Source organism: Caballeronia sp. ATUFL_M2_KS44, from assembly GCF_023630965.1.
In the GTDB taxonomy this organism is placed as follows: domain Bacteria; phylum Pseudomonadota; class Gammaproteobacteria; order Burkholderiales; family Burkholderiaceae; genus Caballeronia; species Caballeronia concitans.
In genome coordinates this window covers 57,672-114,259 of sequence record NZ_JALQEA010000036.1, presented here as the reverse complement: position 1 = coordinate 114,259, position 56,588 = coordinate 57,672, and the positions used below count along the sequence as shown (strand labels likewise).

At 62.9% G+C, this 56,588-nt stretch carries 50 protein-coding genes, 1 tRNA gene, 2 pseudogenes and 1 CRISPR repeat array (1 of these 54 only partly in view); of the genes and pseudogenes, 25 read left to right on the top strand and 28 right to left on the bottom strand.

Annotation, left to right across the window (positions count from 1 at the left end):
• Nucleotides 1-1,484: glutamine--fructose-6-phosphate transaminase (isomerizing) (glmS, locus tag NCR39_RS15365; protein ID WP_250452952.1), on the top strand; the 1,484-nt coding region annotated here is incomplete at its 5' end.
• 97 nt (nucleotides 1,485-1,581) lie between these two features.
• Here the strand turns inward: glmS and NCR39_RS15360 are convergent.
• From NCR39_RS15360 to NCR39_RS15325, 8 genes and pseudogenes are all read right to left on the bottom strand, one after another.
• The gene (locus NCR39_RS15360) at nucleotides 1,582-2,346 is read right to left on the bottom strand and encodes a carboxypeptidase regulatory-like domain-containing protein (RefSeq protein WP_250452951.1); all 765 of its coding nucleotides are present in this window, start codon (nucleotides 2,344-2,346) and stop codon (nucleotides 1,582-1,584) included.
• Nucleotides 2,315-4,621, bottom strand: a complete 2,307-nt coding sequence (locus NCR39_RS15355; RefSeq protein ID WP_502800220.1) for a YjbH domain-containing protein — start codon at nucleotides 4,619-4,621, stop codon at nucleotides 2,315-2,317. Before NCR39_RS15355 ends, NCR39_RS15360 begins: the two co-directional genes overlap by 32 nt.
• A gap of 150 nt (nucleotides 4,622-4,771) precedes the next feature.
• The gene (locus tag NCR39_RS15350) at nucleotides 4,772-6,424 is read right to left on the bottom strand and encodes a hypothetical protein (protein ID WP_250452949.1); all 1,653 of its coding nucleotides are present in this window, start codon (nucleotides 6,422-6,424) and stop codon (nucleotides 4,772-4,774) included.
• Between the two features lie 39 nt (nucleotides 6,425-6,463).
• A complete protein-coding gene (locus tag NCR39_RS15345; RefSeq protein ID WP_250452948.1) occupies nucleotides 6,464-7,645 on the bottom strand; it encodes a polysaccharide biosynthesis/export family protein in 1,182 nt (393 codons plus the stop codon).
• Nucleotides 7,646-7,698: 53 nt separating this feature from the next.
• Complete coding sequence (locus NCR39_RS15340; protein ID WP_250452959.1) at nucleotides 7,699-8,892, bottom strand: hypothetical protein; 1,194 nt, start codon at nucleotides 8,890-8,892, stop codon at nucleotides 7,699-7,701.
• Nucleotides 8,889-9,686, bottom strand: a complete 798-nt coding sequence (locus NCR39_RS15335) for an MATE family efflux transporter (protein WP_250452958.1) — start codon at nucleotides 9,684-9,686, stop codon at nucleotides 8,889-8,891. The genes NCR39_RS15340 and NCR39_RS15335 overlap by 4 nt, the downstream gene beginning before the upstream one ends.
• Nucleotides 9,687-9,756: 70 nt before the next feature.
• A pseudogene (locus tag NCR39_RS15330) lies at nucleotides 9,757-10,164 on the bottom strand (UDP-N-acetyl-D-mannosamine dehydrogenase); the annotation flags it as partial.
• A gap of 131 nt (nucleotides 10,165-10,295) precedes the next feature.
• Nucleotides 10,296-11,876: a GNVR domain-containing protein gene (locus NCR39_RS15325; protein ID WP_250452947.1), complete on the bottom strand. Its 1,581-nt coding sequence runs from the start codon at nucleotides 11,874-11,876 to the stop codon at nucleotides 10,296-10,298.
• 50 nt (nucleotides 11,877-11,926) lie between these two features.
• Between NCR39_RS15325 and NCR39_RS15320 the strand changes: the two genes are divergently transcribed.
• From NCR39_RS15320 to NCR39_RS15305, 4 genes are read left to right on the top strand one after another with little or no spacing between them, the layout of a single operon-like run.
• Nucleotides 11,927-12,442: a hypothetical protein gene (locus tag NCR39_RS15320; protein WP_250452946.1), complete on the top strand. Its 516-nt coding sequence runs from the start codon at nucleotides 11,927-11,929 to the stop codon at nucleotides 12,440-12,442.
• Entirely contained in the window at nucleotides 12,406-13,878 is a 1,473-nt protein-coding gene (locus NCR39_RS15315) for a heparinase II/III family protein (protein WP_250452945.1), read from the top strand. Before NCR39_RS15320 ends, NCR39_RS15315 begins: the two co-directional genes overlap by 37 nt.
• A complete protein-coding gene (locus NCR39_RS15310; RefSeq protein ID WP_250452944.1) occupies nucleotides 13,875-15,107 on the top strand; it encodes a glycosyltransferase family 4 protein in 1,233 nt (410 codons plus the stop codon). Before NCR39_RS15315 ends, NCR39_RS15310 begins: the two co-directional genes overlap by 4 nt.
• Nucleotides 15,104-15,682, top strand: a complete 579-nt coding sequence (locus NCR39_RS15305) for a hypothetical protein (protein WP_250452943.1) — start codon at nucleotides 15,104-15,106, stop codon at nucleotides 15,680-15,682. The genes NCR39_RS15310 and NCR39_RS15305 overlap by 4 nt, the downstream gene beginning before the upstream one ends.
• Nucleotides 15,683-15,698: 16 nt before the next feature.
• Here NCR39_RS15305 and NCR39_RS15300 read toward each other — a convergent pair whose 3' ends face one another.
• A complete protein-coding gene (locus NCR39_RS15300; protein WP_250452942.1) occupies nucleotides 15,699-16,355 on the bottom strand; it encodes a Crp/Fnr family transcriptional regulator in 657 nt (218 codons plus the stop codon).
• 135 nt (nucleotides 16,356-16,490) lie between these two features.
• Complete coding sequence (locus tag NCR39_RS15295; protein ID WP_250452941.1) at nucleotides 16,491-17,486, bottom strand: GlxA family transcriptional regulator; 996 nt, start codon at nucleotides 17,484-17,486, stop codon at nucleotides 16,491-16,493.
• Between the two features lie 305 nt (nucleotides 17,487-17,791).
• Here NCR39_RS15295 and rfbC point away from each other — a divergent pair, with 305 nt between their 5' ends.
• The 3 genes from rfbC (at nucleotide 17,792) to NCR39_RS15280 (ending at nucleotide 20,841) form a co-directional block, all read left to right on the top strand.
• Nucleotides 17,792-18,373, top strand: a complete 582-nt coding sequence (rfbC, locus tag NCR39_RS15290) for a dTDP-4-dehydrorhamnose 3,5-epimerase (protein ID WP_250452940.1) — start codon at nucleotides 17,792-17,794, stop codon at nucleotides 18,371-18,373.
• A 486-nt stretch (nucleotides 18,374-18,859) separates the two neighbouring features.
• Nucleotides 18,860-19,363: a CRISPR direct-repeat array (repeat unit 23 nt; unit sequence TCAGCTGCCTACGCGGCAGCGAA).
• A 573-nt stretch (nucleotides 19,364-19,936) separates the two neighbouring features.
• Nucleotides 19,937-20,137: a hypothetical protein gene (locus NCR39_RS15285; RefSeq protein ID WP_250452939.1), complete on the top strand. Its 201-nt coding sequence runs from the start codon at nucleotides 19,937-19,939 to the stop codon at nucleotides 20,135-20,137.
• Nucleotides 20,138-20,262: 125 nt separating this feature from the next.
• Nucleotides 20,263-20,841, top strand: a complete 579-nt coding sequence (locus NCR39_RS15280; protein ID WP_250452938.1) for a hypothetical protein — start codon at nucleotides 20,263-20,265, stop codon at nucleotides 20,839-20,841.
• Nucleotides 20,842-21,031: 190 nt separating this feature from the next.
• On the opposite strand, the pseudogene NCR39_RS15275 reads toward NCR39_RS15280, so the two are convergent.
• Nucleotides 21,032-21,213 (bottom strand): annotated as a pseudogene (locus tag NCR39_RS15275) (IS5/IS1182 family transposase); the annotation flags it as partial.
• Nucleotides 21,214-21,399: 186 nt separating this feature from the next.
• Here NCR39_RS15275 and NCR39_RS15270 point away from each other — a divergent pair.
• The 7 genes from NCR39_RS15270 to NCR39_RS29795 all read left to right on the top strand — a co-directional run bounded on the left by NCR39_RS15270 (nucleotide 21,400) and on the right by NCR39_RS29795 (nucleotide 25,711).
• The gene (locus NCR39_RS15270; RefSeq protein ID WP_250452937.1) at nucleotides 21,400-22,683 is read left to right on the top strand and encodes a toxic anion resistance protein; all 1,284 of its coding nucleotides are present in this window, start codon (nucleotides 21,400-21,402) and stop codon (nucleotides 22,681-22,683) included.
• A gap of 1 nt (nucleotide 22,684) precedes the next feature.
• A complete protein-coding gene (locus NCR39_RS15265; protein ID WP_250452936.1) occupies nucleotides 22,685-23,107 on the top strand; it encodes a hypothetical protein in 423 nt (140 codons plus the stop codon).
• Nucleotides 23,108-23,230: 123 nt separating this feature from the next.
• Complete coding sequence (locus tag NCR39_RS15260; protein ID WP_250452957.1) at nucleotides 23,231-24,016, top strand: heavy metal-binding domain-containing protein; 786 nt, start codon at nucleotides 23,231-23,233, stop codon at nucleotides 24,014-24,016.
• A 24-nt stretch (nucleotides 24,017-24,040) separates the two neighbouring features.
• Complete coding sequence (locus tag NCR39_RS15255; RefSeq protein WP_250452935.1) at nucleotides 24,041-24,730, top strand: heavy metal-binding domain-containing protein; 690 nt, start codon at nucleotides 24,041-24,043, stop codon at nucleotides 24,728-24,730.
• Nucleotides 24,691-24,879 carry a hypothetical protein gene (locus tag NCR39_RS15250; protein WP_250452934.1) on the top strand — a complete coding sequence of 63 codons (189 nt, stop codon included), beginning with the start codon at nucleotides 24,691-24,693 and terminating at the stop codon, nucleotides 24,877-24,879. The genes NCR39_RS15255 and NCR39_RS15250 overlap by 40 nt, the downstream gene beginning before the upstream one ends.
• A 41-nt stretch (nucleotides 24,880-24,920) precedes the next feature.
• Entirely contained in the window at nucleotides 24,921-25,448 is a 528-nt protein-coding gene (locus NCR39_RS15245) for an MgtC/SapB family protein (protein WP_250452933.1), read from the top strand.
• Between the two features lie 80 nt (nucleotides 25,449-25,528).
• On the top strand, nucleotides 25,529-25,711 hold the full coding sequence (locus tag NCR39_RS29795) for a ParB-like protein (protein WP_350029679.1): 183 nt from the start codon (nucleotides 25,529-25,531) through the stop codon (nucleotides 25,709-25,711).
• Nucleotides 25,712-25,927: 216 nt separating this feature from the next.
• Here the strand turns inward: NCR39_RS29795 and NCR39_RS15240 are convergent.
• The 5 genes from NCR39_RS15240 to NCR39_RS15220 form a co-directional block, all read right to left on the bottom strand.
• A tRNA-Ile gene (locus tag NCR39_RS15240) sits at nucleotides 25,928-26,004 on the bottom strand.
• 143 nt (nucleotides 26,005-26,147) lie between these two features.
• Complete coding sequence (rpoD, locus tag NCR39_RS15235; RefSeq protein ID WP_084592835.1) at nucleotides 26,148-28,202, bottom strand: RNA polymerase sigma factor RpoD; 2,055 nt, start codon at nucleotides 28,200-28,202, stop codon at nucleotides 26,148-26,150.
• A gap of 435 nt (nucleotides 28,203-28,637) precedes the next feature.
• Complete coding sequence (dnaG, locus tag NCR39_RS15230; RefSeq protein ID WP_250452932.1) at nucleotides 28,638-30,521, bottom strand: DNA primase; 1,884 nt, start codon at nucleotides 30,519-30,521, stop codon at nucleotides 28,638-28,640.
• A 19-nt stretch (nucleotides 30,522-30,540) separates the two neighbouring features.
• On the bottom strand, nucleotides 30,541-30,987 hold the full coding sequence (locus NCR39_RS15225; RefSeq protein WP_040050295.1) for a GatB/YqeY domain-containing protein: 447 nt from the start codon (nucleotides 30,985-30,987) through the stop codon (nucleotides 30,541-30,543).
• A gap of 259 nt (nucleotides 30,988-31,246) precedes the next feature.
• Entirely contained in the window at nucleotides 31,247-32,473 is a 1,227-nt protein-coding gene (locus tag NCR39_RS15220) for a BaiN/RdsA family NAD(P)/FAD-dependent oxidoreductase (RefSeq protein ID WP_250452931.1), read from the bottom strand.
• Between the two features lie 62 nt (nucleotides 32,474-32,535).
• Between NCR39_RS15220 and tsaD the strand changes: the two genes are divergently transcribed.
• Nucleotides 32,536-33,564, top strand: coding sequence for a tRNA (adenosine(37)-N6)-threonylcarbamoyltransferase complex transferase subunit TsaD (gene tsaD, locus NCR39_RS15215; protein WP_250452930.1), 1,029 nt, complete (start codon nucleotides 32,536-32,538; stop codon nucleotides 33,562-33,564).
• Between the two features lie 6 nt (nucleotides 33,565-33,570).
• Here tsaD and NCR39_RS15210 read toward each other — a convergent pair whose 3' ends face one another.
• Both NCR39_RS15210 and NCR39_RS15205 read right to left on the bottom strand, forming a co-directional pair.
• Nucleotides 33,571-34,197 (bottom strand): glutathione S-transferase family protein, encoded by a 627-nt coding sequence (locus NCR39_RS15210; protein ID WP_250452929.1) that lies wholly within the window; start codon nucleotides 34,195-34,197, stop codon nucleotides 33,571-33,573.
• 35 nt (nucleotides 34,198-34,232) lie between these two features.
• A complete protein-coding gene (locus NCR39_RS15205; RefSeq protein ID WP_250452928.1) occupies nucleotides 34,233-35,462 on the bottom strand; it encodes an MFS transporter in 1,230 nt (409 codons plus the stop codon).
• A gap of 108 nt (nucleotides 35,463-35,570) precedes the next feature.
• Between NCR39_RS15205 and NCR39_RS15200 the strand changes: the two genes are divergently transcribed.
• Nucleotides 35,571-36,467 (top strand): LysR substrate-binding domain-containing protein, encoded by an 897-nt coding sequence (locus NCR39_RS15200; RefSeq protein ID WP_250452927.1) that lies wholly within the window; start codon nucleotides 35,571-35,573, stop codon nucleotides 36,465-36,467.
• 51 nt (nucleotides 36,468-36,518) lie between these two features.
• On the opposite strand, the gene folE2 is transcribed toward NCR39_RS15200, so the two are convergent.
• The 4 genes from folE2 to NCR39_RS15180 form a co-directional block, all read right to left on the bottom strand.
• On the bottom strand, nucleotides 36,519-37,316 hold the full coding sequence (gene folE2 / locus NCR39_RS15195) for a GTP cyclohydrolase FolE2 (RefSeq protein ID WP_250452926.1): 798 nt from the start codon (nucleotides 37,314-37,316) through the stop codon (nucleotides 36,519-36,521).
• Between the two features lie 173 nt (nucleotides 37,317-37,489).
• Nucleotides 37,490-39,400, bottom strand: a complete 1,911-nt coding sequence (dxs, locus tag NCR39_RS15190; RefSeq protein WP_250452925.1) for a 1-deoxy-D-xylulose-5-phosphate synthase — start codon at nucleotides 39,398-39,400, stop codon at nucleotides 37,490-37,492.
• A gap of 79 nt (nucleotides 39,401-39,479) precedes the next feature.
• Nucleotides 39,480-40,367 carry a polyprenyl synthetase family protein gene (locus tag NCR39_RS15185; protein ID WP_250452924.1) on the bottom strand — a complete coding sequence of 296 codons (888 nt, stop codon included), beginning with the start codon at nucleotides 40,365-40,367 and terminating at the stop codon, nucleotides 39,480-39,482.
• Nucleotides 40,364-40,699 (bottom strand): exodeoxyribonuclease VII small subunit, encoded by a 336-nt coding sequence (locus tag NCR39_RS15180; protein WP_250452923.1) that lies wholly within the window; start codon nucleotides 40,697-40,699, stop codon nucleotides 40,364-40,366. The genes NCR39_RS15185 and NCR39_RS15180 overlap by 4 nt, the downstream gene beginning before the upstream one ends.
• A 309-nt stretch (nucleotides 40,700-41,008) precedes the next feature.
• Between NCR39_RS15180 and NCR39_RS15175 the strand changes: the two genes are divergently transcribed.
• Complete coding sequence (locus NCR39_RS15175) at nucleotides 41,009-42,115, top strand: aromatic ring-hydroxylating oxygenase subunit alpha (RefSeq protein ID WP_250452922.1); 1,107 nt, start codon at nucleotides 41,009-41,011, stop codon at nucleotides 42,113-42,115.
• 128 nt (nucleotides 42,116-42,243) lie between these two features.
• On the top strand, nucleotides 42,244-43,113 hold the full coding sequence (locus NCR39_RS15170) for a sulfurtransferase (protein WP_250452921.1): 870 nt from the start codon (nucleotides 42,244-42,246) through the stop codon (nucleotides 43,111-43,113).
• A 13-nt stretch (nucleotides 43,114-43,126) separates the two neighbouring features.
• Here NCR39_RS15170 and NCR39_RS15165 read toward each other — a convergent pair whose 3' ends face one another.
• The 3 genes from NCR39_RS15165 to polA form a co-directional block, all read right to left on the bottom strand.
• Nucleotides 43,127-44,002 carry a dienelactone hydrolase family protein gene (locus NCR39_RS15165; RefSeq protein ID WP_250452920.1) on the bottom strand — a complete coding sequence of 292 codons (876 nt, stop codon included), beginning with the start codon at nucleotides 44,000-44,002 and terminating at the stop codon, nucleotides 43,127-43,129.
• Nucleotides 44,003-44,225: 223 nt separating this feature from the next.
• Nucleotides 44,226-45,599, bottom strand: a complete 1,374-nt coding sequence (locus NCR39_RS15160) for an NAD(P)/FAD-dependent oxidoreductase (RefSeq protein ID WP_250452919.1) — start codon at nucleotides 45,597-45,599, stop codon at nucleotides 44,226-44,228.
• Between the two features lie 122 nt (nucleotides 45,600-45,721).
• Nucleotides 45,722-48,460, bottom strand: coding sequence for a DNA polymerase I (gene polA / locus NCR39_RS15155; RefSeq protein WP_250452956.1), 2,739 nt, complete (start codon nucleotides 48,458-48,460; stop codon nucleotides 45,722-45,724).
• Nucleotide 48,461: 1 nt separating this feature from the next.
• Between polA and NCR39_RS15150 the strand changes: the two genes are divergently transcribed.
• Together NCR39_RS15150 and NCR39_RS15145 are read left to right on the top strand one after the other, a co-directional pair.
• Nucleotides 48,462-49,211: an LOG family protein gene (locus NCR39_RS15150; RefSeq protein WP_250452918.1), complete on the top strand. Its 750-nt coding sequence runs from the start codon at nucleotides 48,462-48,464 to the stop codon at nucleotides 49,209-49,211.
• A 298-nt stretch (nucleotides 49,212-49,509) separates the two neighbouring features.
• Nucleotides 49,510-50,355, top strand: a complete 846-nt coding sequence (locus NCR39_RS15145) for a hypothetical protein (protein ID WP_250452917.1) — start codon at nucleotides 49,510-49,512, stop codon at nucleotides 50,353-50,355.
• Nucleotides 50,356-50,408: 53 nt separating this feature from the next.
• On the opposite strand, the gene NCR39_RS15140 is transcribed toward NCR39_RS15145, so the two are convergent.
• Entirely contained in the window at nucleotides 50,409-51,935 is a 1,527-nt protein-coding gene (locus NCR39_RS15140) for an AMP nucleosidase (RefSeq protein ID WP_250452916.1), read from the bottom strand.
• A 205-nt stretch (nucleotides 51,936-52,140) separates the two neighbouring features.
• On the opposite strand from NCR39_RS15140, the gene NCR39_RS15135 reads away from it, so the two are divergent.
• From NCR39_RS15135 to NCR39_RS15125, 3 genes are all read left to right on the top strand, one after another.
• Nucleotides 52,141-52,551 (top strand): hypothetical protein, encoded by a 411-nt coding sequence (locus tag NCR39_RS15135; protein WP_040050280.1) that lies wholly within the window; start codon nucleotides 52,141-52,143, stop codon nucleotides 52,549-52,551.
• Nucleotides 52,552-52,639: 88 nt separating this feature from the next.
• Nucleotides 52,640-53,611 (top strand): homoserine kinase, encoded by a 972-nt coding sequence (locus NCR39_RS15130; protein WP_250452915.1) that lies wholly within the window; start codon nucleotides 52,640-52,642, stop codon nucleotides 53,609-53,611.
• A gap of 15 nt (nucleotides 53,612-53,626) precedes the next feature.
• On the top strand, nucleotides 53,627-54,448 hold the full coding sequence (locus NCR39_RS15125; RefSeq protein WP_250452914.1) for a BPSS1780 family membrane protein: 822 nt from the start codon (nucleotides 53,627-53,629) through the stop codon (nucleotides 54,446-54,448).
• A gap of 92 nt (nucleotides 54,449-54,540) precedes the next feature.
• On the opposite strand, the gene NCR39_RS15120 is transcribed toward NCR39_RS15125, so the two are convergent.
• Both NCR39_RS15120 and NCR39_RS15115 read right to left on the bottom strand, forming a co-directional pair.
• A complete protein-coding gene (locus tag NCR39_RS15120; RefSeq protein WP_250452913.1) occupies nucleotides 54,541-54,714 on the bottom strand; it encodes a DUF3563 family protein in 174 nt (57 codons plus the stop codon).
• 135 nt (nucleotides 54,715-54,849) lie between these two features.
• The gene (locus NCR39_RS15115; protein ID WP_250452912.1) at nucleotides 54,850-56,010 is read right to left on the bottom strand and encodes an extracellular catalytic domain type 1 short-chain-length polyhydroxyalkanoate depolymerase; all 1,161 of its coding nucleotides are present in this window, start codon (nucleotides 56,008-56,010) and stop codon (nucleotides 54,850-54,852) included.
• A 298-nt stretch (nucleotides 56,011-56,308) separates the two neighbouring features.
• On the opposite strand from NCR39_RS15115, the gene NCR39_RS15110 reads away from it, so the two are divergent.
• A protein-coding gene (locus NCR39_RS15110) for a phosphatase PAP2 family protein (protein WP_502800222.1) crosses the window boundary here: on the top strand, nucleotides 56,309-56,588 show its beginning. It continues 407 nt past the right edge of the window; the window shows 280 of its 687 coding nt (coding positions 1-280); its start codon is at nucleotides 56,309-56,311; its stop codon lies off the right edge, out of view.

The window sequence follows — 56,588 nt, the reverse complement described above, 5'->3', positions numbered from 1 at the left end:
TCGTCGAAACAATGAAAAGGTTAACAGGATTCATCGAGTGTAAACAGCCCTTCGCTCATTTTGTTAAAGGTTCTAAGGGCGATTTGCTCGCAGCCGTACGTGAAGCCGTGAGCCAACTCGAGGGCGCCTATGCGATCGGCGTCGTCCATAAGGACCAGCCACACACTCTGGTTGGCGCGCGAGCCGGGTCTCCGCTCGTCGTCGGATATGGGAACGGCGAGAACTTCATGGCCTCTGATGCACTCGCTCTTGCGGGTAGTGCCGAGCAGGTTAGTTACCTCGAAGAAGGCGACGTGTGTGAGATTTCCGCCGACGGCGTGCGCATTGTCGACTTCCGCGGCGAAGAGGTGGTCCGAAATGCCAGAAGGATGCAAACCTACACAGTGGGAGCGGAACTGGGTCCGTATCGCCATTACATGCAAAAGGAAATCTTCGAACAACCCGGCGCCATCTCCGATTCGATTCCTGCCCTCGACCCGTTTGGTCCGGAGCCGTTCGGTCCGGACGCTGCTGGTGTGTTCCGCAGCATTGATAGCGTATTGATTCTCGCATGCGGTACCAGCTACTACGCGGGATTGACAGCAAAGTACTGGCTTGAGTCGGTCGCGAAAATCCGCACGGAAGTTGAAATCGCGAGCGAGTACCGTTATCGCGATTCGGTACCCAATCCGCGCGCGCTCGTAGTGACGGTTTCCCAGTCAGGGGAAACTGCCGATACACTCGCCGCGCTCAAACATGCGCAATTGCAAGGGATGGAACATACGCTGGCGGTCTGCAATGTCGCGACAAGTTCGCTCGTGCGCCTCACCGAACTCAAGTTCCTGACGCACGCCGGCGCCGAAATCGGAGTGGCTTCGACGAAGGCATTCACGACACAGCTTGTCGGTCTATTTATCCTGGCGGTAACGCTCGGCAAGTTGCGCGGCAAAGTCAGTGACGCGCAGGAAGCCGAGTACATGCATCAACTTCGTCACCTGCCCGCCGCGCTTAACGCAGTGCTCGCCCTCGAGCCACAGATCATTGCGTGGGCCGATGAATTCGCGCGCAAGGAAAACGCCATCTTCCTCGGTCGTGGGCTGCATTACCCGATTGCACTCGAAGGGGCGCTGAAACTCAAGGAGATCACGTACATTCACGCTGAAGCCTACTCCGCCGGCGAGCTGAAACACGGACCGCTCGCGCTGGTGACGGACGCGATGCCTGTAGTAACCGTCGCGCCGAATGACGCCCTTCTCGACAAGTTAAAGTCCAACATGCAGGAAGTTCGGGCGCGCGGCGGTGAGATTTACGTCTTCGCGGATTCCGACACGCATATCACGAGCGAGAATGGAATCCACGTGATTCGCATGCCCGAGCATTACGGATTGCTCTCGCCGATCCTTCACGTCGTGCCGCTGCAACTGCTCGCCTACCATACAGCGTGTGCGCGCGGCACGGATGTGGACAAGCCGCGCAATCTCGCGAAATCCGTCACCGTGGAATAGTGGGTCTTTTCGGCGCGGCCCGCTCAACGGCATGGCGTCGGATCAGTTATCCGATCCGACGCCATGCCGCGATAAAGCGAAGACTCATCGCCACCGATCAGGTCGCACCCGTGCCGCCGGTCCCGCCGGTAGGACTGCCTCCGGTTCCCCGAATCGGCGCCGCTGCGCCGGCAGCGATCGCGGCATTCAGCAGCGCGGTGGACGGCTTACCGGTGGCATCGATCGCGCCCATGCTTGCGAGCTTGTCGAGATCAGCATCGATGCCCGGCTGCCCCGTCACGAACGCAGTAGACAGGAACGCCGTGGACGACAGATTCACGCCGTACAGCTTCTTGATGATGTTCGCGACGGCCGCTTCGGCGTTGGTCAGCACCGAGCGATTGCCGAGCGCACTCTGAAACGCCGTATTGTTCTGAATCCCCGTTAGCAGTCCGTTGACCGTCGTGCCCAGTTGCGCGGCCAGATAGGCGACCAACAGTTCCGTCAACGGTGTCAGGTTGTAGGTGCCGGGTCCCGCCGCCACCGAGTGAATGACGACGCTGCCGCTTGTCGCCGTCAACGCGCAAGGTCCGTCGAACCGAAAGGTCACGCTATAGACGCCCGCGGCGCTCGCCGTCGTCGTCCCCGAGCCGTTCTTGCAAGTAGCCTGAATCGCAGCGCCGCCAAGCGGCGCACCGATCGCGGCAGTACCGTTGATATTCCCACTCGGCGATGAACCACTGTCACCGCCGCAAGCCGTCAATACGTTGATGGCAACGGCAATCGACCCGAGGCACATAGCGCGTCTTGCGCGCAGGCAGAACAATTTCATCGATTCCTCCAAACAGAAGTTACTTGCAAGCATCGGGCTGTCGAGGCTCATGGCCCACTGCCCGATAGAAATTGGCGCACACCGTTCGCGGCCCTGTCGCGCTGGACACGGATACGTTGCGTTGCGATCGCGCATCCGCCCGTGGTTGGGCCGCAGCCGGCTTGCCGGTCGCGTCGATGGCATAGCGCTTATATGCGTCGCGCATTCGAGTGAGTTGCGTCGCGAAGTACTCCGCGCTGAAGCGGCCCGCATTCAACAACAACCCCTGCGTGCTATAGGCGAAGTCGAGATTCGTCGGCGCATTGGCGTTCACGTAATTGATGCCGCCCACTCGCGTGCGAAAATCGAGAGCGAACTGGGATGCACCATCGATCTGCGTCAGTCCGGGCTTCATGCCCTGGCGCGGCGTGAGCGGGAAACTGATCGCGGCGCCTGCATAGCTGCCCTTGCCGCTATGCTCGGCATGCACGCTGAACGACACGTCATCGAACCATCGCGTGAACGTGATAAGCGGCCCCTTGTCGCCGCCGACGTATCGCGCGGCACCCGCTTCGATCCACAGCTTCCACGCGGGCTGGACCCATCGGTACGTGAGTGCAGCGTTGACTTCGCGCCCCAACTGGTCTTCACCCGGCTGCTGATGCAGATAAGCGAGGCGCAAGCGCACGATGTCGGGCCGGCCCGGCACGAACACGGTCGTTTCGTTTTCCGCGCCCACGTAATGACGATCGAACTTACCCACGGCAAGCACATTGAGTACTTGCGGCGCGATCCAGAAGCTCTGAGCTAACGCCACATCGGTCACGCCGCCGCGCAGGCGATCAGCCCCGTAAGCGCGGCCGTTATCCATGTTCGCCGTGTGATAGAACGGCGCGAGATAGCTGGCGACGAGTTCCGCGCCCTTCCATAGCGGCACGTAGCCGATAACCTTCGCCCCGAACGATGCATCGAAGTTGCCGTACTCCGTGCCGTATAAGTAGTTAGCGACCGGCTGGATTTCTATACGTGTCAGTCCATGCCGATGCTCGTCGCCATGCCATGCGATGGCGTCCGCGTCGTAGCCGGGACGAGTCCGCATGGTCATGGTCGCGGGCACGCTACCGGGTGCGCCGCTCGCGAGAAAACGCGCATAGGCATCGAGATCGACTGCCAGTTCGCCCATGACCTGGTTGTCTTTCTTGATTACCGCACGAATGCGCTGCACGCCTGCCGGTGCGTGCTCGCTCGCCACGCCGAGAACGATGCCTACCGCATCGGCTTCATTCTGGTTATAGCGATGATTTTCATATTCGACGATCAGATCCTGACCACTGCCGCCCACGCGCACACGCTCAAGTCCGCTTGCAAACAACTGCGCGGCAATCGCATCGAGCGCAGCCGGTTCGGTTAGAGACTCATTGGATGACGCGACGGCCGTCTTCAACGGCCCGTCCGATTCACCGCGCGCACGCGAGAGCGATGTTGCATTCAACGGCTGCGTCACTGGCACAGAAAGACTCGCGTCATTCAACGCATGTGAGTTCTCCGGCATGGGCGCGTCGCTTAACGTTCCCTGCGCAGCAGGTGTCGGATCGAAACGATGTCCGAGCGGAATCTGCACGCCGACAGAAAAGGACGTGCGCGGCGCGGCGCCATTCGTCGAGCGCAGTGACCGCAACACGGTACCCACCACGCTCGCGCCGCCGAGCCACGCAATACCCGGAGACTGATAACGAAGCCCCGCGTACGGCGTCTTCGAATCGTCTTCTGCCATCAGCGAAAGGCCGGTTTGTCCGAGCGCCACCTGCACGCCGCCGAACAATCCGTTTAATCGCTCGCCCTGGCCGTAACCAATGGTGAGCGTAGCCGGTCCGAAGCTCTGCGACACGACGCCGTACTTCGAACGAAAGTGATGCGTCTGCCCACCGACATCCGTCACGCCGAATGCGATCGCAGGTTGATAACGAAAGAACTGTGGCACCTGCACTTTCACATCGGCCATCAGATGCCGGAACACGAAGTGATCGGCGCCGGAGAATGGCGCGGGTTCGTTGCCCGGATAGTTGGCGAGACCACCGGACACTTCGACATAAGGCAACAGGCCCACCGCGCCCCAGTACATTTGCGCGCCGGTCGCCTCCTTCCCGTAACGAGGATCGAGATAGTTGTTGTATTGCGCCTCGACGGTTCCTTCCGGCAACGCGAACGCATAAGGAATGACGAGGCCGCCCGCTTGACCGAGCGAACTCAACGCAGGGTCAACGGCCGCCTGAGCGGAGTGGATGAATATCACTCCCACTGCGAGCGCTGTCGCGTTTGCCGGGAATATTCGATGACTTGCGTGCACGCTGCGATGGTCTCCAGACTGGGCATCGCAAGTGTAAGTGCGGGTCCCGGATACGCCGTGTGACGCGTCAGAATCAGTCAGCAAACGTCAGGAGAGTGAGTTTCTGCCGAGTAAGTGACAAGCACAAACTCACTCCATTAATAGCTATACCTAAACACCAATTGCGCCCCACTCCGCAAAACGTGGCGACACCAATTCGACGCGTCCGCTGCACGCGCGCACGGATACGCGGTCCAGTCTGCAAGCACCGTTCTCAATGGCGATGATCTGTGCGCCCGGCAAGAGTGATGGCATGCGCACATAGCAGCCCACGCGAGGCATTGGTCCTTTCGTGATGTTCAGCAAATCCGATCCGGCTGAAATCGCGCCATGAACGTCGCCGATTTCGCCAAGCGTTCCGCTTTCGATGCAGACCCACCCGATGCTCGTGCCAGGCGCCGGATTCGCTCGCCAGACCAGTTGGCCGATTGCGAAGTTGCCGCTGCCCGGAAGCGTATGCGCGACGAGACGCCGGCCCGCGTGCGGCTCCAGACGCCGATGCGGCAGCGGCGGCGATATCAGCGCCGCATCGCCGGCGAGCGGCGCGGAAGGAACATGCACGTTGTTCGCGTCGGTTTCGCGATCGGCGCAACTCACTACGACTCGCTCCGCACGACCGGTGACGATGAAAAACTCATTGCCGAATAGCGTCGCGTGCGTCGCGTTCGACAGTTGCGCAAATCGCCAGAAGCGCGGCTTGTTCCAGACGTAGTTCTGCGCTGCGCGATAGTCTCGCACCGGCGCGCGCGCCTCGATCACGGCGACGCGCGGAAAGAACACGTTGTCCTCCAGCGCCATCCCACGCAACGTGCGCGTGCCGTCGACCAAGATGCAGGTGCCCGCCGCGTCCGCGTCCGCACGCGCGAACGATTCGTCGGTACAGGCGACGATACGCACATTACCGACGATGTCCGAGAACCTGAAAGTGGCGCGTGCATGTCCGCGCGCGACGACGTAGCAATGCTCGATCGCGATCTGTTGCACGGTGGCATCGGGCGGCGTGCCGGGATCCTGCTCGAACCAGATCGCCGAGCCATCGCGCGCGCTGTGATAGACGGTCAGGTTGCTGATGGAAGTCACCGTCAGCGGGCGCACGCGCGCATCCGTCTCGCGGAACTTCGACACGAGTCCGAGCGAATTGCATGTCGTGAAGTACAGGGTCGCCGCACCTTTGTCGTTGCGAAAGTCGCCTTGTCGAAAGCTCCACACTTCGCCCGCGTAGTTGTATACCGCCGCGCGCGTGTAGCTGCCGTAACACCGCACGTTTTCAAACGAATGCCCATAGCTTTCGTTGGATCCGGCGACACGCGACGCGAAGATCGCGCAGCGCGGTGCATCCGAGGGCAGGCCCGCGAAGGTCAGGTTGCGCAGCACGAGCCCCGACGTGCCGGAGATGTCGAGTCCCTGCGACGTGCTGCCCCGAACGATGAAGTTGGCATGGTTCGGCCCCGGCTGATGCGTGGTGTTGGCGCCTTCGATGATAAGACCGCCGTAATACAGGCCCGTCAAATCGAGGTCGGTAATGACATGATTCGCGCCGATGATCACACGTCGGCAGCGCGCGCGCGCCGCATAGGCGAGGCAACGCTGGACCGCCTGTGTATCGTCGGTCACGCCGTCGCCCGCCGCGCCGAAGCGGTACACCGACACCGCATCGCCCGACAGCGCGTCGGTCTTCGGCGTATCCGCGACGGCCGGTACAGCGGATGCGCCCACCGCGCCCACGAGCGAGCCGAACAGAAAGCGACGGCGCATGAGTCCCATGACGTGTTCCCTTGCGAATGTCGACGATACGTCGTGTGATTACATGCCGAGCGTCTTGATGTCGGCGAGACCGCCCGCGAATGGCAGCAGTTGCGACACCACGCGACTGAAGCGCGTCACGCTCGCCGCGTCGACATAGATGATGTCGCGCGGCGAGAGCGCGATCTGATCGGCCAGCGCCACCGCAACGGGCGACGAACAGTCCAGATGAAACACCGTCGTCGTGCCCGGTCCGCTCGCGCGCACGAGATACAACTGCCGCGCGTTCGACGTCAGCGGGTTCATCCCGCCCGCGTCGTTGAGCGCTTCGGCCAGCGTATAGGGGCCATCGGTGGGCATCGGTATCGAGGCGGGTTTGGCGACCTCGCCCATCACGAACACCTTCTTGATGCGCCGGTTCGGAACGTCGACGATATCGCCATCGACAAGCCGAAGGTTGTTGCGCATATCGCCGCGATAAAGCAGACGGTACAGGTCGATCGAAATCTGCCGTCGACCCCGCGTGAGCGTCGCGCCGGAAAGGTCCGCCTCGGGCGTCACGCCGCCGGCGAGCCCGATCACATCGGCGACGTTCATGGGCACATCGGTGAGCGGCACCACTTCGGGCTGCTTGACTTCGCCGGTCACGTACACCTTCTGGCTGCGAAAACTCACTACGCGCACATCGAGCTGCGGTGAACGTACATAGCGCGCAATACCCGATGTCAGCATGCGGCGAATATCCGGCACCGACTTGCCCGCCACATGCAACGCACCGATGTACGGGTAGTAAATCGTGCCGTCCGCCTGGACGACCCGTCCGAGCGCATCGCCGCCATTGGATGTCGCCACCGTCTGCGCGGCGAGCGATTGCGCGCTCCCGAACTGACTCGCGGACCCGGACTGCACGCCGATACCGGGATTATTCAGTTCGGGATGGTCCCAAACGACGACATGCAACACATCGCCGACGCCGACTTTGTATTGATATCCGCCGCCCGTCTGCACGACGCTCTCCGCCGATTCGGCCGCAGCCGGGCGCGGCGGCGGCGCGATCACGGCGTTTGCGCCCGCCACCGTGAGCGGCAGCAGCACGTAATGCTGTCCGTTCACATCGACCTCGCTGGTTTGCGCCGTTGTCCCGGCAGCCGGATCGGGATCGAAACGCATGCCCGGCGCGAGCGCACAACCGGCGAGGACGAGATAGATCGATGAAGCAAGAATGACAGCGATTCGTTTCATGAAAGCCAGAGCCGTTCAGGGTATAGAGGATGCGACGTCATGGGACCGCTTTGCTAACGCGCGCGTTGCATCGCACCGGCGGACGCGATCTTTAGGAATCCGTATAGTGCGATCGAGAGCCAAATCGCGGTGGTGATCGAGTTAGTGGAATTGGCAGCCGCGCCGCGAATGACGAAGAAGGCCACCCAGCACGCTTGCGGAAGAAACGCGGTCAACGTGAGCGGATCGCGCGATACGAGCCATTTCAGCGCACGGATCACCAACGCCCATACGACGCCGTATAGCACGCCCGCCTCGCCTTGCGCGGCGAATGAATCGGCATACCAGGTGAACGGCATGTGATAGAAACCGTCGGGTGTCGTGAAACCGAAGAAGTCCTGCGCGAACCGGATGGCGGGATCGTACGATTCGAGATCGGCCTTCGCGAAGAAATTGATGAATCCCATTGCGAAGCCGACAAGCGGCGACACCGTATGTTGGCCATTGCCGGCATAGGAATAAAACACCACGTGCAAACCGTGCACGAGGAAGATCTCGGGCAGCGCGAGTTCGCCGCTCGAGCGCAGCAGCAGCAGCGCGAGCGCGGCCGCCAGCAGACCGCCGCCGTACACCGCGAGTTTTCTACCGAGATTGCGCTCCGAATTCGCGAGCGCGAGGATGGCGAGCGGCATCAGCGGCATGAGCAGGAACGAACGCACGCCGGTTTTCACGCAGAAGTAGCCGTAGATCAGCAGCACGGTCACCAGATAGACGTAATTGCGGCGCATGTAGGCTGTGACCAAACACGATGTCCCGACGATCAGCAACACCCATCCATAAGCGACGCCGCGAAACGACACGTAGCCCGCGTAATCGAATGAACTCGATTCGAAGAAATAGACCACCGCGCCGAGCATGAACACGCCGAAATAAATGTTGGTCAGCAGGCTCGGATCGATTGCCGTGTCGCTGCGCGCCATCGCGAAAGGCCGCACACGCACCGAAAGCACCGCGAGAAACAGGACGTTGAATGCGGCTGCATAAAGACTTACTTGCACGAAGGTGCGTTCGTCGATCTGATAAATCTTGCCGGTGAAGCCTTCCTGGTGAATGAAGACGCCGCCGAGATGGAACGTGAGGATCAGGAACGCGTAGTAGATCGCCACCAGCGCGAAGAAGCCGCAGAACCGGTCGCGCTTGAACAGCCATATCGACCACGCGAGCGTGCAAACGAGACTGATTGCGTCGATGAGAACAGCGCCGCTCATGCCGGGCGCCCTTCGTGTCGAGGCGACGCCGCATCCCGCAGATGCCTGCGCAGGCAGCCCAGATGAATCAGCGTGTGCAAGATGTAAGCGACCACGAGCCCTTGCGCGAGGCCCAATGCGCCCGTTCGCGGCACTTGCCACCAGGCAAAGCCGAGATAGGTCGAAGCCCATAGCAGGTTGACGAAAAGACCGAACCACAGCCGGTTGCTCGCCGTCATGATCTGGCCGACCGCCGCGTTCAGGCCGTTGGCCGCGGCCGCTATCGCCAGCCAGCGCAACAGCGGTGCAGCCTCGCTGTAAGCCGGACCATACAGTGTCATCAGCCGATGAGCGACGAGCCAGACAACGAGCGACGACACACACGCGACGATTCCGTTCGTGACGATGCTGTGTCGCGTGAGTGACGCGAAGCCGCGCCCGTCGCCCGACGCCCGCATGCGAGCGAGTGCGGGCAGCACGGTGCCGGAGATCACCGCCGGAATGAATGTCAGGCCGATATACCATTGATACGCGGCGTTGAACTGCCCGACCTGAGCGAGACCGGCGGGCGTGCGCGCGAGCAGCGACAGCGCGAGCCAGTTCACGGGCGCCATCACCAGCGCGCTCAGCACGATCGGCGTGCTGACGGTTGCAAAGCGGTACGTCTCGCTGTTTCTCCAGGCCGCGCGCCACGCGCCGCGCCAATCGATGCCCGCGCAGACGACGCGTGCGCCGTAGCCGCTCCACGCGGCCGTCACGACGACCAGCGCACCGAGCGCACCCGAGATGCCCGCGAGCCACGCGCACAAGGGCATCGTGCAGGCGAGCGATGCCGCCGATGACGCGATCGTTCTTCACCAGCTCGATACACGTGCGGCCCGGCAGCACGCGCTCAGGGCAGTAAGCGACGAACACGTCCGGCGTCGCGCTGTCGCCCTTCTGCGGGAACGTGAGATCGGGCCGCGCCCGCGCGAGCGATTCGCACATCTGCTCGGTCGCGCCGACGGGACACGTCGATTCGAGCACCACGAGATCGCCCTTCTTGAGCACGGGCGCGACGGACAGCGCCGCGCTCTGCACGTAACGCAGGTCGGGCGAGCGGTCGTCCTTGAACGGCGTGGGCACCGCGATCAGGAATACCGAGGCAGGCTGCGGCGCACGCGCCACGTTCAGCATCTTGCGTTCGACCGCGAGCGCCACCTGCTCCGCGAGCCCCGGCTCCTCGATGTGGATGGTTCCGCGCGACACGGCATCGACCACGCGGGCGTCGATATCGACACCGAGCACGCGCATGGACCGCTGCGCGGCGATGGCCGCCGTCGGCAGTCCGATATAGCCGAGCCCGATCACGCAGGCGTCGTATGTCGATGTTTCGGTGTTCGACACCGCATCTTCCGATGCATCAGGAATGAGATCCAGAGTGGTCACTTCTGCTCCCCGTAGTTGTAGTAGCCGACGTAACGTCGCCGGCCACCGTATTGGCCGCGCCGCATGTCCATGTCGTTGTAGACGATGCCGTGCGGACTAATGCCGCCTTGCTTCAGCGCGGCAATCGAATGTTCGAGTTCGCTCAACGACGTTGCGCCTTCGCGCGCCACCACGAGCGACAAATCCGCGTGCCCGCCGACGATCGCGGAATCCGCGACCGCGAGCACGGGCGGCGTATCGACGATCACGTACCGGTAGCGCGCGCGCAAAGTCGCGAGCACTTCCGCGAAGCGCGGTGACATCAGCAGATAGGCCGGCCCGTCCGGATAGTCGCCACAGGCGATGAAGTCAGGCAGCGCAGTGCCGCCCTTGCGGATGACCCGATCCAGTTCGGCCTTGCCGCGCAGCAGTTCGGAGAGGCCCGGGCCCTTGTCGAGACCGAACGCCTTGTGCAGACGTCCGCGCCGCAGATCGCAATCGACCAGCGCCACCGACTCGCCCGAGGCCGCCAGCAGCGCCGCCAGATTGAGCGATACGAACGACTTGCCCACGCCGGGACTCGGTCCCGTGATCAGGATCAGGCCCTTGCCGGGTTCGAGCATCATGATCTGAAGCGCGACCTGAAGACTGCGCACGCTCTCGATGGCCGGTTCGTTCGGATAGCGCTGCGCCAGAACCGCGCTGCCCTCCGACGTGCGATCGAGCGCGCGCTGTTTCGTCGAACGAGGAATCTGCGCGATGACCGGCAGGCCGACCGATTCTTCGAGCGCGCCGGGATCGCGCACGCCGTCGAACACGGCCCATCTGAGGAAGGCCAGCGCCATGCCGATTCCAAGCCCGCCGATGACCGCGAATACCATCACGAGCATCTTCTTCGGCTTGAAGGGCCGCTCCGCCGTCACTGCGTAGTCGACCACGCGCACACTGCCGATCTTGCCCGCGTGAGCGATGTTGAGCTGCTGCGAAGCGTTGAGCAGATTCATGTACAGGTCCGTGTCGACCTGCAGGTTGCGCACCAGCGTGACCTGCTGCTGCTCGAGCGCGGGCAGATCCGCAATGCGTTGCTGAAAACCGGCGAGTTGTTTGTCGAGCGTGGAGATCTGCTTGTCGAGCGCACCCATCGCCGGATTCAGCCCGGTAAAGCGCTGATCGAGTTCGCTGCGCTTTTGCCTCAGTTCGAGCAGCTTGGTCTGCGCATCCACCGATTGTTCGAGCAGGAGCTTGGTCTGCTCGGCCAGGTCGATCGTGCCGAAACGATTGCGATACGTGTTGAAGGCCGTTTCGGAATGCTGTAGCTGCTGCTTCAGGCGCGGCAGTTGCCCGTTCAGGAAGTCGATGGTCCTGCGTGTTTCGAGCGCGTGATACGCGAGGTTCTGCGCGAGATATTCGTCGGCGATGGCGTTGAGCACCTCGGCTGTCCTGCGCCGGTCGCGTCCGGTCAGCGTGACGCCGATCACGTCGGACTCGCGGCCGAGTTCCTGCACCGTCAGCTCGCGCTGCAATCTGTCGATCACGTCGAGCCGCGAATAGCGATGCAATTCGAATCGCTGGCCGGCACGCGCAACGAGCTTCGTCACGCTCAGTTCCACCGTGCCGCGATCGCCGCCGACGACGAGCGGCGTTGCTCATGGGTTATCCGGTCACCGAGACACTGTTCTCGATTGCACGCCGCCGTCTCGTGACGCGCACGCGCGCGGCCGAGCCGGATGCACAGCACTTGCATCATCTCGTCTACCGCTGGATTGCGATGCAACCGTGGTCGACCGACACGCGGCTCGGCGATCTGCGCAATCCACTGACGACGGTCGCGCTGTGGCTGCTGAATGCTGCCGCCGTTGTGCCGGCAGTGTATCTGCGCGATGACGTGATCAGCACGATGCTGTGGCTCGGCGGCTTCGTGATGGTCTACTGCGCACTCTATGGCTCGCTCTGCCACGGGCGCGCATCAGCGAGCACATCGACAGGCCGGTGCGCACATGCCAACGCGAAGCCGAGCCGGTTCCGTTCGCTGCCGGCCCCGACGAGTATCTCTGCGACGGGCGCTTCCGCTTCCTCAATTGCGACGGCGATCTGTCCAGCGGATGGAACCCGCCGCACCATTCGCGCTTGTGGCGCTATAACCTGCACTACTTCAACTACCTGAACCAGATCACGCGCGACCGGCACGCGCCCGCGCTCGGCATGCTGATCGACGGCTGGATCGCTGCGAATCCCGTAGGCGCCGGTGCGGGCTGGGAGCCGTATCCGCTCTCGCTACGCATCGTCAACTGGATCAAGTGGGCGAGCGCAGGCCAACTCTTGCCCGACGACGCGCGCGCGAGCCTGTACTTGCAGGCGCGCTATCTCGCGCAACGGCTCGAATATCACTTGCTCGGCAATCACCTGTTCGCCAATGCGAAGGCGCTGGTGTGCGCCGGTCTCTTCTTCGACACGCCGGAAGCGGCAAGCTGGCTCGCCGCCGGGCTTGCGATTCTGCGCGAGGAGTTGCCGCGACAGATGCTCGACGATGGCGGCCACTTCGAACTGAGCCCGATGTATCACGCGATCTTCGTCGAAGACCTGCTCGATATGGTGAATCTGGCGACGAGCGCGGGCGCGCGCCAGCACAGCCCCGACGCGGCGGCCTGTCTTGCGCTCGTGCGCAAGCCCTTGCCACGCGCGCTGGACTGGCTCCGCACGATGACCCATCCGGACGGCGAGATCGCGCAGTTCAACGACGCCGCTTTCGGCATCGCGCGGCCCTACGCGGTGCTTGCGCAATACGCGCAGAGGCTCGGCATCGCGCGGCGGGAGGCGTCCGGCGCGCAGACATTGAAGTCACTCGACGCCTCCGGCTACGTGCGCGCCGAATGCGGGCAATACGTCGCGCTGCTCGACATCGCCCGCATCGGTCCCGACTATCTGCCGGGTCACGCCCACGCGGATACGCTCAGCTTCGAACTGTCGCTCGATGGCCGCCGCATGATCGTCGATGCGGGGACGAGCACGTATGCCGCCGGCGATCAGCGGATGATCGAACGCGGCACCGCGGCACACAACACCGTGACGTATGAGGCGCAGAGTTCTTCCGATGTGTGGAGCGCGTTTCGCGTCGGGCGACGCGCGTATCCGGTCGATGTCGATCTGCATGTTTCATGCAATCCCAGCCGGTCCGGTGCGCGACAGGACGGCGTCATTCATGCCGGCGCCGACTGGTACGTGAGCGCCGCGCACACCGGCTACTCGCATTTGCCTGGGCAGATCGTGCATCGGCGCACATGGCACGGCGACCGCCATACGCTCGTGATCGTCGACCAACTCCACAGCATGAACGGCCGCGTGGCCACCGACGCAGACCGCACATTCGCGACGCTGCGCTTCGCGCCCGGCTTCGACGTCTTGCAGCGCGCGGACGGCGAGATCATCGTCAGCGCCGACGGCATAGTGCGTTGCCGGCTCACGCATACCGGCGCGGCTGCGCGCATCATCGACGATTTCCACCATCCATGCTTCGGCATGAAGCTGCCATGCAAGCTGCTGCGCGTGCCGTTCCTGCATCCGACGCTCGTGACGCGGCTTTCGTTCAGGACGCTTGCATGAAGATCCTTTTCGTCACCGACAACTTCTATCCCGAGACCAACGCGCCCGCCTCCCGCACGCTCGAACACGCGCGCGTTTGGGTCGAGGCGGGTCACGCGGTGACCGTGCTCACGACCGCGCCGAACTTCCCGGAAGGCAAGCTGTTCGCGGGATATCGCAACCGGTGGTGGCAAAGGGAAAGCATCGAGGGCATCGACGTGGTGCGCGTGAAGACGTATATCACCGCAAACGAAGGCTTCGTCAAGCGCACGCTCGATTACTTGTCGTTCATGATCGCGGCAGTCCTCGCGTCGCCGATGCTGCCGCGCTGCGACGTGGTCATCGGCACGTCGCCGCAGTTTTTCGCGGCGCTGGGCGCGCGCGTCATCGCCAAGCTGCGGCGTCGCCCGTTCGTGTTCGAGCTTCGCGATCTGTGGCCGGCATCCATCGTCGAAGTCGGCGCGCTGCGCTCAGGTCTCGCCATCAGGATGCTCGAAACGCTCGAGCTTTATCTGTACCGCAGCGCAGCCGCCGTGATCTCCGTCACGCATTCGTTCAAGCGCGAACTGGCGCAACGCGGCATCGATGCCGACAAGATCGAAGTCGTGCAGAACGGTGTCGATCTTGCGCGATTCACACCCGCCCCGCGCGATTCGCAACTCGCCCGCGAACTCGGCGTGAACGGGCGCTTCGTCGTGGGCTATCTGGGTACGCACGGCATGGCGCACGGTCTCCACACCGTGCTCGAAGCGGCCGCGCTGCTCAGGCACCGGACCGACATCGCGTTCATCATGGTCGGGGCGGGCGCGCAAAAGCGCGCGCTCGAAATGCGCGCCCAGGAACTCGGGCTCACGAATCTGACCTTCGTCGCGCGGCAGCCGAAGGAACGCATGCCGGCGCTGCTCGGGCTGTGCGATCTTTGTGTCGTTCCGCTGCGCAACCTTGCGGTGTTTCGCAGCGTGCTGCCTTCCAAGATCTTCGAAGCAATGGCGATGCGCACGCCGATTCTCGCCGCACTGCCACCCGGCGAGGCAACCGAACTGCTGGAGGCACTCGGCACGGGTGAAATCGTCGCGCCGGAGGAACCGGTGGCGCTCGCCGACGCGATCTCACGCCTCGCCGCCGATCCCGCGAAACTCACTCGCTTTCGCGAAAACGCGGCACGCGTGGCAGTCGAATTCGACCGGGCTCACCTTGCACAGAAAATGATCCAGGCGATCGCGAAGCGGATTGGGCAACCGCTATCATGAATCGATTCGAAGGCATGTTCGGGCGTGCAACGCCGCTGCTGATGGCTGCCCTCGCGCTGCTGGCCTTTCCGCTTCACATCGACGCGCAAACGTCGGACGTCGTCACGCGATCGCCCTCGCCTTCGCCTTCGCAAAGTCCGCAAAGCGGCGCGTCGGCGGCGGGCTCACGCGCAGGCATGCATCGCGCGATGCGTGACGGAATGGCATCGCGTGCTTCGTCCGAAGACTCGTCGGATAACGTTTTTATCGGCAGCGATCCCGATCTCGCGCGACCGCTCGTGCCGTGCGACGCGACGGGCGCAACCGCACGCGCGAAGCGCGGAGCGCGCGGTGCTTACGCGCCAGCGGCCACATTCGGCGATGCGGCCGGCGTGGGTTACGACCCGGCGACTGGAAGCCGTGCCGCGCGTCCGACGATGCCGAGTTGCTTCAGCATCCTCTCAGCGAGCCGCGATGCGACTTCCCGAGGCCGTGGCGGCAGCGTCGATGAGCGGCTCGCGCCCGATGCGAACGGCGGCCGAATCGGCGGACGGCGTCCTGGCGCGCTCACGCTGCTGCGGCCTTTCGCTCATTAACGCTCGACGCGTCGCTTCAGTCGCTAAAGACAAGCTCGCCGCACGCCGCGCGACGCAGCGCGTGTTCGTCCAGAACGAGCAGGCGATCCCGGTCTTTGCGGATGATCTTGTTCTCGTTCAGCACGTTGAGCGCGCGCGACACGGTTTCGCGGCTCACGTTCGCCGTGATGGCGATGGCGCGCTGACTCGGCGGCTTATGAATCTCGGCAATTCCGTCGGGGCGCGCCGTGACCATGCTGTTCAGCACCGCGCAAATGCGTGCGCGCGCGCTCGTCACGCCGAGCTTCGAACGGTCGTCGAAACCCTGCCGAATCGACTCGCATAGCTGGCATAGCAGCAAATAAGTGACTTCCGCGGAACGCAGCAGGAAATGCTCCGCATGCTCGCGATCGAGAAATCCGACGAGCGCGTCTGTCACCGCGATGATCGAAACGGTTTGCGGATGCCCATCGATAATCGACAGCAAACCGAAATGCTCGCCCGGCTCGATGAAACCGAGCCCGACTTCGCGGCCGTCCTCATTCAGCGAGATCTGCTGCAGACGCCCCGAGAACAGGAACATCAGCGCCGCGCCGGGCGCACCGCGATTGACGATCGGATCACGACGTTTGAACTGACGTGTGCGCACATGAGCTGCGATGCCGCTCAGCACACTGTCGTGAAGACTCGACATCAAGCGCTGACGCCGCAATATGTCGATCGAAACGCGATTCTCCGGCCTGCAGTGATTGACCTCGCTCATAATCTTTCTTCGACCCATCGCGGAGTCGCATAATGATCACAAAGGTATTCGACATTCGTGCGGATGTCACGATCGCGCGCGAATGTGCTTGCCTGACAGGCGAGCGCGAAATTCAGTCGGAGTGACTCCGAGACACCGCTTGAAGACTCGCGATAAACGCGCGCCGCTTGTCCATCCGCACTGCCTCGCTATGCTTTCAATCGATAGCGGCGTTTCCATCAACAATCTCGACGTCAAATCAAGTCTCGCCTGCGTCAAGTACTCAGATGGCGTGACACCCATTTCCTCTTTGAAGCGACGCTGGAAATTCCGCTCACTCATGGCCGCTACGTCTACTGCTTCGCGAACGGATGTAACCTGATCGCAGTTTTGCCTTATCCAATGCGCGGCCACTCTGATCTTTTCCGTTACGGCGCCCTCTCGCGTTAGCGGAAAAATCAATGAGAGGCCGTCTCCGCCGATAGGCCGGATACGCACAGCGATCTCACGAGCCGCCTCCTGACCCATGTCGTTGCCGACCATCCTGAGCGCTTCCTCGGAAGCATCAGCACCGCCGGCTTCCTCATGAAGCAAACGGAATCGATTCGTTGCCGTCACTGCTGCGGACATCAGTTCGCTCTGGACCTGCATGTTTCGCAGAACAGCTTGGAGCAATGCCTTGCCATTGCCGATCGGCGAGACCGATTTCCGTCTCGCCAACAACTCGGATAGCCAATCGGTCACCCGCGTATCTTGAAGCGCGTCCTGCACGCCCGGACCGTCTGCGATGAATACAGCGTCCAGCGCTTGAATATCACTCGGATCGCAAGCAAGCGTCCATACATCGATCAATGACGAAGACTGAACCGTTGCACCTTTTCCCGAATAGAACGTTACGTTGTAGTGCTTGTTGCAATGGCCTCGACTGTTACGAATCTCGTTCGCAAACTGGAATATTTCAGTGATGGCACTGGTGCTGAGGAGTGAGAACCCGTCGAATGAAAGTATCCCGATCTGGCGAACGGCGATACGCCGCTCACTCTCTTGCGCATCGTCGCCATCGCCCCGAACGCTTCGCTTCATTTTTGGCCTCGACCGCGCGATCTTTCACCGTCGCTATCCGTCGCTATGACTTGCCAGTACTTCTTCTTCCGTTGCGGCGCATGTTATCTCGGTTGGCGCTTATCGATACATGTGTGGCATAAACAAACAACAGAATGGCGGTGAAGTGCAAACCTCGGCGGCTGCCGCGTTTGTCGAGTGGCATGATGGAACTTACTATGCAGCGTGTGATGGCGGATCTGGATAACAGTTCGTCTGCTACGTGCATTGCGCGGAACACCTGCTGGATTCAAGCTAGCCTGTCTCGTTACGTCTTGAGTTTTGGAATGAGCACTTCTGCCCGTTTCGCTTCCGAATCCATGCCTTTCCGCATACGCCATACCAACGTCCGCGACGTGAAGATCGTCGAACCACACATCGGACACGATGCGCGCGGGTTGATTTTTGACTGTTTCGACCAGGAGTGGTTTGAACAGAACATCGCGCGTGGCCATGCGTTCGTTCAGGAACATCACATGGTTTTTTCGCGAAACGTACTGACCGGGTTGCATTACCAAATACAGCAACCTCGCGGTCTGCTGCTGCGAGTAGTGAACGGCGATGCGTTTTGCGTGGCACTAGACCTTAGACGATGGTCAGTCACATTCGGACGTTGGGTTGGTGAGCGAATTTCATCGGCGAACAACTGGCAGATATGGATTCCACCCGGCTTCGCCTATGGATTCCATGTTCGCTCGGAGGTTGCAGAGGTATTGATGAAAGCGACAACCAAACGCAATGCTGCTTTCGAGCGCACCGTTTGCTGGAACGATCCCGTGGTCAATATCGCGTGGGAATTGAAAGCGGAGCCGCTTGTGGTAGCGGAGTCTGCAACTTGCACGGGCTTCCCCGTAGCGGAGGTTTACTAACGCGCCACGCGTTGCGAACTGTCGTCGAACGTTGTGCTCGCACGATTCCGACAGAATAAGAGACCTATCGGCCGGAAGGTAGACATCGCGCAATCAAACTTAGTAGAGTCACTACCGGTGTCGAAGGTCGGATTCTCTCGGTCCAACTGCCCTTCACGGCCCTTGCCGCTGCCATCCATCCCCGTGCGTGGCCGGCTTGCTTCGGTCCTTCGTGATGTCACGAAGGACTTTTTTTCTTTTGACGGGGGTGAGTCTGTTTGCGTTGCCTCGCTATTCGACGGGTTAGTGCCCTGTTCATGAAACACTTTGAGTGAATGGGCTGAAGTTCACTGGAACGTTTCCGGTAGCCAGTGCCGCTGTTTGTTGGTTCTCCACTGGTGTCGCAGCACACTCGGGCAGGACGATCGCGACGAGGTTTCGCCTTTCTCAGTGGCCCAGCCGGCAACAAATATTGTCCCGATGCAACTCTCGATCTTCTCGTCTTCCTCAACTGCCTATGCGGCAGCAAACAATTCGGAAGCACGAACTGCGTTGGGGGGAATATTCTCAGCTGCCTACGCGGCAGCGAACTCGATCAGATAGACCGGCTCTGCGCTCACGCTTTTCTCAGCTGCCCACGCGGCAGCGAACATTTCTGCTAACTTGGATTGCGGGACTTCGTATTTCTCAGCTACCTACGCGGCAGCGAACATGAGCGCCTCGAATGCGCGCCACGTCATGACCTTTCTCAGCTGCCTACGCGGCAGCGAACGAGCATAGGATCGCGGTCGCGTCGACGTCAGATTTCTCAGCTGCCTACGCGGCAGCGAACCAGCATCAGCCCGTTCTCGCGCCCGATCGTTTTTTTCAGCTGCCTACGCGGCAGCGAATACCGCAGCGGGCGAAGTGCTGCCGCTCGGCATTTTCTCAGCTGCCTACGCGGCAGCGAACATGGGTGCAGGCCGATGCCGTCGACGTCTTCGCTTTCTCAGCTGCCTACGCGGCAGCGAACTAGCGCAATTGTACGCCATCCTATTGATTATTCACGAGAAGACGCTGTTTTCGGCTCGAACACCCAAATTTTAGCCCAGGCGCTAAGTCATTGATTTAACGCCCACGCAAGCACCCACTCAAAAAAAGGGTTCAGCGGTACCCTGACCGAAACCGCTGGCGAGCCCTGCCCAGAGGTTACTTCGTGTCGTTCGCGCGGGCAGCAGGACGAAACTTGACGGACCTGAGTAAGAGTCCGATCCGGCATCTTGCCGTCGTCCTTGCGAATCGATGGTGCCGCATGCCACCGGGAGCTTCTTCAAACCATGCTGCCCACATCGCCAGGTTCTTGGCGCCGCGCCTCTAATGCCACGTTTCTGGCGCGACACCAGAGGCAATTTACCCGCACTTCCCTTATGCAAACGCCCCTTCACCGGACAAAGCAACACCCCCCGCTCCCCGCCTCCACCACATTTGACAATCGTCCGAGAAACGTCGCTATACCATCCGCGTCCGTCGAAAGGCGGCGGACACTGACTCGCTCCTTGCGTTGAACCATTCGCCTTCCGATCGACAAGCACGTCAATCGACATCATGCAAAAAGAAGAACAACTCAGCACCGCACCTCTAGGCGGCATACAACTCGAAGCGGTTCCCGACCAGCTAGAAGCCGATATGGAAGAAACCGGCCCCGTCGACGCTCGCCTCAAAGACCGGCTCGAAGCCCAGCCATTGCGCGCCGGCGCGGTTCACTGGAAGTCTCTCTGGCGACCGCAGCGTTGCGGCGCAGCCTGAGCCTTGCCACGCCGAGCCGCGAAACTTACCGGGCGTGGGACGAGGCGCACTACCATCGCTGCCGCGCGTGGGCGCTGTGGAACCATGATCGTCGCGATGACGCCCGTCTCGCGGCAAGCCATGCGATGTCCATGCTTCGCGATGCCGCTTCGGGCCAGGATATCGACGAAAACGACTGGCTGCGGCTCGCTGATTCGATCATCGAGTATCTGCCCGACGAACTGCCCGTCATCGAAGAACAGTTGCGTCGCCTGACTGCTTCCTGGTCTCTGCCGCGCCGACGCGAAATCGAAGTGCGCATCGCCCGGTTCGACGCACGCGCACGTCATGCGAAGGGCGATCTGTCCGGCGCCATCGAGCGCTGCGCCGACGCGCGCCATAGTCTGGAACCCTGTGCCTCCGGAGGCGACGACTTCATCGAGTTTCACCTGCCGTGGCTGATCGAAGCAAAACGGTTCGATGATGCCGGTAGACTCGCGTTCGAATATGCATACGAACTCGACGAGTATCACGACACGGTGCCCGAAGTCGTGCTGCAGCGTTTGGGCGACGAAGCGGATCAATCGGTATGGTGGCCGCTATGCATCATGCGCGCTACTTCTACGGCTGAAACACTCGAACCGTTCGTCAAACATGCGGCGCCGCTCGTTTCGTGCTCGCGGGCCGTCGCGCAAATATCAACTGTCAAACGCGCGCTCCGATAGCTTCCTGAAGGCCAAGACCGGCCAATACACAGTCTATGCAGGGATCGGCGGGTCAGCTATTCCGGCGCGACGCGATCGTACGCGGTCACCATCACGGGTCACCACAGGGCACCCAATCTCCTAAGGGCGAGGTGAACAACCAGCCGCCAACGAGTTGATCCGATTCCGTTCGGAGTCGATAACGAAACATCTACAAGAATCGAGGGAAAATGACGGCGCAAGCCAGGAGCGCAATGCAAATTGGGCTTCGATGTTGCGCTCAGAGCGAATTCGCAATCTACCGAAACCGGCGAGCCACGCACGAGTGCGTTCGACGCCCCAGCTATGCCGCCCCATCCTCTCTCTGCTTTCAATATCGTGCCGATCAATGCGCGTTCTCGCTTACAAATTTAATAGCGACCTTAAATCACTGCCCACCCTCCAGGCTTATCCGCTATTGGACAAGACAAGAGATTTAAATATTGTCAAATTAACGCCGCGACCATTGCGTCGATACGTCGTTGCAGTTAGAAAGTTGGCTGCCTTTGACGGATCCTACGGACTGCCTTTTATCCCTCCATGAACGCCCCTCCCTCACAAAACAAGGCCAGTGAAACCGAGTCGCCGCTGGACCTCTCGGCCTATCTCAACCCGGAGAGCGAACCTTCGGTAACGCCGGAGATTTCTACTGATTCAGGCGCATTGGCTGGGCAATCGAATCTGCCTGTCGAAGTGCAGATACCGATGGCGCCGATGGAGCGTCTGGTCGACCTTTCATCGCTATTGCCAGAACAGCGTGCAGTGGCGCAAAAACTCGCCGAGAGTATTCGCTTCGACGACGCCACGTCCACCCTGAACTTCGTGGACAACGCGTTGCAGCCGCTCGCCCTGGCGTCGCGCCGGTTGCTTGCCGACACCACCGTGGGCGAGACAGGCGAGATCGGACGCATTGCTGCAGCCGTGATCGACGGCATCAAGATCCTGCGTATCGAGGAGCTTCAGGAGGAGGCCCGTGAAGCCGCTCCGAAAGTGACCGGATTTCTCAGCAAGCTTATCCACCTCGGCACGGTCGCGCATGGCGCGGCAAAGTCCTTCCACGAAAACCGCAAGGCCTTTCTCGGTCTCATGGACGCAGAGGAGGCGCGCGCACGGCGCACCAAGGCTGATCTGATGATCACCATCCAGCAGCTCGACGAGCAGTCGAAAGCAGTACGTCAAGGCGTGAGCGACCTGTCGATCGGCATCGCCGCCATGCAGATGGCGCTTGAGCGTGGTGTCGGCGAAGCGGAGCAATTGCGGCTGGTTGCCTTGCGCACGAACACTGCGGGCGATGCGGCCATCGCCATGGACTACCGCAATACGCTCGGGAATTTCCGCGGCCGGATCGCGGATCTTCGGGAAGCGATGATCTCCGCCGCGACGCTGATTCCGTTGATCGCATCCAATCGAAAATCGGCCGAGACGCGCGTGAGCAAACTCACGACCGGCATCATGGTGACGATTCCGCGCTTGATGGCCGTGGCGGCACAGGCCGTGGTGCAGGCCGATACGCGACGCGCCGGTGAAGAAAGCGAAAAGCTTGACGAAGCAGCGCGCCGGATTACTGCGCTCGCCGTGCAGGGCGCTCATGACGCAGCGCTCGACGCAGCGCACAGCCTGGGCGGTGACCCGCGCAATCTGGAAGCGTTGGCAGCAGCGGCAACGCAGTCGATCGAAACGATGAAGGAAGTGCTCGTTATCGAACAGCAGGTTCTTGCGCAGGACCGTGAACGCGAGCAGAAGCTCATCGAGGTGCGCAACAAGCTGGTAGAAGGCATGCGCGGTGTTCGAGCCCAGGCGCTTGCCGCGCCATCGGGAGCGTAAGGTGTCCGAATCCAGACATGACACTGATGGCGGTCTCGCCGCGGCGGCCGCGCCGTTGAGCTTCGACCTCGCCGCTGCATGGCTACGCCATGCCGAAGGCGACCGGGCCGCCTTTCTTTCCCGCTTCGCGCTGATCACGGCGGAAGCCTTGCCGAGCCACGCACAGATCCAGCGGGTACGGCGCGGTTTGTTTCGGAAGACGGAGGAAATTGTCGGCGTCTGCGTGGCATTCGAAAACGAGACGTATGCGATGCGACTCAAAGACGGCCAGCACCTTGCCACCGAAGTCGAAAAAAAAGTGAAAGGGGTTGTGCTGTCAACGCGCGAAATCGACCCCCGCACCTGGATGGCGGGCCTGATGACGCATGTCCACGAGCGCACCGAGAAGGCACGTGCGATGGCCGAGTTGCTGGCCGGGCTGTAACAACACAACAATTACGCAGGAGAAGTCGATGGGCTGGTTGGGTTCGCTTTTAGAGGCATCAATAAGCCGAATACGCCGGACGAGCCCGCGCCGGCATTCTTTGATGAGCAGGGCGTGCCGAACATGGTGCACCAGCGCCTTGCGGATTCGAAGAGCAGCGCGCTGCCTTGGGTCTCCACGCTCACCGCGCCGGAGATGGCTCTGGCACGCAGCCACGGGCTGAGGATGCTCGCGCCGATCGCGGCAACCTGCTGGATGCAATACGGCTTTTCGTGGACCGAAGGGCATGCGCAGGGTTGGCGAACGGCCCTGAAGCGCCTCGAAGCAGAAGCGATCGTCTTGGGCGCGAACGCCGTCATCGATGTCAGGATGGTGACCGTCGATCTGTGCCTCGAAGGCAGCATGGACTATTCGCTCGTCGGCACGGCGGTGCGCATCGAAGGCTTGCCGCCGAGCGCGGCACCGGTCATTTCGACGGTGCCGGCGCTGGAATTCATTCAGTTGCTGGAGGCCGGAATCATCCCGGTTGGACTGGCAGTTGGCGCGCGTTTCGAGTGGAGCAACGGCCCGCTCGACGTCAACACCGGTTGGGGTGCTAACCGACCGTTGCTAGAGAGCACAGCGTTCTGGGAGTTGATCCGCCGGCGCGCTCACGTGGACCTTCGTGTCGATGCCGCCCGCCAGGGTTCGGGCGTGCTCGCGCAATTGCAGTTCAGCCAGCTCTTTCGCGTTGGTGAGTCATCGAATGCGCAACTGCTGGGGCGGCACATCGTGATGGGCACGGTGGTGGATTGCCCGCGTAAAGGCGCGGTGCCTCACAACGTCGAATTCGTGCTCGATCTCAGTGACAAGCCCGACAACCTGCGCTCGACTTCAGAACATCACAACGCCTACAGCAACGGAATCTGAACCTTCATTTACCTGGAGACAACCATGAGTGAAACCACGATGCAAGACGTCACCGCGCAGCTTCCGGCGAGCGCCAAAGCGCGTCTAAAGGGGCTGCGCAGCGCGGCTCACCCGACCTCGGTGTTCACCTCCGATCTGTCGGTCAACGAGTTCCTGCTGGTCCGCAAGGCTGGCTTCGAGCCGATTGGCTTATGCGTGGGCAGCAGTATCTATCACGTCGGCATTCAGTACGGTTCCTGGAACAAGAATCAGGAGCTCGAGGTGTTGTCTCAGGCCATGTATCACGCTCGCGAACTGGCGATGTCGCGCATGCGCGAGGAAGCGCGTGGCATGGGCGCTGACGGCATCGTGGGAGTGCGCCTCGAAATCAAGCATGTCGAGTGGGACGCGGACATTCTCGAATTCGTCGCCATCGGCACGGGCGTGGTCCATAACCACGACACCAAAGGCTTCCGGGCGCACGACGGAGGTCCGTTCACCTCGGATCTCTCGGGCCAGGACTTCTACACGCTGCTGAATTCCGGCTACCGGCCGATTGAACTGGTCATGGGCAGTGTGTGTACCACGTTGCGCACCGCGGCATGTGGAAGGCATTCAGTCAGGCGGGTTCCAACGTCGAACTGGAGCAGTTCACGCAGGCAATCTACAGTGCGCGCGAATTGGCAATCGAGCGGATGCAGATCGAAGCGCAAACTGCCCGGGCCGAAGGCGTGATCGGTACGATGATCCACGAAAAGTCGTACCGATGGGAAAGCCATGTGATCGAATTCTTCGCGATCGGCACTGCGGTTGCGCCGCTGAATGTCGAAATCGAGGCAAAGGATATTCCCGCGCCGACCCTTGTGCTATCCGTGAATGATTGATCTAGCGACTCGCATCGCCGTGAACAGAAGGTAAATAATAAATGGGATCACCCTACGGCTTGTTGCTGAACCTTTCAGTCGCGTTCGTGTTCGGCTCTTTCATCGGGCTCGAACGGCGCTGGCGCGGACACGCTGCCGGGCTGCATACCAACGCGCTCGTATGTCTCGGTTCGGCCGTCTTTGTCGCCGCCGGCTGCTCGGCGAACTCCGCTGCGGACACGCTGCGCATCGTTGGGCAGATCGCGTCCGGGATCGGTTTTCTCGGCGGCGGACTGATCCTGCGGGATGGGTTTCGGCTGCGTGGACTGAATACGGCGGCGACGGTCTGGGCGGCAGCAGCGGTCGGGGCGCTCTCCGGCACGGGCATGATCGCCGTGGCGGCCTTTAGCACAGCGCTGATTGTCCTTGCGAACGTTGCGCTACATTGGGCCGACCACGCGCTTCCGTGGGCGCGCGGCGGTGACGATGACGCTCACGATTCAACCCTGCCCGACGTGAGGACGGGCCCATCTGTTCACGTTCCATCGACGGAGACGCGGCCTCGCCGCCCCGGGTCCGCAGTCACCTGAAATCTCTCCTGCAGGTTGCGGGGTTGCGGTCATCGTGGTCTATCGTGCGACCTCCGCGACGTTGCTGTTTCCCAAGGACAATGGCAAGACGCCACGATTTCATCCATGTACATGAACTGAGGCCAATGCAAATGACCATTGGTATGCGGGAGATACGGGACAAGTGCAAACACATCGAGTCGATGTCAGGAAAGGAGCGGCGCGACTTCGTTGAGGCTCATCCAATCCCCAACGGTGCTCGGCCGAAGGGCAGACATTTCTGATCTGTGTGATTCATAGACATCGTTTCGACTACATTGGACGATGGAGCATCGAAATCTCGATACGTTTTCGTTGACGTTGGGTGCGTACGTATCGCAAGACCGGCAACGCCGGTGTCGTGTGCGCCCGTTGTGGCATCTCCCGGCCAACGTTGCCCCTGAAAAGCCCCCAGACGAGTCCATCGTCCGACTAACCATTTGATTTAATAGGGAAAATTGTGGTGGGCCGGGTGGGACTCGAACCCACTATCGGTCGATTATGAGTCGACAGCTTATACCAGTTAAGCTTCCGGCCCTTGTGCAGAACGCAGGGCAAAAAAGGCAAAAAGAAAGCGCCATTGCGGCGCTTTCTGATACTTCAGAACGATGCGCAAGGCAAACTCTCGAAGGTCTGCGAGTTTGCCTTACAACGCCTCTCAATACAAGCCCGGCGCGCGCATCAACTCCCTTCCAGGAACGACTTCAGCTTGTCCGACCGACTCGGATGCCGCAGCTTGCGCAGCGCCTTCGCCTCGATCTGGCGAATCCGCTCGCGCGTCACGTCGAACTGCTTGCCGACTTCCTCGAGCGTGTGATCCGTGCTCATCTCGATGCCGAAGCGCATCCGCAACACCTTCGCCTCACGCGGCGTCAGCGAGTCGAGCACGTCCTTCACCACATCGCGCATGCTCGCGTGCAGCGCAGCGTCCGCCGGCGCGACCGTGTTGTTGTCCTCGATAAAATCGCCGAGATGCGAATCGTCGTCGTCGCCGATCGGCGTCTCCATCGAGATCGGCTCCTTCGCGATCTTCATGATCTTGCGGATCTTGTCCTCCGGCATTTCCATCTTCTCGGCAAGCGTCGCCGGATCCGGCTCCAGACCGGTTTCCTGCAGAATCTGCCGCGAAATACGGTTCATCTTGTTGATCGTTTCGATCATGTGAACCGGAATGCGGATGGTGCGCGCCTGGTCCGCAATCGAGCGCGTGATGGCCTGGCGAATCCACCATGTCGCGTACGTCGAAAACTTGTATCCGCGACGATACTCGAACTTGTCCACCGCCTTCATCAGGCCGATATTGCCTTCCTGAATCAGATCGAGAAACTGCAAGCCGCGATTGGTGTACTTCTTCGCGATCGAAATCACGAGACGCAAGTTCGCCTCGGTCATTTCGCGCTTCGCCTGACGCGCCTTCAGCTCGCCCGCCGCCATCTGACGGTTGGTTTCCTTCAAATCCTTGAGCGGCAACACCACGCGCGCCTGAAGATCCAGCAGACGCTGCTGCTGCTCGCGAATGGCCGGGATATTGCGCTCAAGCACGGCGCTGTACGCGTGCCCTTCCGCGACAACCTTGTCCGCCCAGTCGAGATCCGTCTCGTTGCCCGGAAAACGGGCGATGAACTCGGCGCGCGGCATGCCGCACTTGTCGACCACCGTGTGCAGAATCTGACGCTCGACCTGACGCACTTCGTCGACTTGCGCGCGCAACGTGTCGCACAGGCGCTCGACGGTGCGCGCCGTGAAGCGGATCGACATCAGCTCGGTCTGAATCGCTTCCTGCGCCTTCAGATAGGCCTTCGACTTATAACCTTCCTTCTCGTACGCGCGGCGCATCTTGTCGAACCACTCGCTGATAAGCGAGAACTTCTCCAGCGACTGACGCTTGAGCGCCTCCAGTTGCGCGGCGTTCGCGCTCGCCTGGGCGGCGCCGTCGTCCTCTTCCTCTTCTTCGTCGCTTTCCTCGTCCGTTTCCTCTTCCTCGGATTCGATCGCCTCGGCTTCCTGTTCGGAGAAGCCGTCGGTGTCTTCCGCGTTCGGGTCGATCAGGCCGTCGACGAGTTCGTCCACGCGCGTTTCCTCGTTCTGCACGCGCTCGGCCATCGCGAGAATGTCCGCGATGGTCGTCGGGCAGGCGGAAATCGCCATGACCATGTGCTTGAGGCCGTCTTCAATGCGCTTCGCGATCTCGATTTCGCCCTCGCGCGTCAGCAGTTCGACCGTGCCCATCTCGCGCATGTACATGCGCACGGGATCGGTCGTGCGGCCGAATTCGGAATCGACGGTGGAGAGCGCGACTTCGGCTTCTTCCTCGACTTCATCGTCGGAAGAAGCATTGGGTGCGTTGTCGTTCAGAAGCAGCGTCTCGGCATCGGGCGCCTGTTCGTACACCGCCACGCCCATGTCGTTGAACGTGCTGATGATGCCTTCGATCGCCTCGGTTTCCGTGAAGTTGTCCGGAAGGTGATCGTTGATTTCGGCGTACGTGAGAAAGCCGCGCTCCTTGCCGAGCTTGATGAGTGCGCGCAGCTTCGAGCGCCGCTCTTCGAGTTCCTCGACCGTGCCGGGCGCGCTCGACGCGAACGCGTCTTTCAGCAGCGCCTTCTCCTTCGCGCGACGATCGCGAGCGCGGGCCTTCTCGACCTTCGCCGCAGGTGCGGCGGCAGGCTCTGCGTTTTGCGTTGCGTCGTCTTCGACGGGTACATCGTTCAGCTTTTTCGTCATGGAGTTCGCCATACAGGCTTTAGTCTCGACTCGCGGCTGCCGGATGGCAACCGATTGAACCGTGAATACCCAATGCGCACGCTGCTTCGTGCCGACCTGCTGCGTGCCCTGCCCGGGGCCCTATCGCGGTTCGAACGCGATGCGCTCGATCGCGAATCGCCCTACCCGCCATAGCAGCCGCTTACCTTGCGCCCGTCTGTTCGTCGGCGTGCTTACCCGCCCGTTCTTTGTCTCTCGGCCCGCTTTGCGACGCATTCACTGCGCCGCGGCTTCAACGTTGCCTCGACAGCCCACTCAGCCAGCGCTTTGCTGCAACCTTCCGAAAACTCTTCCCCGCCCGACGTTGCCACTCTTCATCGCCCCTATTTCCTTCGACGTTTGCGCCGGCGAAAACAGGACCATCCGGTTGAAGAAAGCAACGAATTTTGAACTATCGATTATAGCATTTCACCTTATGCCATCCGCGCCAGCGCCCCGTCCGGCCTTGATCTGCGCGACTTTCGCCGACAAATCCGAAAACTCGGCCACCTCTTCCGCCGACAGGCTCGATTGCCGCGCCAGTTGATCCAGCCGCGCCCGATACGTGTCGTGAAGCAGCTTCACCACCGTCGCCTGCAGCTCTTCCGCTAGCAGACGTTTCTGCTCTTCCACGCGCTGCGCTGCGTCCTCGTCGGATGGATCGCGCAGCAGCAGATCGCGCACGTTTTCATCATAGGCGAGAATTTCCTGGAAGATATCCTCGTATGTGGGCGCATTTGCGGCATTTCTCAAGACGTCCGACAACATCTGAAACTCCGCCGCGCCGCCCAGTTCGCGCGCGTGGCCGATCACTTCGCTGAACAGTTCGCCGTGCTCGGTCATGGTCACGAGCGTGCGCTCGCTCTCCTGATCGAGCGATACCGCGATGCCCGGATACATCACCAGATTGCGCAGCGCGCGCTGCTCCTGGCCCGTCACGCGACGACGCTCGCTCTTCGGCACCGACGCGCGGGCCACGGCGGCGGCGCGCGAGTCGATATCGCACAGCGCCGCAATTTCCGTGAACGGTGTATCGAGCCGGTCTGCGAGCATATGCAGGATCTGCACCCGCAGCGCGTTCGCCGGAAGCGCCTGCAGAAGCGGCTTGGCGTCGAAGAGCGCCTTCGCGCGGCCCTCCGGCTGCTCCAGTTCCTTGTCGTTCAGCACCTCGTTGAGCAGAAATTGCGACAAAGGCATGGCGCGATCGACCTGCTCGCCGAAACCGTCCGTGCCGAATTCACGCACGTAGCTGTCCGGGTCGTGCTCCTTCGGCAGGAAAAGGAACTTGATCGTGCGATTGTCGGCGGCGTGCGGCAGCGCCGCTTCCAGCGCGCGACGCGCGGCGCGGCGGCCTGCGGAATCGCCGTCGAAGCTGAATACCACCGTGTCGCTTTGACGAAAGAGCTTCTGCACGTGCACCGGCGTGCATGCGGTGCCGAGCGTCGCGACGGCGTTCGCGAAGCCCAACTGCGCCAGCGCGACCACATCCATATAGCCTTCGACGACGAGCGCATAGCCCAACTCTCGAATGGCCAAGCGCGCTTCGAACAGGCCGTACAGTTCGCTGCCCTTGCTAAAAAGCGGCGTCTCGGGCGAATTCAGATACTTCGGCTCGCCGCCGTCGAGCACGCGTCCGCCGAATCCGATGACATTGCCCTTCACGTTGCGGATCGGGAACATCACGCGTTCGCGGAAGCGGTCGTAGCGACGCGCCTGGCCTTGCGCGTCCGTCTTCTCGCTCACGATGACGAGCCCCGCTTCGACGAGATTCTCGTTGCGATAATCGGGAAACGCGGTTTCGAGGTTCTGCCAGCCGTCGGGCGCGTAGCCCAGGCCGAAGCGCGCGGCGATTTCGCCGGTCAGCCCGCGCTTCTTCAAATACGCGATGGCGTTGGGCGCGGCGCGCAACTGCTTGCGATAGAAGTCGCAGGCGGTCTGCATGACGTCCGTCAGCGCGGTGCTGACCGCCTTGCTCGGCGCGCTGTCGCCGCCGCCTCCACCGCCGCGGAACGAATTCGAAGGCTCCTGCGGCACCGTCAGCCCCGCGCCCTGCGCGAGGTCCTTGACCGCTTCGGGGAACGTCAGCCCCGTGTGTTCCATCAGGAAGCCGATCGCCGTGCCGTGCGCGCCGCAGCCGAAGCAATGATAGAACTGCTTGGTCGGGCTGACCGTGAACGACGGACTCTTCTCGTTGTGGAACGGGCACAGGCCCATGAAGTTCGCGCCGCCCTTTTTCAATTGGACGTAGCGGCCCACCACGTCGACGATATCGACGCGGTTGAGCAAATCCTGCAGAAATGCGTGCGGAATCACCGGGTGTCAGCGGCGTGGATTACTTGGCAAGCGCCGTTTTGACCTGCGCCGACACGGCGGTCATGTCCGCCTTGCCCGCGAGCTTCGGCTTGAGCACGCCCATCACCTTGCCCATGTCCTGCGGACCGGCTGCGCCCGTCGCGGCGATCGCGGCCTGCACTTCGGCGGCGATGGCGTCGGCGGAAAGCTGCTCGGGCATGTACGCGGACAGAATGGCGAGTTCCGCCTTTTCCTTGTCGGCGAGATCGGTGCGGCCCGCCGACTCGAACTGGCTGATCGAATCCTTGCGCTGCTTGATCATCTTGTCGACGACGGCGGTCACGGCGGCATCGTCGAGCGTCACGCGATCGTCGACTTCACGCTGCTTGATCGCGGCGAGCAGCAGGCGAATGGTGCCGAGGCGCTCGGTTTCGCGCGCGCGCATGGCGGTCTTCATGTCGTCGTTGATCTGGTCTTTGAGGCTCATCGTTCACCCGGTGCAATTGCGAAATGGAAATCCGACCGACGTTCGACCGCGCCGCGAAAGCAAAAACCCGCTTGGGGAACGCCTCCTCAAGCGGGACTGTAGCGAGTCGTTATGAGCTCCGAGCGATGCGCGCCGCCGTAACGCCAGCCAGAGCGAAGGATCGGCGCGGGAACGCGCACGGAATTCCTCCGATGACCGTCCGAGTATAGCAAACGGGTCCGCGTTCCGAGACCGGGGGAACACCGGCGAACGCGCGGATTCAGGCCACTTTCGCGGTGCCGTGCGCGTACTCGGCCGCCGCCTTCCCCGCCGCGACGCCGGACGCCCACGCCCACTGGAAGTTGTAGCCGCCGAGCCAGCCGGTGACGTCCACCGCTTCGCCGACGAAATACAGTCCCCCGACGCGCTCGCTCATCATCGTGGCCGACGACAGTTCGCGCGTATCGACGCCGCCGCGCGTGACTTCCGCCTTGCGATAGCCCTCGGTGCCGCTCGGCGTCAGCGTCCAGCCGGACAGCGACGCGCCGATCGCCTTGAGCGTGCGATCCGGAAGATCGGCGAGGCGCGCATCGACCGGGACACGCTGCGCGTCGAGCCACGCGTGGGCGAGCCGCGCGGGCAAATGCTCCGTCAGAAAATTGCCGATTTGCTTCTTCGATCCGGCTTTCGCGTCGAGCAGAAGTTCGGTCGCGTCGAGATCGGGCAGCAGATTCACGTGAATCGGCTCGGACGTGTTCCAGTAGCTCGAAATCTGCAACACGCCCGGCCCCGACAGCCCGCGATGCGTGAGCAGCAGGTCTTCATCGAACTCGCCGCGCGTCTTGCCCTTGCCCGTGCCGATGCGAACCGGCAGCGAAAGCCCGGAAAGCGCGGCGAACGGCGCCCAGTCGGCGGACGTGAAGGTGAGCGGCACGAGCGCGGGCCGCGTATCGACGAGCTTGTGCCCGAACTGCTTCCCCACGCGATAGCCGAAGTCCGTCGCGCCGATTTTCGGTATCGACAAGCCGCCGGTCGCGATCACGAGCGCCGCCGCGCCGATCGCGCCCGCGGTCGTATCGAGCGTGAAGCGCGCGCCGTCGTGACGGATCGCTTCCACGCTCACCGGACGGCGCCACGCGACGCCGCCGGCATCGCACTCGCTACGCAGGACGTCGATGATCGTCTCGCTCGAATCGTCGCAAAAGAGCTGGCCTTTGTGCTTCTCGTGCCATTTCACGCGGTACTGCTTGAGCAGCGCGAGAAAATCGCGCGGCGTGTAGCGGGCGAGCGCCGAGCGGCAAAAATGCGGATTCGCCGACAGAAAGTTCGCCGGCTGCGCGTTGATATTGGTGAAGTTGCAGCGGCCGCCACCGGAGATGCGGATTTTTTCGGCGAGGCGCTCGGCGTGGTCGATGAGCACGACGCGCCGGCCCGCCTGAGCCGCGACGGCCGCGCACATCATCCCGGCCGCGCCCGCGCCGATGACGGCGATATCGAAGGATTCCATGCCGCGCATTGTAACTGGCGCCCGCTGGTATACTTTCCCGTTACCCTCCGACGCCCTTCATCATGCTCGTTCTCGGCATCGAAAGTTCCTGCGACGAAACCGGCCTCGCGCTCTACGACACCGGGCGCGGCCTGCTTTCGCATGCGCTGCATTCGCAGATCGCGATGCATCGCGAGTATGGCGGCGTCGTGCCGGAACTGGCTTCGCGCGATCACATCCGCCGGGCGCTGCCGCTGCTCGAACAGGTGATGGCCGAAGCGCAAGTCGCGCGCGCCGACATCGACGCCATCGCGTTCACGCAAGGGCCGGGGCTGGCGGGCGCGCTGCTCGTCGGCGCGAGCATCGCCAACGCGCTCGCCATGGCGTGGGACAAGCCGACGGTCGGCATCCATCATCTCGAAGGGCATTTGCTCTCGCCGCTTCTCGTCGATTCGCCGCCGCCGTTTCCGTTCGTCGCGCTGCTCGTGTCGGGCGGACACACGCAGTTGATGCGCGTGACCGACGTCGGCGTGTACGAGACGCTCGGCGAAACGCTCGACGACGCCGCCGGCGAAGCCTTCGACAAGACCGCGAAGCTGCTCGGTCTCGGCTATCCGGGCGGCCCGGAAGTCTCGCGAATGGCGGAATTCGGCACGCCGGGCGCGGTCGCGCTGCCGCGTCCGATGCTCCATTCCGGCGATCTCGATTTCAGCTTCAGCGGCCTGAAAACCGCCGTGCTGACGCATAGCCGCAAGCTCGGCGCGAACGTCTGCGAGCAGGCGAAGGCGGACCTGGCGCGCGGTTTCGTCGATGCCGCCGTGGACGTGCTCGTCGCGAAATCGCTCGCGGCGCTCAAGAAGACGGGGCTGAAGCGGCTGGTCGTCGCGGGCGGCGTCGGCGCGAACCGGCAGTTGCGCGAGGCGCTGTCGGCGGCGGCGAAGAAGCGTCGCTTCGATGTCCACTATCCCGATTTGTCGCTCTGCACCGACAACGGCGCGATGATCGCGCTCGCGGGCGCGCTGCGGCTCGCGCGCTGGCCGGAGCAGGCCGTGCGCGACTACGCGTTCACCGTGAAGCCGCGCTGGGATTTGACCTCGCTCGCGCGCGCCTGATCGCGTTCACTTCGGCGGATTGAACGGCTGCACGATCGACTGAAACACGTCGAGCGCCTCGCAGCGATCGCCATGCGCGATCAGCGCCGGCCAGCGCTCGCCGGCAAAAATCGGCGCATGCGCCTCGCGCGCGAAACGCAGCGCGCACGCCACGGCGATGTCCGCATGACCGATCGCGTCGCCGAACCAGAAGGGCGACGGACGCGCGGCGCGGTCGGCTTCGAGCGCATCGAGCACGCGCTCGACCTGGCCCGTGCATCGATTCACCCACGCCTCGGAAGTCTCCTCGTGCAGCACGCGTTCGTAGACGAGCGCGACGGCCTTGTCGGCGAAACCGGTCGCGAGCGCGCAAACTTTCAGCGCTTCGCGCCGCTCGTTTCCTTCCGATGCGATCAGCGCCCGCGCCGCACCCGCCTCTTCGTCGAGATAATCGAGAATCATCGCGCTTTCGATCAGCACGTCGCCGGAATCGAGCACGAGCGTCGGCACGCGGACGAGCGGATTGAACGGCGCGATCTTGTCGGCATCGCCGAAAACGGACCACGGACGATGCTCGAACGCGATGCCGTACAGACTCAGCGCGATGGCCACGCGTCGCACGAAAGGGGAATCGTATTGGCCAATCAGGATCATGTGCGCGCTCCGCGTCGTTGTTCGAGACGGGCAGTTTAAGCGCGCGCGGGCTTCGGAAACAATGGCAGCGCGAGCGACGCGCACACGCCCGCCGCGAGCCACACGGCCGTCCACGAGCCGGCGGCGAGCACGTGCGGAATCGCGATCGGCGTCAGAAAGAGGCCGGCGTAGACGGCGGTGTTCGTCATGCCGAGCGCGGTGCCGGCGCGCGCGGTGCCGGCGAGCGTCGCCAGTTCGGTGTACGCGACGCCATGCCACGCCGATATGCACACGCCCGCGAGGACGATCATCGCGGCGAGCAGCGCGGGCGTGCGGGCCGCGCCGAATGCGGTCGCCGCCGCGAGCGCGACGAACGACGCCACCGCGACGCACGTCGACACGCGCAGATACGCGCGGCGGTTGCCGTGCCGGTCGGTGTATCGGCCGCTCCAGACGCGCATGACCATCGCGCCGAGCTGCAGCGCGCCCATCGTCGTGCTGATGGCCGTCACGCCGAAGCGCCCGGCATCGTGAAGAAAGACCGTCGCGAAGGTGAGCACCGCGAATTGCGGCACGCACAACACGCCGATGCCGAGCACCATCCGCCAGACGAGCACGTCGCCGAGCGGCGCGGCGTGCGTGTGTCGATGCGGCTGTGTTGCGTGGGGCGGCTCGTGCAGCCAGCGCCACGTGAACGCGCCGGAGATTGCGCACATCGCGGCCAGCGCGCCGAACACGGCCGCGAAGCCGATCGACGACGCCAGCCACGGCAGCAACGCCGCACCGATTCCGCCGCCCAGCGGCACGGCGGTCTGTCGGATGCTCATCGCGAGGCCGCGCTCGCCTTCCGCGAACCACGCCATCACCGCGCGCCCGCTCGCCCCGTTGACGCTGCCGCCGAGCAGTCCGAGCGCGCACAGGCCGACGAGGAGCCAACCGAGCGCGGGCGCTTCGCCGTTCATCGACGGTACGACGAACAGACTCATCGCGATCAGCGCGATTGCCGTCGAAACGAGGCCGGTCAGCAACACTCGACGATCGCCCCAGCGGTCGGTCAGCACGCCCCACGGCAGTTCCGATACCGCCGCGCCCAATCCGAGCGCGCCGAGCACAAGGCCGAGTTCCGCGTTGCCGAGGTGATAGCCGCTGCGCAGCCATACGGCGGTCGTCGGAATGCCCGCGACCGCGGCGGAAAAGCTGGCGTTCGCCGCGACGCCGACGCCGAGCACTTTCCATCGATGCGCGCCGCCGAGCGTCGGCGTCGTCAGGCTGAGAGGCGTTGCCATGGCTGCGTTTCCTTTTTTTGATTTGACGGAAGTCAGTGTGACGGCTTACGATCATCCTGAAAATCAAAAACTTTCACACGTATCGTTCGATAAGACAGGATGATTGCCATGCGTCAAACGACGTTCGACCTCGCCGTGCTCCGCAGCTTCGTCGCGGGCATGGACCTCGGCAGCTTCGCGAAGGCGGCGGATCGCGTGGGGCGCTCGACATCGGCGATCAGCGCGCAGATTCGCAAGCTGGAGGAACAGGCGGGCATCGAACTGTTCCGCAAGTCGGGACGCGGCCTCGCGCTGACTGACGCGGGCGAAGTGATGCTCGGCTACGCGCGGCGGCTCGTCGAACTGAACGACGAAGCGGCGGTCGCGGTGCGCGGCGTCGATCTGGAAGGCTGGATTCGGCTCGGCCTGCAGGAAGATTTCGGCGAAGCCGTGCTGCCGGACGTGCTGGGCCGCTTCGCGCGGGCGCATCCGAAGGTGCGGATCGAAGCGCGCGTCGCGCGGAACACGGAACTGCTGGAGCGCATCGAAACGGGCCAGCTCGACCTCGCGCTCGTGTGGGGATCGGCGGGTGCGAAGGAGTTCGAACCGATCGCCGCGCCGCGCATGCGCTGGATCGGGTCATCGGCGATGCCGTTCCAGCATGACGCGAACGAACCGCTGCCGCTGATCGCGTTCGACCGCCCCTGCGTCTTTCACAGCGCGGCGGCGGCGGCGCTGGACCGGGCGGGCATCAAATGGCGCGTCGCGTTCACGAGTCCGAGCCTCGCGGGACTGTGGGCCGCCGCTGCGGCCGGACTCGGCGTGACCGTGCGTACGTGCTACGGCTTGCCATCGACCGTGCGCGCGCTCGACGAAAGCGAAGCCGGCTTGCCGCCGCTGCCTTCAATTCCGCTCGCGCTGCATCGCGCGTCGGCGGGCGGATCGGCGCCGGTCGAGCGGCTGGCGTCGCTCGTGATCGATTCGGTGCGCGAAGCGCATGCGTCGGCGCAACCGGCGTTCGCATGAAAAAACCGGTCGCGTGGACCGGTTCTTCGTTCGGCTCGGCAGCAGAAAAGCTCAGCGCTTGTCCCGCTCGATCACCGCATACGCGCTGTGATTGTGGATGGACTCGAAGTTCTCCGCTTCGAGCACATACGCGACGATGCGATCGTCCGCGTTCAGCCGCACCGCGATATCGCGCACCAGGTCTTCGACGAACTTCGGATTTTCATACGCGCGCTCGGTCACGAACTTCTCGTCCGGGCGCTTCAGCAAGCCCCAGAGTTCGCACGACGCCTCTTCTTCCGCAATGCGCACCAGCTCTTCCACCGCGACATCGCCGGCCAGCTCCGCCGCGATCGTCACGTGCGAGCGCTGGTTGTGCGCGCCGTATTGCGAAATCTTCTTCGAACACGGACACAGGCTCGTCACCGGCACGAGCACTTTGAGCGACACACGCGTTTCGCCGTCGCGCTTTTCCGCGATGAACGTCGCCTCGTAATCGAGCAGGCTCTGCACGCCCGAAATCGGCGCGGTCTTCATCACGAAGTACGGCAGGCTCACTTCGATGCGGCCGGAATGCGCTTCGAGCTTCGTCAACATCTCGGCGAGCATCGCGCGCAGCGCGGCCTGATCGAGCGGATCGCGATGTTCTTCGAGCAGCGCGACGAAGCGCGACATATGCGTGCCCTTCTGCTCGGCGGGCAGATGCACGTCGAGATTCCACACGCCGACGCTCGGCTGCACGCCGCTCGCCGTGCGCACCGACAGCGGATGCCGCACGCCCTTCACGCCGACGCGCGCAATCGCGATCTGACGCGTGTCCGGCGTGCTCTGAACATCGGGCATCGCGAAGGCGGGATTCATCTGATTCATTTCTTATGTCCTTGTACGCCGGGCGCGCGACGGCACGACGCTAACGATGGTCTGCGGTGGTAAGCGGTGATCTGCGGTGAAACGCACGCGGCGCGAGTCGAAACCCGCGCCGCGTGGTGACGCAAGGCTTGGCGCGCGGCAACCCGAGCGCGCCCGGCCCGGCGAGATTCGCGTCAGGCGACGCGCTTGGTCAGCTTGCCTGCGCTTTCGACGGCGGCGAGGAAACGCTCGCGGATCGAACGCGCGATGCCGGCTGCGTCGAGGCCGACGCTCGCGAGCAGCTTGGCGGGATCGCCGTGATCGATGAAAACGTCCGGCAAGCCCAGTTGCAGCACCGGCTTGACGACGCCGCTCGCCAGCAACGCCTCGACGCAGGCCGAACCCGCGCCGCCCATGATCGAGCCTTCCTCGATGGTCACGATGGCGTCGTGCGTCGCCGCGAGTTCGCGCAGCAGATCGGCGTCGACCGGCTTCACGAAACGCATGTTCGCGACGGTGAGGTCGAGTTCGTCGGCGGCGGCGAGCGACGGCGCGACCATCGTGCCGAACGCGCAAATCGCGATGCGCTTGCCCGAACCCAGCTTCTGCGACGATTCCCGGCGAATTTCGCCCTTGCCGACCGAAAGCGCGGTCATCTGCTTGACCGTGGCCACGCCCGTGCCCGCGCCGCGCGGATAACGCACGGCCGTCGGATTCGGCTGCTGGAGCGCCGTGTAAAGCATCTGGCGGCATTCGTTTTCGTCGGATGCGGCCATCACCGTCATGTTCGGGATGCAGCGCAGGAACGCGAGATCGTAATTGCCCGCGTGCGTCGCGCCGTCTGCGCCGACGAGACCCGCGCGGTCGATCGCGAAGACGACCGGCAGGTTCTGCAGCGCGACATCGTGAATCAACTGGTCGTACGCGCGTTGCAGGAACGTCGAATAAATGGCGACGACCGGCTTCATCCCGTCCGCAGCCAAACCGCCCGCGAACGTGACCGCGTGCTGCTCCGCGATGCCCACGTCGAAGTAACGGTCCGGGAAGCGCTTCTCGAATTCGACCATGCCCGAGCCTTCGCGCATCGCGGGCGTGATGCCGACCACGCGCGAATCCTGCGCGGCGGCGTCGCACAGCCATTCGCCGAAGACTTGCGTGTAGGTCTTCTTTGCCGGCGCGGTCGACGGCTTGATGCCTTCGGCCGGATTGAACTTGCCGGGACCGTGATACAGCACCGGATCGGCTTCGGCGAGCTTGTAACCCTGGCCTTTCTTCGTGACGACGTGCAGGAATTGCGGGCCGCGCAGTTCCTTGATGTTCTGCAGCGTCGGCACGAGCGAGTCGAGATCGTGACCGTCGATCGGCCCGATGTAGTTGAAGCCGAACTCTTCGAACAGCGTGGCCGGCACGATCATGCCCTTCGCGTGCTCTTCGAGCTTGCGCGCGAGGTCCAGCACCGGCGGCGCGGCGCGCAGCACGCGCTCGACGCCCGCACGCGCGGCGGCATAGAAGCGGCCCGACATCAGACGCGCGAGATGGCGATTCAGCGCGCCGACCGGCGGCGAAATCGACATGTCGTTGTCGTTCAGGATGACGAGCAGCGGCAGGTCGTCGGCGACGCCCGCGTTGTTCATCGCCTCGAAGGCCATGCCGGCGGTCATCGCGCCGTCGCCGATCACGGCGATCGAGTAGCGATTGTCGCCCTGCAACTTGTTCGCGACCGCCATGCCGAGCGCCGCCGAAATCGACGTGCTCGAATGCGCGGTGCCGAAGGTGTCGTACTCGGATTCGGCGCGGCGCGGAAAGCCGGAAATGCCGCCCAACTGGCGCAGTCCCGGCATCTGATCGCGGCGGCCGGTCAGAATCTTGTGCGGATACGTCTGATGGCCGACGTCCCACACGATGCGGTCGCTCGGCGTATCGAAGACATAGTGCAGCGCGATCGTCAACTCGACCGTGCCCAGATTGGACGACAGATGGCCGCCCGTCTGCGACACGCTGTCGAGCACGTAGGCTCGCAGTTCGTCGGCAAGCGGCTGCAGTTGGCGTCGATCGAGGGCCCGAAGATCGGCCGGATCGTCGATGGATTTCAGCAAGTCGTACATCGTCGTCCCATTTTAGGAAAACTGGCGTGATTCGTTCAGCGCGATTGTTGCGCCGTGGGGTTCGTCACGCATTCAACGTTTAGTGCACCCGGTTTACGACCAGGTCGGCAAGTTCCGCAAGCCGCTGGCCGCGCCCGCCGAACGGCTTTATGGCGGCATGCGCGTCGCGGCCCAACTGGGCGGCGAGTTCGCGGGATGCGTCGAGTCCGATGATGGACACGTAAGTCGGTTTGTCGTGTTGCGCGTCCTTGCCCGCGGTCTTGCCAAGCGTGGCGGAATCCGCGGTCACGTCCAGGATGTCGTCGACGACCTGGAACGCCAGGCCGATGGCGGCGGCGTACTGATCGAGCGCGGCGAGCGCTTCCGCGCCCGGCTGCTCGCCGGCCAGCGCGCCCATGCGAACGGACGCGCGCAACAGGGCGCCCGTTTTCTTGCGATGCATCGTCTCGAGTTCCGGACGCGACAGCTTGCGGCCGACGCTTTCGAGGTCGATGGCCTGGCCGCCCGCCATGCCGACCGAGCCGCTCGCGACGGCCAGTTCGCGCACGAGCGCGGCCTGCTGGCTGTCGGTGAGGCCGTTGCCGTTCGCGGTCAGCGCGATGAACGCCTGCGACTGCAGCGCGTCGCCGACGAGCAGTGCCGTCGCTTCGTCATATTGGATGTGTACCGTGGGCTTGCCGCGGCGCAGGGCGTCGTCGTCCATGGCGGGCATGTCGTCGTGCACGAGCGAATACACGTGGATCATTTCGAGCGCCGCGCTCGCGGCTTCGACCGCGTGAGCGCTCGCGCCCGTCAGCTCGCCGGCCGCGTGGACCAGAAGCGGACGCACGCGCTTGCCGCCGCCGAGCACGGCGTAGCGCATGGCTTCATGCAGACGCGCCGGGGCGATGTCCGTGCCGGGAAGATAATGTTCGAGCGCGGTTTCGACGCGGTCGAGCGTGGCGCGCATCCATTGTTCGAAGGTCATAGGTCGTCGTCCCCGTTGTCGTTGCTTGCTCCGGCACCCTGGGTTGCGCGCTGTACCTCGGCGGGCAGCGGTTTGAGCGTCTCGCCGTCGAGCACGCGAACCTGCTGCTCGACTTTTTCGAGCTGCTGTTGGCAAAAGCCCACAAGCGCCGCGCCGCGACGATACGCGGCCAGCGATTCCTCGAGGCTCAGCGCGCCCTCTTCCATGCGCGCCACGAGCGATTCGAGTTCGGCCAGCGCGGCTTCGTAATTTTCCGGAAGCGACGCGGCGTCCGCGCCCGGCGTATTCCCGCCGGATTCTTCGCCTGCTGCCTGGACTGCGGTCTTCGCCATGAATCGTGGATGTGCAATTGATAATTGGAACCAAGTCGCACATTCTACGGCAAAAGCTAAATTTTCGACCCGCATCCCGTCCGCCGTTGACGCGCGGACGAACGGCGGTGGCTTTCGGGAAACCACGCGGAACGGAGCTTGCGCGCCGTCAAGAAATCGCGGACTTAGCGGAACTCTCGCGACAATTTATACCCAAATCAAGACCTTATGCGCCCCAGCGTGGCGGATTTCGGTATAATCGCTGGCTCCCTAAATCGAATCTTCGATGGTTGGGTTGTTCACTGCTTTCACGTCTTAACGGGAGTGGGAATGTCCAATCTGAGCAATGCATTGCAGTTGAAGGCTGTCCATAGCCAACTGCCAGTCACGGCTTACTTTGACGAAGCGCTTCTTACGCGCGAACTCGACACACTTTTCAAGCAAGGTCCACGCTACATCGGGCACGAACTCATGGTTCCCGACGCGGGAAACTATTTCGCGCTTCCGGGTGAAGGCGAAGGGCGCGTGCTCGTCCGCAATCAGCAGAACGACATCGAACTGCTGTCGAACGTGTGCCGCCATCGCCAGGCCATCATGCTGAACGGGCGCGGCAGCGCGGACAACATCGTCTGCCCGCTGCACCGCTGGACCTACGATCTCAATGGACAATTGCTCGGCGCGCCGCACTTCGCGGACAAGCCGTGCCTGAATCTGGGCGCCACGCCGCTGCAGAACTGGCAGGGCCTGCTCTTCGAAACGCAGGGCCGCAATGTCGCGGCCGATCTCGCGAAGCTGGGCACCGCGCGTCATTTCGACTTTTCGGGCTTCATGTTCGATCACGTCGAAGTCCACGAATGCAACTACAACTGGAAGACCTTCATCGAGGTCTATCTGGAGGATTACCACGTCGCGCCGTTCCATCCGGGACTCGGCAGCTTCGTCTCGTGCGACAACCTCGAATGGGAATTCGGCGACTGGTACAGCGTGCAGACGGTGGGCGTCCACAAGAATCTGGAAAAGCCCGGCAGCCCGACGTATCGCAAATGGCACGACGAAGTCCTGCGCTTCCGTAACGGCGCGCCGCCGGATTTCGGCGCAATCTGGATGGTGTACTACCCCGGTCTCATGATCGAGTGGTATCCGCACGTGCTGGTCGTCTCGTGGCTCATTCCGCGCGGCACGCAAAAGACGACGAACATCGTCGAGTTCTATTACCCCGAGGAAATCGCGCTGTTCGAACGCGAGTTCATCGAGGCGGAACGTGCGGCGTACATGGAAACCGCGCGCGAGGACGATGAAATCGCCGAGCGCATGGACGCGGGCCGTCGCGCGCTGATGTCGCGCGGGGAGAATCAGGTCGGGCCGTATCAGAGTCCGATGGAATCGGGCATGCAGCACTTCCACGAGTTCCTGCGGCATCAGTTGGGAAACATCTGAGCGCGATCGCTTGACGACTCACGAATCACAAAAGGACGGGCTTTCGAGCCCGTCTTTTTGTTTAGACTAAGCACTTGTCGTCCGCATTCGTTGCCACGCGCGCCGAAGCCCGATCATCAGGAGCCGTCATGCTGCACACTCACTACACCACGCTCATCTCGGCGGCGAATCTCGCCGAACATCTCGACGCCTCTCCGGGCAGCGTCGTCATCTTCGATTGCCGGTTCGATCTCGCCGCGCCCGAAGCCGGCGAAGCCGCCTATGCCGCCGGCCACATCCCCGGCGCGCATTATCTGCACCTGGACCGCGATCTGTCCGGCGCGAAGACCGGCACGAACGGCCGTCATCCGCTGCCGGAACGCGCGGCGCTCGTTGCGAAGCTGGCGAGTCTCGGATTGAACGAAGGTCAGCAGGTCGTCGCGTATGACGCGCAAGGCGGCATGTACGCGGCGCGTCTGTGGTGGCTGCTGCGCTGGCTCGGGCACGATTCCGTCGCGCTGCTCGACGGCGGTCTGCCGGCCTGGGAAGCAGCCGGCAGACCGCTCGATACCGCCGTGCCGCCGGCATCGCAAGGCACGTTCAAGGCCGCCGCGCCGCTGCAGGTGACGATCGATGCACACGCCATCGAGCGCAGCATCGGCTCGCGCGATCATCTGCTGATCGATGCGCGCGCGGCGGACCGGTATCGCGGCGAGAACGAGACCATCGATCCCGTCGGCGGGCACATTCCCGGCGCGCTGAATCACTTCTTCAAGAACAATCTGACGGCGGAAGGCCGCTTCAAGACCGCGCACGAATTGCGCGAGGCGTTCGGATCGCTGATCGGCGCGACGCCGGCGGATCGCGTCGTCCTGCAATGCGGCTCGGGCGTCACCGCGTGCCACAACGCGCTCGCGATGGAGATCGCCGGGCTGCACGGCGCGGCGCTCTATCCCGGCTCGTGGAGCGAATGGAGCGCCGATCCGGGCCGCCCCGTCGCCACCGGCCCGAACCCTTGAGCGCCGAAGCCGTTCATTTGACGCCGTGCTCGCGGAACCACGCGAGCGCGCGCTTCCAGCCGTCCTCGGCGTCGGCCTTGCGATAGCTCGGACGGTAATCGGCGAAAAACGCGTGCGGGGCATCGTCATAGACGACGAATTGCGAGCCGCGCGCTTTCTGCGGGCCATTGGCGATGGCCTGCTTCATCTGCTCGATGGTGTCCTGCGGAATGCTCTGATCCTGCCGCCCATACAGCCCGAGCACGGGCGCGTTCAACTCGCCGACGTTGTCGATCGGATTGCTCGGCGTCATCGCCGTCTTGTTGCCGACGAGCCGCCCGTACCACGCGACCGCCGCCTTCACGTTCGGGTTGTGCTCCGCATAAAGCCACGTGATGCGCCCGCCCCAGCAAAATCCCGTGATGCCCAGGCGCTTCAGGTCGCCGCCATGTTCGCCGGCCCATTTCACGGTTTCGTCGATGTCCGACAGCACTTGCGAATCCGGCAGCTTCGAGACGATCTGATCGTTGATCTGCTGGATGGACGGCATCGACGCGGCATCGCCTTGCCGCGTGAAAAGCTGCGGCGCGATGGCCAGATAGCCGAGCTTCGCGAAGCGGCGGCAGATATCGGCGATATGCTCGTGCACCCCGAAAATCTCGTGAATGACGATGATGACCGGCAGATGCGTCTTGCCCTTCGGCTGCGCGCGATACGCGGGCACGAGCGTGCCGTCCGCGCCGCGCACGCCGATGGAGCCGGCTTCGAGGCCGTCGCTATCGGTATGGATGGTTTGCGCGGAGACGGGCAGCACGGCGGCCGCGAAACCGGTGCCGAGCGCGGCCTTGATGAAGCCGCGGCGATCGAACGGGACGTGCGGGATGAGGCTGTCGACTTCGGGGGTCAGCATACGAAGCTCCTGCGGCAAGAGCCGCCAAGGCGCCGCCGATGCAGGCGTCGGCTATAAAGAGCCACGTCCCGCCGATGGCGCTGAACCGGAAACCGCGCTCTGAGCCAGAAGCGGCCCGGCGCGGCGCTGGACGACCGTTCCGGGCGAAAGGCCGCATGCCCGGGCGCGCCGGGACATCGGCGCGCCGCTCATTCTAAACAGCTTTGCCGCGCGATAGCGTCGGTCAGTGCAGCTTCACGCGCGGCGCGGTGGACCGGCGCAGCCAGTGCGCGACGGTATCGAGCACCATGCGCGCGTAGCCGTGCAGCGCCGCGACATGCAGCCGGTAAAGCGACATGTACATGAAGCGCGCGAACAGTCCTTCGATCAGCATGTTGCCGCCGATCAGCCCGCCCATCAGATTGCCGACCGCGCTATAACGCCCGAGCGACACGAGCGAGCCGAAATCGCGATACGTGTATTCCGGCAGCGGCTTGCCTTCCATGCGCCGATTGAACGCCGCGAACAGAAAGCTCGCCTGCTGATGCGCCGCCTGCGCGCGCGGCGGCACGTTGCGCTCGGTGCCGGGCCACGGGCAGGCGGCGCAATCGCCCAGGGCGAAGACGTTATCGTCGATTTCCGTTTGCAGCGTGCGCCGCACGATCAACTGGCCGAGGCGATTGGTCGGCAAGCCGTCGAGTTGCGACAGCACCGCCGGCGCCTTGATGCCCGCCGCCCAGACCGTCAGATCGGCGCGAATGATTTTGCCGCTCGCCGTGCGAATGGAATCGCGGCTGACTTGCGCGACCGTTTCGCCGGTCATCAGCTTGACGCCGAGCTTCGTCAGCAATTCGGCCGTGGCGCTCGACACGCTTTCCTTCAGCGCGGGCAGAATGCGCGGCCCCGCTTCGATCAGCACGATGCCGATGTCATGCTTCGGGTCCAGCTTGTGCAACCCGTAAGCGGACAGCACTTGCGCGGTGTTGCGCAGTTCCGCCGACAATTCGACACCCGTCGCGCCCGCACCGACGATCGCCACCTGAATGCGCGGCGCGGCTTCTGCAAGCGTCGGCGGCGCGCTTTCTTCGATGCCCGCCGCCACCGGCTCCGGCGCGAAATGCTCGGCGCGCATGCACGCCGCGATCAGCCGCTTGCGAAAAAGCTCGGCCTGACCGACGGTATCGAGCGCGATGGAATATTCCTGCGCGCCTTCCACGCCGAAGAAATGCGTGGTGCTGCCGATTGCCAGCACGAGCGTGTCGTATTCCAGCTCGCGCTCGGGCAGCAATTCGCCCGCTTCGTCGTCGCGCAGCGCGCCGATCGTGATGCGCCTTTGCGCGCGGTTCAGCCCGATCAGTTCGCCCTGCTGAAACTCGAAGCCGTGCCACAGCGCCTGCGCCGCATATTCGAGTTCCTGCGTGAAGGGGTCCATGCTGCCTGCCGCGACTTCGTGCAACAGCGGCTTCCAGATGTGCGTCGGATTGCGGTCGACGAGCGTGATCTGCGCGCGCGGCGCTTTCGCGTCCGGCTTCGCAGACGACGAGCCGAAGCGGTCGCCGAGACGCGTCGCGAGTTCGAGACCGCCGGCCCCTCCGCCGACGATGATGAAGCGATGCATGGAGCTCTCCCTATGGCTTTTGAAATCCGGGGCGTCGTAGCGCTTTGATTCATTGTGCGCGAGCAGGCGGCGCATCGACAAGCGCCGCCGTCACATGCCGGCCATATGCGTGCTTCGGCCGGTCAGTGCGCTTCCTCCCAGTTGTTGCCGACGCCTACTTCCGCGACGAGCGGCACCTTCAGCGCCGCGACGCCGCACATCAGTTCCGGCAGGCGCTTTCTCACGGCCGGCAACTCGTCTTCCGGCACTTCGAGCACGAGTTCGTCGTGGACCTGCATGATCATCTTCGTGCGCATGCCCGCGCCTTCGATCCAGTCCTGCACCGCGATCATCGACATCTTGATGAGATCGGCCGCGGTCCCCTGCATCGGCGCATTGATGGCCGCGCGCTCGGCCGCCTGACGGCGCGGGCCGCTGCCGCCGTTGATTTCGGGCAGCCACAGACGCCGGCCGAACACGGTTTCCACGAAGCCGTTCATTTTCGCGGTCGTGCGCGTCGTGTCCATGTACGCGGCGACGCCCGGATAACGCGCGAAATAGCGGTCGATATAGAGCTTCGCGGCATCGCGCGTGATGCCGAGATTCGACGCGAGTCCGAACGAACTCATGCCGTAGATCAGTCCGAAGTTGATGACCTTCGCGATGCGCCGCTGATCGTTGTCGACTTCGAGCGGCGTGACGCTGAACACTTCGGACGCCGTCGCGCGATGCACGTCTTCGCCCTGCTTGAACGCGCGCATGAGCGATTCATCGCCGGAAATATGCGCCATGATGCGCAACTCGATTTGCGAGTAATCGGCGGAAACGATCTTGCAGCCCGGCGGCGCGATGAACGCCTCGCGAATGCGCCGTCCTTCGCCGGTACGCACCGGGATGTTCTGCAAATTCGGCTCGTTCGACGACAGCCGCCCCGTCACCGCGACGGCCTGCGCATAGTTCGTGTGCACGCGCCCCGTCGATGCGTTGACCATGCGCGGCAGCTTGTCCGTGTACGTCGATTTGAGCTTGGACAGCGCGCGATGTTCGAGCAGCACCTTCGGCAACGGATAATCTTCGGCCAGCTTTTGCAGCACTTCTTCGTCGGTGGAAGGCGCGCCGCTCGGCGTCTTCTTCACCACGGGCAACTCGAGCTTCTCGAAGAAGATCTGCCCGATCTGCTTCGGCGATCCGAGATTGAACTCGCCGCCCGCGAGTTCATACGCTTGCGCCTGCAAGTCGATCAGCCGCTTCGCGATTTCGTTGCTCTGCGCATCCAGCTTTTCGCGATCGATCAGCACGCCATTGCGTTCGATCTTGCGCAGCACGCGCGACGTCGGCATCTCGATGTCGCGATACACGCGCAGCAAACCCTCTTCTTCCGCGACTTGCGGATAGAGCGCCTGATGCAGACGCAACGTGATGTCCGCGTCTTCGGCAGCGTATTCGGCGGCCTTGTCGAGCGCCACTTCGTCGAAACCGATCTGCGATGCGCCCTTGCCCGCGACGTCTTCGTACTTGATGGTTTTCACGCCGAGATGCCGCAGCGCGAGGTTGTCCATGTCGTGCGGCCGATGCGATTCCAGCACGTACGATTGCAGCAGCGTGTCGTGTTCGACGCCGCGCAACGCGATGCCGTAATTCGCGAGCACCTGCTCGTCGTACTTGAGATGCTGCCCGACCTTCTTCTTCGACGCATCTTCGAGCCAGGGCTTGAGCTTCGCGAGCACTTCATCGCGCGGCAACTGCACGGGCGCATCCGGCCCGCGATGCGCGACCGGAATGTACGCGGCGTGCCCCGCTTCGATCGACACCGAAAGCCCGACGATCTGCGCGACCATCGGATCGAGCGACGTAGTCTCGGTATCGAACGACGTGATCTCCGCGTGATCGATGCGCGCGAGCCATGCATCGAACTGTTCCCACGTCTGCACGGTCTCGTAGTGATGCACGATCTCCGTGACTTCCGCGGGCGGCGTGTCGGTCGGACCTTCGACCGCATCCGCGATTTCGATCTCGCGCAGCCATGTCTTGAAGCCGTGGCGCAGGAACACGTCGCGCAACTCGTCGCGCGATTCAGGCCGGCTTTCGAGCGTCTCTTCGATCGACGCGATCTGCGAAGCGAGATCGCATTCGGTGTGCACGGTGACGAGCTTGCGGGCCATCGGCAGGAAGTCGAGAGCCTTGCGCAGATTGTCTCCTACCGCACCTTTGATCTCGCTTGCGTGTGCGACGATGCCATCGAGCGTTTCGTATGCCGTAAGCCATTTGAGCGCAGTTTTAGGGCCGCACTTTTCGACGCCGGGCACGTTGTCGACGGTATCGCCGATGAGCGACAGATAGTCGACGATGCGCTCCGGAGGCACGCCGAACTTGTTCACGACGCCCGCGCGATCGAGCGTTTCGTTGGTCATCGTATTGATGAGGGTGACATGATCCGTCACGAGCTGAGCCAGATCCTTGTCGCCCGTCGACACGACAACCTTCATGCCGCGTTTCTCGGCCTGCACGGCGAGCGTGCCGATGACATCGTCGGCTTCGACGCCTTCGATCATCACGAGCGGCCAGCCGAGCGCGCGCACCGCGACGTGAATGGGCTCGATCTGCTTCGAGAGATCGTCGGGCATCGAAGGACGGTTGGCTTTGTAGTCCGCGTACCAGTCGTCGCGGAACGTCTTGCCCTTGGCGTCGAAGATGCACGCGCTATACTCTGCATTGATTTCGCGCCGCAAGCGCCGCAGCATGTTCACCATCCCATACAGTGCGCCGGTGGGACCGCCGTCGGGACCACGCAGGTCAGGCATCGCATGGTAGGCCCGGTACAAGTAGCTAGAACCGTCGACCAATAGCAGGGTCTTACCTTCAAGACTGAGTTCTTCAGGCATTATGAACAAGAGAAAAGTGATTCCGAGTCTGCGATCGCTCGCAGATCAAGAGCGCGCGACGGCCAAGAAGGCTCGCGCGTCGTGGCAGATGTTCACGATTATGGCAGAGTTTATCGAGGCGACCGAGTACCTCTCGGAGATCCGCCCTGCCATCAGCATCTATGGTTCGGCGCGTCTGAAACCGGAGTCGCCGTACTATCAGCGCACCATCGAAATCGCGCAAAAATTTTCCGATGCGGGCTTCGCCGTCATCTCGGGCGGCGGTCCAGGCATCATGGAAGCGGCCAACAAAGGCGCGCACGCGGGCAAGTCGCCGTCGGTCGGCTTGAACATCGAATTGCCGCACGAGCAGTCGGGCAATCAGTGGCAGGACATCTCGCTGCGCTTCCGGCACTTCTTCACGCGCAAGGTCACGTTCGTCAAGAACTCGGATGCCGTCGTGGTGATGCCCGGCGGTTTCGGCACGCTCGATGAACTCGCCGAAGTGCTCACGCTCATTCAGACCAAGAAGTCGCGTCATGTGCCGATCGTGCTGGTCGGCGCCGAGTTCTGGGCGGGCCTGCTCGACTGGTTCAAGAAAACGCTGCTGACCAATGGCGTGATCAGCGAGAAGGATCTGGATCTGATGCAGGTCATCGACGATCCGGATCAGGTGCTCGACGCCGTGCTGCGGTTCTATGAAGATCGCGAGGAAGCGACCGAGCCGCCGGCTGAAGGCAAGTCGGATGAGGATCGGATGTTCTATCTGTAAAGCGGCAGGTTCACTGCGGGAAGGGCCGCGCCTGGCTCTTCCCTTTCCCTCCTATCCCGGCAATGCTTTGCCGCGGCTCGACAGATTTCCATAAATCGTAGTGTTCCGAACGTTATGCTCGCGCCCGCGCCGGCTGCCTCAGCTTGCGCGCTGGCGCCGCAACGGAACGCGCGCTCGGACCGCATGAGCGGCAGTCCGCGTCGATTCCCCAGCTTCCTTCGTTAATCCCGGTTCTTCGAGATGGCGTCCGAATCGAAGAGCCGCCGTCATTGCCCTCAGTGGCAAGCCTGGATCAAGCATGAACAAAGCGTTGAATCGAACACTACGTCTGGCCGTCGCGGCGGCAATGGCCGCCTCGCTGCTCGCTGGCTGCGACAAGGCCAACAACTCGTCGGCCGTCTCATCGAGCGCCACCGTCCAGGACGCCAAAGTGGCTCTTCTGAAGGAAATTTCGGGCGTCTGGAGTTCGTCGTCCGTTGCGGGACTCACGACGATTCAATACGCCGACAACCGCTTGCAGATCCTGCAGGGCGACACTCCGTTGGCCGTTACCTTGGGTGACGTCGACCCCAGCGAGGAAACGGTGAACGTCAACACGGTCGTCAATGGCAAGGAAGAGATTCTCACGCTTCGCAAGAAGTGGAACGCGGATCACACCGCCTACAACCTGACGATGACCGGGAGCGACGGCCAGCAAGACACGCTCGGCTTCGTCCGCCGCATCAGCAACGACGATCTGAACAGAATCAGCAGGCTGAGCGTCGCGCGCGCGCCGGCCGTGGCACCGAGCCAGCCTGTCGAGCCGGCGTCCATTCCTGTTGCTTCCAGCGATCGCGGCATCATCGACATGTGGCTTGGCGGTATCGACATGAATCTGCGCTCTTGCCCCGGTTCGACTTGCTCGGCCGTGCTGATCGTGCCGAAGGATTCGAAGGTCAGCGTGGATACGTCGACCATTCGCAACGTGACCGAGTCATCAGGGACGAATACGCCTTGGGTTCGCGTGACTTATGAAGGTGCGTTCTGCACCCCGGCCGAGATGGATCAACAGACGGGCTGTGCGCCTTCGCATGAGACCGAAGCCCCCGCCACCGGCTGGATGAACTACACGCGGCTGATGGCAGCGCCGCGTCCGCAGCAGTAATTCGAAGACGGGGCGGCCTGACCACCGCCCCATCGCCGCATCGCCGAATCGCCCTACTGAAACGCCACCTCCGCGAAGCTCCGCAACTTCCGCGAATGCAGCTTCGACAACCCGTTCATGCGCAGCAGTTCCATCGCCTTCACGCCGATCTGCAAATGCTGATCCACCTGCGCGCGATAAAACTGATCCGCCATCCCCGGCAGCTTCAGCTCGCCGTGCAGCGGTTTATCCGACACGCATAGCAACGTCCCGTACGGCACACGAAAGCGAAAGCCGTTCGCGGCGATCGTCGCGCTTTCCATATCGAGCGCAATCGCGCGGCTTTGCGACAGCCGCTGCACCGGCTCGCGATGATCGCGCAGTTCCCAGTTGCGGTTATCGACGCTCGCCACCGTGCCCGTGCGCATCACGCGCTTCAGTTCCACGCCTTCGAGCTGCGTGACCTGCGCCACCGCTTTCTCCAGCGCCACCTGCACTTCAGCAAGCGCAGGAATCGGCACCCACAGCGGCAAGTCGGCATCGAGCACGTGATCCTCGCGCACATAACCATGCGCGAGCACGTAGTCGCCAAGACGCTGCGTGTTGCGCAGACCCGCGCAGTGCCCGAGCATGATCCACGCGTGCGGACGCAGCACCGCGATGTGATCCGTGATCGTCTTCGCGTTCGACGGCCCCACGCCGATGTTCACCATCGTGATGCCGCTGCCGTCCGCGCGCTTCAGGTGATACGCGGGCATCTGCGGCAGACGCGCGGGCGCGGTGCCTTCCTCCGGCTGCTCGCCGAGATTGGCGTTGTACGTGACGACATCGCCCGGTTCGACGAACGACGAATACTCGCTGCGATACGCGCGCGTTTCTTCGTCGTCGGCGCGCGACATCATCGTGCGGCCGAGCTTCACGAACTCGTCGATATAAAACTGGTAGTTCGTGTACAGCACGTAGTTCTGAAAATGCGTCGGCGACGTCGCCGTGTAATGGCGCAGCCGATGCAGCGAGAAATCCACGCGCGCCGCCGTGAAAAGCGCGAGCGGATGCGGCTCGCCCGCCGCCGGCTCATACGTGCCGTTCACGATGCGGTCATCGAGCAGCGCGAGATCCGGCGTATCGAAGACATTGCGCATCGCGAGCAGACGATCGCGGTCGAGATCGCCCTCGAGATGAATGCCTTCGGCGAACGCGAAATGAATCGGAACGGGTTGCGCCGATACGCCGACCTCGATGCCCACGTGATGATTCTTCGCGAGCAACCGCAATTGCTCGCGATAGTAGTCGCCGAAAAGATCGGGGCGCGTGAGCGTCGTCTCGAAGATGCCCGGCCCGGCGACGAAGCCATACGAGCGCCGCGAATCGATCTGCGTGTTCAGTTCGGTCCGCACACGCACGAACGGATAGCACGCGCGCACGCGATGCGTGAACTGCTCGTTGCGCCGGTATCGCGCGAAGGCATCGCGCAGGAAGGCGGTGTTGGCTTCGTAGATCGCGGAAACGCGCGAGACGGCGGCGACGGGATCGTCGAAGGATTCGGTCGGAAAGTCGCTCGCGGGCGTGTGCTGGGTGCTTTGAGTGCGGTCGTTTGTCATGATCTTGTGCGTGTCTTCGTTGCCCTCTTCATGAACCACATTAACACGGAAGAATGCGAGAACCATGAAGCCCCTGATCGCGTGCGTGCCTCCGGCAACAACTTTTTGTCCGCGACGCCGAAAGCCGCGAAACCAGCGCAAAATAAGGCATTGCCGCGCTTCAGTTAGGGTTTGCTAGAATCCGGCCATCGCCTGGAGAACCACCATGAAGTCCCTTCTTTCTGCCGCTGCGGCAGTACTCGCCGCCGCAAGCGTTGGCGCTTTCGCGCAATCGACGTCCAACGCCGCCCAGCCGGCAGCGGGACCGGCAACGCAGCAAGCCATGTCGCCGGAAGAGGCCGCGGGCCTGCCCGATCTCAAGGCCATCAATCGCCCGCCCGCCAACGTCAGTTCGAAAGTGGAAATCTCGCCGCCGCGCAAGCCGAGCTTCCACGAACTGAGCTCGAACGGCACGGAAATCACCGAGTATCGCGACAAGGGCAAGCCCGTCGAAATCAACGTCCATTCGAATTTCGGCACGCGGTATCAGATGAGCTCGCCTGCGGATACGTCGCCGCAAGTGCGCGACAACGGCAAGGCGAGCACGCGTCTGCCGTCCGTCAATCTGCGTTATTGACTTCAGTAAGATAGCTTCGAGCCCGCTTGCAAAAAGCGGGCTTCGTCATTCGGCCCGCGAGGGCTCCCATCTGACCGACGTTTCCCGCATGGCCGTATTCACCCCCGTCACTGACGCCGAACTCGGCGACTGGCTGCAACACTACGATCTCGGCGATGTCGTCGAATTTCGCGGCATCCAGTCGGGCATCGAGAACAGCAACTTCTTTCTCACGACGACGCACGGCCAGTACGTGCTGACGATCTTCGAAAATCTCACGGCGACGCAGCTTCCGTTCTATCTCGATCTGATGCGGCATCTCGCGTCGCATCGCGTGCCGGTGCCGGACCCGATGCCGCGCCGCGACGGCTCGCTCTTCGGCATGCTCAAGGGCAAGCCGGCGGCCATCGTCACGAAACTGGAAGGCGCGCCGGAACTCGCGCCGACGCCCGCGCACTGCGTCGAAGTCGGGCAGATGCTCGCGCGCATGCATCTCGCGGGGCGCGATTTCGCGCGGCGCCAGCCGAATCTGCGCAGTCTTGCGTGGTGGCAGGAGAACGTGCCGGCCATCATCGACTTCCTGAGCGATAGCCAGCGCGCGTTGATCGAAGCCGAACTCGCCCATCAGACGGCGTTCTTTGGTTCGGCCGATTACGCCGAGCTGCCCGACGGTCCGTGCCACTGTGATCTGTTCCGCGACAACGTGCTGTTCGCGCACGGCCGCGAGCATGCGCGGCTCGGCGGCTTCTTCGATTTCTACTTCGCGGGCGTCGACAAGTGGCTCTTCGATGTCGCCGTGACGGTGAACGACTGGTGCATCGACGTGGAAACCGGTGCGCTCGACCCCGCGCGCGTCGACGCAATGCTGCGCGCGTATCAGACGGTGCGCCCGTTCACGCCCGCCGAAGACCGCCACTGGAACGACATGCTGCGCGCCGGCGCCATGCGCTTCTGGGTGTCGCGGCTGTACGACTTCCATCGCCCGCGCGAGGCGCAAATGCTGAAAGCGCACGATCCCGGCCATTTCGAACGCATTCTGCGCGAACGCGTCAACGCGGCTTCTTCTTCCGCCCAACGGTAACCTGGCCACCCCTACATGCGACTGATCGAAGTTTCCGCCAAGACAGGCTATGTGTGGTTCCGCCAGGGCATCTGGCTGTTCCGCCGCAACCCGTTCGCGTTCCTCACGGTGTTTTTCGCGTATCTCTTCGTGATGACGCTGATCTCTCGCGTGCCGCTCATCGGTCCGTTGCTGCCGCTATTGTTCATTCCGGGCATCGCGGTCGGCTTCATGGCGGCGTGCCGCAACACCATCGCGGGCAAGCCGGTCTGGCCGACCATCCTCGTCGATGGCTTTCGCTCCTACGGCAGCGCGGTCGCGCGCCGGCTGCTGGTGCTCGGCGCGCTGTATATCGTCGCGATGGGCGTGATTTTCGGCATTTCCGCCCTCGTCGATGGCGGCACGCTGCTCAACCTGATGATGGGCAACGGCCCTTCCGGCGATCCTGAAACGGTCGCGGCGAGCTTCAACCCGCTGGCCGTGCTCGTCGCGATGGCGTGTTATCTGCCCGTCGCCATGCTGTTCTGGTTCGCGCCGATCCTCGTCGCCTGGCACGAAGTCACGACGGCGAAAGCGCTGTTCTTCAGCCTCGTGTCGTGCTGGCGCAATCGCGGCGCGTTCATTTTGTACGGCGTGCTGTGGATCGCGGTGGCGCTCGCGGTGTCGTTCGGACTGACCGCGCTGATGCAGGCAATCGGCGTCGGCCAGGATATGGCGTTCGCCGTGCTGATGCCGGCTTCCATTCTCGTGACGACCGCGCTGTATTGCTCGTTTTACGCGACGTATCGCGGCTGCTTCGGCGTGCAGTCGCCGGATACGCCGGATTTGCCGAACGCGTCGGACACGTCGGGCGCATAAAGCTGGCGCGGGACTATCGAACGCAGCAACGAAAAATGCCGGCCTCACGGGCCGGCATTTTCATATGCGCCTGGAACTACGCGCGTTACAGCTTAGTTCGACATCCACGACGGATGACGCGCCACCGCACGCTGGTCCAGCTTCTTCATGCGATATTCGAGATCGTAAATGTCGGTGGCTTCGGCGAGATATTCGTCGTCACGTTCACGATCGCGCTGTTCAGCGGACTTGGTCAGGAAAAGGAAGAAACGGGAAAGCAGGAACATGGTTGGCCTCGCTGGAATACTGGGGTAACTACCTATAAGCGTGATTATAGGGTAATCCCTGATCCGACGCCAGCCTTTTGCGCTAGAACTTTGATCCTAAAGACGTTTTTGCAACATCCGAAACAATCGCCCGATTCACGCGACGTGCGCGGCGCGCGCCGCCTCGCTGGAACGGCGCTGATGCTTGAAAAATTCCCACATCACGGCAGCCGAATCCGGTCCTTTCGATGAGTGGAACGCCACGGTGTCGTCGCCGCCGGCCCACGAGTGGCCCAGTCCGCGCACGATCGATGTCTTCACCACGCGCCGCCCGTTTTTGACATAGTCGCGCACGACACCGTCGGAGGCGGTTTCCTCTCGCACTTCGCCTGCACGACGGTCGCCGGCAGCGTCGATGAATCCGTTCAACCGCAAGAACTGCTGCGTGAGTTGTTCCGCGTTCTGCGCGGTGACGACCGAATCCAACTCGCCATGAACGATGATCGCGGGCATGCCCGGATAATCGCGAACGTCGACGGCTGCGTCGATGAGCGCGACCGGATTGCTGCGGCTGCCGCGCCGCATGACGTCCATCGCGCCGATCGCGGACGTCGCTTCCCCGAACACGACGCCCGAATGAAAGCCGACCGCCGCGAAAAGCTGCGGATAGCGCACCGCGAGCAGCGCCGACAGCCCCGCTCCCGCCGACATGCCCGCGAGATACACGCGCTCCGCGTCGAAATCGTGCTCGGCGATGACCGCCTTGATGAGCGACACGATCGCCGCCGCTTCGCCGCCGCCCGCGCCGGTGGAATCGTCATACCAATGCCAGCAGCGGTGCGGATGATCATGCTTCGACTGTTCGGGATAAAGCACCGCGAAGCCGTATTTGTCGGCGAGCAGGTTCATCCGCGTGCCTTGCGCGAACTCGTCGGCGGTCTGCTTGCAGCCGTGCAGCATCACGACGAGCGGCATGCGCCCGAGCCCCGTTTTCGGCGGCATGTAAAGCGCGTAGGAAAGATGATTGACGAAGCGGCCGGCGGTCGGCGGCGCCGAATGATACGAGCGATTCCACTTGCCGCGCGCCCACGCCGATGCGCGCGGCCGGACGCGCGACTCGCGCATCTCGGGGCGAACCGAAGGGCGTGGTGAAACCGCGGGCTTTGCGGACGCGCCCGGCTTGAGCTTCGATTTGACGGTCTTCGCGCGCACCGGCTTCGCCGCCGGGCGCGGCTTCGGAATGCGCGTCGGTTCCACTTGGCCAGCGACCAGGCGTCTCAAGCCGCGCAACCAGAGTTTGGTAAGGCTTTTCGACATTCGGCTGGATTCTCCAAAACATTTGATCGGGTTGTGCTCGCGACAATTTGTCCGTCGCATTGTGCATTGCACAATAACACTTATCCGCCGGATCCGCTGCTTTTCGTCATGCTTTCAATTACGCCAAAGCCTGACGTTGCGCGCCGTTATCTGATTTTATATGCCGATGTTGGAAGACAGCGACCACCAGCCAACCAAACTTTCGTCCTCTTCCGACCCGGTATACTGTGGCGCTTCAACGCCCGCTTAACCGTTCGTCTGCCGCAGTGCAGCAACACCCATACCCACCACCTCGATGATCGTCGATTTGCCCGTCTCCGTCTGGATGAGCATCACCGCGCTCGGCAGCACGGGCGTCATGCTGCCCGTCGCAATCGCTGCCGCCGCATGGCTCGCGCTCGGCTATCGCTGGAAGTACACCGTCGAATGGGCCGCGCTCTTCGGCGCCGGGAGTTGCCTCGTCGCGCTGAGCAAGATCGCGTTCATCGGATGGGGAATCGGCATCCGGAACGTGGATTTCACCGGTTTCAGCGGGCACGCCTACATGGCGACGTCCGTCCTGCCGGTCGCGATGTTCG

Excerpts from the sequence above, each read along its gene's own strand:
- NCR39_RS15360 (WP_250452951.1), bottom strand. The coding sequence starts at position 2,346 with ATGAGCCTCGACAGCCCGATGCTTGCAAGTAACTTCTGTTTGGAGGAA.
- NCR39_RS15350 (WP_250452949.1), bottom strand. The coding sequence starts at position 6,424 with ATGGGACTCATGCGCCGTCGCTTTCTGTTCGGCTCGCTCGTGGGCGCG.
- NCR39_RS15345 (WP_250452948.1), bottom strand. The coding sequence starts at position 7,645 with ATGAAACGAATCGCTGTCATTCTTGCTTCATCGATCTATCTCGTCCTC.
- NCR39_RS15340 (WP_250452959.1), bottom strand. The coding sequence starts at position 8,892 with ATGAGCGGCGCTGTTCTCATCGACGCAATCAGTCTCGTTTGCACGCTC.
- NCR39_RS15335 (WP_250452958.1), bottom strand. The coding sequence starts at position 9,686 with ATGCCCTTGTGCGCGTGGCTCGCGGGCATCTCGGGTGCGCTCGGTGCG.
- NCR39_RS15320 (WP_250452946.1), top strand. The coding sequence starts at position 11,927 with ATGGGTTATCCGGTCACCGAGACACTGTTCTCGATTGCACGCCGCCGT.
- NCR39_RS15310 (WP_250452944.1), top strand. The coding sequence starts at position 13,875 with ATGAAGATCCTTTTCGTCACCGACAACTTCTATCCCGAGACCAACGCG.
- NCR39_RS15305 (WP_250452943.1), top strand. The coding sequence starts at position 15,104 with ATGAATCGATTCGAAGGCATGTTCGGGCGTGCAACGCCGCTGCTGATG.
- NCR39_RS15300 (WP_250452942.1), bottom strand. The coding sequence starts at position 16,355 with ATGTCGAGTCTTCACGACAGTGTGCTGAGCGGCATCGCAGCTCATGTG.
- NCR39_RS15295 (WP_250452941.1), bottom strand. The coding sequence starts at position 17,486 with ATGAAGCGAAGCGTTCGGGGCGATGGCGACGATGCGCAAGAGAGTGAG.
- rfbC (WP_250452940.1), top strand. The coding sequence starts at position 17,792 with ATGAGCACTTCTGCCCGTTTCGCTTCCGAATCCATGCCTTTCCGCATA.
- NCR39_RS15285 (WP_250452939.1), top strand. The coding sequence starts at position 19,937 with ATGCAAAAAGAAGAACAACTCAGCACCGCACCTCTAGGCGGCATACAA.
- NCR39_RS15280 (WP_250452938.1), top strand. The coding sequence starts at position 20,263 with ATGTCCATGCTTCGCGATGCCGCTTCGGGCCAGGATATCGACGAAAAC.
- NCR39_RS15270 (WP_250452937.1), top strand. The coding sequence starts at position 21,400 with ATGAACGCCCCTCCCTCACAAAACAAGGCCAGTGAAACCGAGTCGCCG.
- NCR39_RS15260 (WP_250452957.1), top strand. The coding sequence starts at position 23,231 with ATGGTGCACCAGCGCCTTGCGGATTCGAAGAGCAGCGCGCTGCCTTGG.
- NCR39_RS15255 (WP_250452935.1), top strand. The coding sequence starts at position 24,041 with ATGAGTGAAACCACGATGCAAGACGTCACCGCGCAGCTTCCGGCGAGC.
- NCR39_RS15250 (WP_250452934.1), top strand. The coding sequence starts at position 24,691 with ATGCAGATCGAAGCGCAAACTGCCCGGGCCGAAGGCGTGATCGGTACG.
- NCR39_RS15245 (WP_250452933.1), top strand. The coding sequence starts at position 24,921 with ATGGGATCACCCTACGGCTTGTTGCTGAACCTTTCAGTCGCGTTCGTG.
- NCR39_RS29795 (WP_350029679.1), top strand. The coding sequence starts at position 25,529 with ATGGCAAGACGCCACGATTTCATCCATGTACATGAACTGAGGCCAATG.
- rpoD (WP_084592835.1), bottom strand. The coding sequence starts at position 28,202 with ATGGCGAACTCCATGACGAAAAAGCTGAACGATGTACCCGTCGAAGAC.
- NCR39_RS15225 (WP_040050295.1), bottom strand. The coding sequence starts at position 30,987 with ATGAGCCTCAAAGACCAGATCAACGACGACATGAAGACCGCCATGCGC.
- NCR39_RS15220 (WP_250452931.1), bottom strand. The coding sequence starts at position 32,473 with ATGGAATCCTTCGATATCGCCGTCATCGGCGCGGGCGCGGCCGGGATG.
- tsaD (WP_250452930.1), top strand. The coding sequence starts at position 32,536 with ATGCTCGTTCTCGGCATCGAAAGTTCCTGCGACGAAACCGGCCTCGCG.
- NCR39_RS15210 (WP_250452929.1), bottom strand. The coding sequence starts at position 34,197 with ATGATCCTGATTGGCCAATACGATTCCCCTTTCGTGCGACGCGTGGCC.
- NCR39_RS15205 (WP_250452928.1), bottom strand. The coding sequence starts at position 35,462 with ATGGCAACGCCTCTCAGCCTGACGACGCCGACGCTCGGCGGCGCGCAT.
- NCR39_RS15200 (WP_250452927.1), top strand. The coding sequence starts at position 35,571 with ATGCGTCAAACGACGTTCGACCTCGCCGTGCTCCGCAGCTTCGTCGCG.
- folE2 (WP_250452926.1), bottom strand. The coding sequence starts at position 37,316 with ATGAATCAGATGAATCCCGCCTTCGCGATGCCCGATGTTCAGAGCACG.
- dxs (WP_250452925.1), bottom strand. The coding sequence starts at position 39,400 with ATGTACGACTTGCTGAAATCCATCGACGATCCGGCCGATCTTCGGGCC.
- NCR39_RS15185 (WP_250452924.1), bottom strand. The coding sequence starts at position 40,367 with ATGACCTTCGAACAATGGATGCGCGCCACGCTCGACCGCGTCGAAACC.
- NCR39_RS15180 (WP_250452923.1), bottom strand. The coding sequence starts at position 40,699 with ATGGCGAAGACCGCAGTCCAGGCAGCAGGCGAAGAATCCGGCGGGAAT.
- NCR39_RS15175 (WP_250452922.1), top strand. The coding sequence starts at position 41,009 with ATGTCCAATCTGAGCAATGCATTGCAGTTGAAGGCTGTCCATAGCCAA.
- NCR39_RS15170 (WP_250452921.1), top strand. The coding sequence starts at position 42,244 with ATGCTGCACACTCACTACACCACGCTCATCTCGGCGGCGAATCTCGCC.
- NCR39_RS15165 (WP_250452920.1), bottom strand. The coding sequence starts at position 44,002 with ATGCTGACCCCCGAAGTCGACAGCCTCATCCCGCACGTCCCGTTCGAT.
- NCR39_RS15160 (WP_250452919.1), bottom strand. The coding sequence starts at position 45,599 with ATGCATCGCTTCATCATCGTCGGCGGAGGGGCCGGCGGTCTCGAACTC.
- polA (WP_250452956.1), bottom strand. The coding sequence starts at position 48,460 with ATGCCTGAAGAACTCAGTCTTGAAGGTAAGACCCTGCTATTGGTCGAC.
- NCR39_RS15150 (WP_250452918.1), top strand. The coding sequence starts at position 48,462 with ATGAACAAGAGAAAAGTGATTCCGAGTCTGCGATCGCTCGCAGATCAA.
- NCR39_RS15145 (WP_250452917.1), top strand. The coding sequence starts at position 49,510 with ATGAACAAAGCGTTGAATCGAACACTACGTCTGGCCGTCGCGGCGGCA.
- NCR39_RS15140 (WP_250452916.1), bottom strand. The coding sequence starts at position 51,935 with ATGACAAACGACCGCACTCAAAGCACCCAGCACACGCCCGCGAGCGAC.
- NCR39_RS15135 (WP_040050280.1), top strand. The coding sequence starts at position 52,141 with ATGAAGTCCCTTCTTTCTGCCGCTGCGGCAGTACTCGCCGCCGCAAGC.
- NCR39_RS15130 (WP_250452915.1), top strand. The coding sequence starts at position 52,640 with ATGGCCGTATTCACCCCCGTCACTGACGCCGAACTCGGCGACTGGCTG.
- NCR39_RS15125 (WP_250452914.1), top strand. The coding sequence starts at position 53,627 with ATGCGACTGATCGAAGTTTCCGCCAAGACAGGCTATGTGTGGTTCCGC.
- NCR39_RS15120 (WP_250452913.1), bottom strand. The coding sequence starts at position 54,714 with ATGTTCCTGCTTTCCCGTTTCTTCCTTTTCCTGACCAAGTCCGCTGAA.
- NCR39_RS15115 (WP_250452912.1), bottom strand. The coding sequence starts at position 56,010 with ATGTCGAAAAGCCTTACCAAACTCTGGTTGCGCGGCTTGAGACGCCTG.